The organism is Achromobacter sp. NCFB-sbj8-Ac1-l (assembly GCF_052695805.1).
In genome coordinates this window covers 1415573-1472253 of record NZ_CP199812.1, presented here as the reverse complement: position 1 = coordinate 1472253, position 56681 = coordinate 1415573, and the positions used below count along the sequence as shown (strand labels likewise).

54 protein-coding genes (2 of these 54 running past the window's edge) are annotated in these 56681 nt (G+C 66.4%); 22 read left to right on the top strand and 32 right to left on the bottom strand.

Translation table 11 applies throughout. The features are described from left to right. Positions 1-111: the start of an acyl-CoA thioesterase gene (locus ACUDP5_RS06785; RefSeq protein WP_263910553.1), read on the bottom strand. 339 nt of this gene lie to the left of the window's left edge; 111 of the gene's 450 nt are visible here — the first part of the coding sequence; its start codon is at positions 109-111; its stop codon lies beyond the left edge, outside the window. Between the two features lie 112 nt (positions 112-223). On the opposite strand from ACUDP5_RS06785, the gene ACUDP5_RS06780 reads away from it, so the two are divergent. From ACUDP5_RS06780 to ACUDP5_RS06765, 4 genes are all read left to right on the top strand, one after another. Next, a complete protein-coding gene (locus ACUDP5_RS06780) occupies positions 224-1870 on the top strand; it encodes an electron transfer flavoprotein-ubiquinone oxidoreductase (RefSeq protein ID WP_445658425.1) in 1647 nt (548 codons plus the stop codon). Positions 1871-1885: 15 nt separating this feature from the next. Beyond that, positions 1886-2731, top strand: a complete 846-nt coding sequence (locus ACUDP5_RS06775) for an NAD-dependent epimerase/dehydratase family protein (protein ID WP_445658424.1) — start codon at positions 1886-1888, stop codon at positions 2729-2731. A 70-nt stretch (positions 2732-2801) separates the two neighbouring features. After that, a complete protein-coding gene (locus ACUDP5_RS06770; protein ID WP_445658423.1) occupies positions 2802-3929 on the top strand; it encodes a cytochrome in 1128 nt (375 codons plus the stop codon). After that, positions 3926-4270, top strand: a complete 345-nt coding sequence (locus tag ACUDP5_RS06765; protein ID WP_263910547.1) for an antibiotic biosynthesis monooxygenase family protein — start codon at positions 3926-3928, stop codon at positions 4268-4270. Before ACUDP5_RS06770 ends, ACUDP5_RS06765 begins: the two co-directional genes overlap by 4 nt. A 26-nt stretch (positions 4271-4296) precedes the next feature. Here the strand turns inward: ACUDP5_RS06765 and ACUDP5_RS06760 are convergent, their stop codons facing one another. After that, complete coding sequence (locus tag ACUDP5_RS06760) at positions 4297-4995, bottom strand: response regulator transcription factor (RefSeq protein WP_263910546.1); 699 nt, start codon at positions 4993-4995, stop codon at positions 4297-4299. A 66-nt stretch (positions 4996-5061) separates the two neighbouring features. Here ACUDP5_RS06760 and ACUDP5_RS06755 point away from each other — a divergent pair, with 66 nt between their 5' ends. The 4 genes from ACUDP5_RS06755 (at position 5062) to ACUDP5_RS06740 (ending at position 12300) form a co-directional block, all read left to right on the top strand. Further along, positions 5062-7098: a sensor histidine kinase gene (locus ACUDP5_RS06755; RefSeq protein WP_263910545.1), complete on the top strand. Its 2037-nt coding sequence runs from the start codon at positions 5062-5064 to the stop codon at positions 7096-7098. 236 nt (positions 7099-7334) lie between these two features. Beyond that, the gene (locus ACUDP5_RS06750) at positions 7335-9770 is read left to right on the top strand and encodes an autotransporter domain-containing protein (RefSeq protein ID WP_445658422.1); all 2436 of its coding nucleotides are present in this window, start codon (positions 7335-7337) and stop codon (positions 9768-9770) included. A 211-nt stretch (positions 9771-9981) separates the two neighbouring features. Then, positions 9982-10863 (top strand): GntR family transcriptional regulator, encoded by an 882-nt coding sequence (locus ACUDP5_RS06745; protein ID WP_445658421.1) that lies wholly within the window; start codon positions 9982-9984, stop codon positions 10861-10863. Between the two features lie 105 nt (positions 10864-10968). After that, positions 10969-12300, top strand: coding sequence for an aspartate aminotransferase family protein (locus ACUDP5_RS06740; RefSeq protein WP_445658420.1), 1332 nt, complete (start codon positions 10969-10971; stop codon positions 12298-12300). Positions 12301-12377: 77 nt separating this feature from the next. Here ACUDP5_RS06740 and ltaE read toward each other — a convergent pair whose 3' ends face one another. The 6 genes from ltaE to ACUDP5_RS06710 form a co-directional block, all read right to left on the bottom strand. Beyond that, positions 12378-13388, bottom strand: coding sequence for a low-specificity L-threonine aldolase (gene ltaE, locus ACUDP5_RS06735; RefSeq protein ID WP_263910537.1), 1011 nt, complete (start codon positions 13386-13388; stop codon positions 12378-12380). Positions 13389-13434: 46 nt separating this feature from the next. After that, entirely contained in the window at positions 13435-14322 is an 888-nt protein-coding gene (locus tag ACUDP5_RS06730; protein WP_263910536.1) for a DMT family transporter, read from the bottom strand. A gap of 139 nt (positions 14323-14461) precedes the next feature. Next, positions 14462-16441, bottom strand: coding sequence for an acetate--CoA ligase (acs, locus tag ACUDP5_RS06725; protein WP_263910535.1), 1980 nt, complete (start codon positions 16439-16441; stop codon positions 14462-14464). A 270-nt stretch (positions 16442-16711) separates the two neighbouring features. Further along, complete coding sequence (locus tag ACUDP5_RS06720; RefSeq protein ID WP_263910783.1) at positions 16712-17935, bottom strand: MFS transporter; 1224 nt, start codon at positions 17933-17935, stop codon at positions 16712-16714. A gap of 128 nt (positions 17936-18063) precedes the next feature. Then, positions 18064-18471 (bottom strand): heme-binding protein, encoded by a 408-nt coding sequence (locus ACUDP5_RS06715; RefSeq protein WP_025137160.1) that lies wholly within the window; start codon positions 18469-18471, stop codon positions 18064-18066. Next, entirely contained in the window at positions 18468-20357 is a 1890-nt protein-coding gene (locus ACUDP5_RS06710) for a propionate--CoA ligase (protein WP_263910534.1), read from the bottom strand. Before ACUDP5_RS06710 ends, ACUDP5_RS06715 begins: the two co-directional genes overlap by 4 nt. Before the next feature lie 311 nt (positions 20358-20668). Between ACUDP5_RS06710 and ACUDP5_RS06705 the strand changes: the two genes are divergently transcribed. Further along, on the top strand, positions 20669-21328 hold the full coding sequence (locus ACUDP5_RS06705; RefSeq protein ID WP_263910533.1) for a C40 family peptidase: 660 nt from the start codon (positions 20669-20671) through the stop codon (positions 21326-21328). 175 nt (positions 21329-21503) lie between these two features. On the opposite strand, the gene ACUDP5_RS06700 is transcribed toward ACUDP5_RS06705, so the two are convergent. The 4 genes from ACUDP5_RS06700 to ACUDP5_RS06685 form a co-directional block, all read right to left on the bottom strand. Then, entirely contained in the window at positions 21504-21824 is a 321-nt protein-coding gene (locus tag ACUDP5_RS06700) for a DUF2325 domain-containing protein (protein WP_263910532.1), read from the bottom strand. Positions 21825-22047: 223 nt separating this feature from the next. Continuing rightward, entirely contained in the window at positions 22048-22992 is a 945-nt protein-coding gene (locus ACUDP5_RS06695; protein WP_175191046.1) for a CysB family HTH-type transcriptional regulator, read from the bottom strand. A gap of 94 nt (positions 22993-23086) precedes the next feature. After that, a complete protein-coding gene (locus ACUDP5_RS06690) occupies positions 23087-24580 on the bottom strand; it encodes a CoA-acylating methylmalonate-semialdehyde dehydrogenase (protein WP_263910529.1) in 1494 nt (497 codons plus the stop codon). Positions 24581-24682: 102 nt separating this feature from the next. Then, positions 24683-25900: an ABC transporter substrate-binding protein gene (locus ACUDP5_RS06685; protein WP_445658419.1), complete on the bottom strand. Its 1218-nt coding sequence runs from the start codon at positions 25898-25900 to the stop codon at positions 24683-24685. A gap of 172 nt (positions 25901-26072) precedes the next feature. On the opposite strand from ACUDP5_RS06685, the gene ACUDP5_RS06680 reads away from it, so the two are divergent. Next, positions 26073-26993: a LysR family transcriptional regulator gene (locus tag ACUDP5_RS06680; RefSeq protein WP_263910527.1), complete on the top strand. Its 921-nt coding sequence runs from the start codon at positions 26073-26075 to the stop codon at positions 26991-26993. 69 nt (positions 26994-27062) lie between these two features. Here the strand turns inward: ACUDP5_RS06680 and lptF are convergent, their stop codons facing one another. Beyond that, entirely contained in the window at positions 27063-28163 is a 1101-nt protein-coding gene (gene lptF, locus ACUDP5_RS06675) for an LPS export ABC transporter permease LptF (RefSeq protein WP_263910525.1), read from the bottom strand. 55 nt (positions 28164-28218) lie between these two features. Between lptF and ACUDP5_RS06670 the strand changes: the two genes are divergently transcribed. The 9 genes from ACUDP5_RS06670 to ACUDP5_RS06630 all read left to right on the top strand — a co-directional run bounded on the left by ACUDP5_RS06670 (position 28219) and on the right by ACUDP5_RS06630 (position 37123). Then, positions 28219-29727 (top strand): leucyl aminopeptidase, encoded by a 1509-nt coding sequence (locus ACUDP5_RS06670; protein ID WP_263910523.1) that lies wholly within the window; start codon positions 28219-28221, stop codon positions 29725-29727. 22 nt (positions 29728-29749) lie between these two features. Then, positions 29750-30208, top strand: a complete 459-nt coding sequence (locus tag ACUDP5_RS06665) for a DNA polymerase III subunit chi (RefSeq protein WP_263910522.1) — start codon at positions 29750-29752, stop codon at positions 30206-30208. Between the two features lie 55 nt (positions 30209-30263). Further along, entirely contained in the window at positions 30264-30785 is a 522-nt protein-coding gene (locus ACUDP5_RS06660; protein ID WP_445658418.1) for a hypothetical protein, read from the top strand. A 149-nt stretch (positions 30786-30934) separates the two neighbouring features. Beyond that, entirely contained in the window at positions 30935-31645 is a 711-nt protein-coding gene (locus ACUDP5_RS06655) for a Bax inhibitor-1/YccA family protein (RefSeq protein WP_263910519.1), read from the top strand. A gap of 69 nt (positions 31646-31714) precedes the next feature. After that, positions 31715-32632 (top strand): aldo/keto reductase, encoded by a 918-nt coding sequence (locus tag ACUDP5_RS06650; RefSeq protein ID WP_445658417.1) that lies wholly within the window; start codon positions 31715-31717, stop codon positions 32630-32632. Positions 32633-32636: 4 nt separating this feature from the next. Beyond that, complete coding sequence (locus ACUDP5_RS06645; protein ID WP_445658416.1) at positions 32637-33953, top strand: NTP/NDP exchange transporter; 1317 nt, start codon at positions 32637-32639, stop codon at positions 33951-33953. 94 nt (positions 33954-34047) lie between these two features. After that, entirely contained in the window at positions 34048-35010 is a 963-nt protein-coding gene (locus ACUDP5_RS06640; protein ID WP_263910514.1) for a Bug family tripartite tricarboxylate transporter substrate binding protein, read from the top strand. 31 nt (positions 35011-35041) lie between these two features. Continuing rightward, positions 35042-36019 carry a succinylglutamate desuccinylase gene (locus tag ACUDP5_RS06635; protein WP_445658415.1) on the top strand — a complete coding sequence of 326 codons (978 nt, stop codon included), beginning with the start codon at positions 35042-35044 and terminating at the stop codon, positions 36017-36019. Positions 36020-36022: 3 nt separating this feature from the next. Beyond that, positions 36023-37123: a pyridoxal-phosphate dependent enzyme gene (locus tag ACUDP5_RS06630; RefSeq protein ID WP_263910510.1), complete on the top strand. Its 1101-nt coding sequence runs from the start codon at positions 36023-36025 to the stop codon at positions 37121-37123. 40 nt (positions 37124-37163) lie between these two features. Here the strand turns inward: ACUDP5_RS06630 and ACUDP5_RS06625 are convergent, their stop codons facing one another. The 18 genes from ACUDP5_RS06625 to ACUDP5_RS06540 all read right to left on the bottom strand — a co-directional run bounded on the left by ACUDP5_RS06625 (position 37164) and on the right by ACUDP5_RS06540 (position 54070). Beyond that, positions 37164-38081, bottom strand: a complete 918-nt coding sequence (locus tag ACUDP5_RS06625) for a LysR family transcriptional regulator (RefSeq protein ID WP_263910508.1) — start codon at positions 38079-38081, stop codon at positions 37164-37166. 19 nt (positions 38082-38100) lie between these two features. Continuing rightward, positions 38101-38688, bottom strand: a complete 588-nt coding sequence (gene recO, locus ACUDP5_RS06620) for a DNA repair protein RecO (RefSeq protein ID WP_025137141.1) — start codon at positions 38686-38688, stop codon at positions 38101-38103. After that, on the bottom strand, positions 38681-39571 hold the full coding sequence (era, locus tag ACUDP5_RS06615; RefSeq protein WP_025137140.1) for a GTPase Era: 891 nt from the start codon (positions 39569-39571) through the stop codon (positions 38681-38683). Before era ends, recO begins: the two co-directional genes overlap by 8 nt. Continuing rightward, a complete protein-coding gene (gene rnc, locus ACUDP5_RS06610; RefSeq protein ID WP_183007441.1) occupies positions 39568-40329 on the bottom strand; it encodes a ribonuclease III in 762 nt (253 codons plus the stop codon). Before rnc ends, era begins: the two co-directional genes overlap by 4 nt. A 2-nt stretch (positions 40330-40331) precedes the next feature. Then, positions 40332-41216, bottom strand: a complete 885-nt coding sequence (gene lepB, locus ACUDP5_RS06605; RefSeq protein ID WP_445658414.1) for a signal peptidase I — start codon at positions 41214-41216, stop codon at positions 40332-40334. A 22-nt stretch (positions 41217-41238) separates the two neighbouring features. Further along, a complete protein-coding gene (gene lepA / locus ACUDP5_RS06600; protein ID WP_263910504.1) occupies positions 41239-43032 on the bottom strand; it encodes a translation elongation factor 4 in 1794 nt (597 codons plus the stop codon). Positions 43033-43244: 212 nt separating this feature from the next. Then, positions 43245-44738 (bottom strand): DegQ family serine endoprotease, encoded by a 1494-nt coding sequence (locus tag ACUDP5_RS06595; protein WP_263910502.1) that lies wholly within the window; start codon positions 44736-44738, stop codon positions 43245-43247. A gap of 37 nt (positions 44739-44775) precedes the next feature. Continuing rightward, a complete protein-coding gene (locus ACUDP5_RS06590) occupies positions 44776-45852 on the bottom strand; it encodes a MucB/RseB C-terminal domain-containing protein (RefSeq protein WP_263910500.1) in 1077 nt (358 codons plus the stop codon). Further along, positions 45852-46358, bottom strand: a complete 507-nt coding sequence (locus ACUDP5_RS06585) for a sigma-E factor negative regulatory protein (protein WP_263910498.1) — start codon at positions 46356-46358, stop codon at positions 45852-45854. Before ACUDP5_RS06585 ends, ACUDP5_RS06590 begins: the two co-directional genes overlap by 1 nt. A gap of 12 nt (positions 46359-46370) precedes the next feature. Then, entirely contained in the window at positions 46371-46970 is a 600-nt protein-coding gene (gene rpoE / locus ACUDP5_RS06580; protein WP_006223829.1) for an RNA polymerase sigma factor RpoE, read from the bottom strand. A 492-nt stretch (positions 46971-47462) separates the two neighbouring features. Further along, positions 47463-48692, bottom strand: coding sequence for a beta-ketoacyl-ACP synthase II (gene fabF / locus ACUDP5_RS06575; RefSeq protein WP_263910496.1), 1230 nt, complete (start codon positions 48690-48692; stop codon positions 47463-47465). 189 nt (positions 48693-48881) lie between these two features. Further along, positions 48882-49121, bottom strand: coding sequence for an acyl carrier protein (gene acpP, locus ACUDP5_RS06570; RefSeq protein WP_005012191.1), 240 nt, complete (start codon positions 49119-49121; stop codon positions 48882-48884). Positions 49122-49334: 213 nt separating this feature from the next. After that, a complete protein-coding gene (gene fabG, locus ACUDP5_RS06565) occupies positions 49335-50087 on the bottom strand; it encodes a 3-oxoacyl-ACP reductase FabG (RefSeq protein WP_263910495.1) in 753 nt (250 codons plus the stop codon). 4 nt (positions 50088-50091) lie between these two features. Continuing rightward, positions 50092-51027 carry an ACP S-malonyltransferase gene (fabD, locus tag ACUDP5_RS06560; RefSeq protein ID WP_445658413.1) on the bottom strand — a complete coding sequence of 312 codons (936 nt, stop codon included), beginning with the start codon at positions 51025-51027 and terminating at the stop codon, positions 50092-50094. Between the two features lie 92 nt (positions 51028-51119). Next, positions 51120-52106 (bottom strand): ketoacyl-ACP synthase III, encoded by a 987-nt coding sequence (locus ACUDP5_RS06555; protein ID WP_263910493.1) that lies wholly within the window; start codon positions 52104-52106, stop codon positions 51120-51122. Next, positions 52106-53173: a phosphate acyltransferase PlsX gene (gene plsX, locus ACUDP5_RS06550; RefSeq protein WP_263910492.1), complete on the bottom strand. Its 1068-nt coding sequence runs from the start codon at positions 53171-53173 to the stop codon at positions 52106-52108. Before plsX ends, ACUDP5_RS06555 begins: the two co-directional genes overlap by 1 nt. Positions 53174-53232: 59 nt before the next feature. Further along, the gene (rpmF, locus tag ACUDP5_RS06545; RefSeq protein WP_025137127.1) at positions 53233-53415 is read right to left on the bottom strand and encodes a 50S ribosomal protein L32; all 183 of its coding nucleotides are present in this window, start codon (positions 53413-53415) and stop codon (positions 53233-53235) included. Between the two features lie 52 nt (positions 53416-53467). Continuing rightward, on the bottom strand, positions 53468-54070 hold the full coding sequence (locus ACUDP5_RS06540) for a YceD family protein (protein WP_263910782.1): 603 nt from the start codon (positions 54068-54070) through the stop codon (positions 53468-53470). A 147-nt stretch (positions 54071-54217) separates the two neighbouring features. On the opposite strand from ACUDP5_RS06540, the gene ACUDP5_RS06535 reads away from it, so the two are divergent. From ACUDP5_RS06535 to ACUDP5_RS06525, 3 genes are read left to right on the top strand one after another with little or no spacing between them, the layout of a single operon-like run. Next, entirely contained in the window at positions 54218-54820 is a 603-nt protein-coding gene (locus tag ACUDP5_RS06535; protein WP_263910490.1) for a Maf-like protein, read from the top strand. Next, a complete protein-coding gene (locus ACUDP5_RS06530; RefSeq protein ID WP_263910488.1) occupies positions 54817-55527 on the top strand; it encodes an SAM-dependent methyltransferase in 711 nt (236 codons plus the stop codon). The genes ACUDP5_RS06535 and ACUDP5_RS06530 overlap by 4 nt, the downstream gene beginning before the upstream one ends. A gap of 1 nt (position 55528) precedes the next feature. Next, complete coding sequence (locus ACUDP5_RS06525; protein ID WP_263910487.1) at positions 55529-56314, top strand: N-acetylmuramoyl-L-alanine amidase; 786 nt, start codon at positions 55529-55531, stop codon at positions 56312-56314. A 53-nt stretch (positions 56315-56367) separates the two neighbouring features. Here the strand turns inward: ACUDP5_RS06525 and msrQ are convergent, their stop codons facing one another. After that, positions 56368-56681: the end of a protein-methionine-sulfoxide reductase heme-binding subunit MsrQ gene (gene msrQ / locus ACUDP5_RS06520; protein ID WP_263910486.1), read on the bottom strand. It continues 328 nt past the right edge of the window; only the last 314 of its 642 coding nucleotides appear in the window; its start codon lies off the right edge, out of view; it ends in the stop codon at positions 56368-56370.

Here is a 56681-nt window from a genome sequence, read left to right as displayed (position 1 = left end):
CGTGTTGTTGAGGTGGTTCAAGGCGTCGGAGTCGCCCCAACGCAAGGGCAAATCCACTTGATGGGTGTCGCCCACCGCCAGAATCCGCGCAGACTGAGTGTCCGGGTTCACCAATTGCTCCTGAAGACTGAAAGAAATGCGAAGACGTAGAAGGTCTCCGCCTGCAATACAATCGCCGATAATACTTCCAGCCATATATGGAATACATACGGGGAGCTTTGCAATGTCTGAACGCGAGTCGATGGAATATGACGTGGTCGTGGTTGGCGGGGGACCCGCCGGCCTGGCCACCGCCATCCGTCTGAAACAGCTGGCCGCTGAGAAAAACCAGGAAATCGGCGTCTGCGTCCTTGAAAAAGGCGCCGAGCTGGGCGCGCATATCCTGTCCGGCGCCGTCATGGACCCGCTGGCGCTGACCGAACTGATCCCCGACTGGAAGGAAAAAGGCGCGCCGCTGAACGTGCCCGTCACGCAGGACAAGTTCCTGTTCCTGTCGCAGAACGGCGCGCGCGCCACGCCGAACTGGCTGCTGCCGCCCTGTTTCCACAATGAAGGCAATTACATCGTCCGCCTGGGTGACGTCGTCAAGTGGCTGGGCGAACAGGCCGAGGCGCTGGGCGTGGACATCTTCCCCGGCTTTGCCGCGGTTGAAGTGCTGTACGACGAAAACGGCGCCGTGCGCGGCGTGGCCACCGGCGACATGGGCGTGGCCCGCGACGGCAGCCATACCGACCACTACCAGCCCGGCATGGAACTGCATGCGCGCTACACGGTGTTCGCCGAAGGCGCGCGCGGCCAGCTCGGCCGCCAGCTGATCGACCGCTACAAGCTGGACGACGGCCGCGACCCGCAAGCCTACGGCATCGGCATCAAGGAAATGTGGGAAGTCGACCCGGCCCAGTCCAAGCCCGGCCTGGTGATCCACACCGCCGGCTGGCCGCTGGATGCCGACACCTACGGCGGCTCGTTCCTCTATCACCTGGACAACAACCTGGTGGCCGTGGGCATGATCGTCGGCCTGGATTACGCCAACCCCTGGCTGTCGCCGTTCGACGAATTCCAGCGCTACAAGACCCACCCGGCCATCCGCGGCACCTTCGAAGGCGGCAAGCGCATCGCCTACGGCGCGCGCGCCATCACGGCCGGCGGCCTGCTGTCGCTGCCCAAGCTGACCTTCCCGGGCGGCGTGCTGGTCGGCTGTGAAGCCGGCTTCCTGAACGCTTCGCGCATCAAGGGCAGCCATGCCGCCATCAAGTCGGGCAAGCTGGCCGCCGAAGCCGCGTTCGACGCGCTGATCGCCGACCGCCGCCAGGACGAGCTGGCCGCCTACCCCGAAGCCTTCAAGGCCTCGTGGCTGCACGCCGAACTGAACAAGGCGCGCAACTTCAAGCAGTGGTTCAAGAAGGGCCGCACCGTGGCCACGCTGATGACCGGCATCGAGCAGTTGGTGTTCAAGGGCAAGATGCCCTGGACCCTGCGCCACAGCAAGCCGGACCACGCCTGCCTGCAGCCGGCGTCGCAATGCGCCCGCATCGACTACCCCAAGCCCGATGGCAAGCTGACCTTCGACAAGCTCAGCTCGGTGTTCATCTCGAACACCAATCACGATGAAAACGAACCCGTCCACCTGACACTGAAAGACCCATCGGTGCCGGTGCAGGTCAACCTGGCCAAGTACGGCGGACCGGAATCGCGCTACTGTCCGGCCGGCGTGTACGAGTTCGTCAAGGACGACCACGGCGACGACCGCTTGCAGATCAACGCGCAGAACTGCGTGCACTGCAAGACCTGCGACATCAAGGACCCGACCCAGAACATCGTCTGGGTGGCCCCGCAAGGCGGCGAAGGGCCCGTCTACAGCGGCATGTGACCGGCGCCGCGCAACATGGCTGAACGCGTGCTCTTCATCGGTTGCGGCGACCTCGGCCAACGTGCCGCCCGTCTGCTGCTGGCGCGCGGCGACCAGGTTTTCGCGCTGCGCCGCCACCCGCCCGCGGACGACGCCAGCGGCATCCACTGGCTGCAAGGCGACATCACCCGGCCGGATGGCCTGCCGGCCCTGCCGGCCGGCATCACCCGCGTGATCCATGTCGCCACCGCCGGGGCACGCGACCCCGCCGCCTACCGCGGCGTGTTCGTCGACGGACTGAACCGCGTGCTGGACGCGCTGGATACGTCCCAGGTCGAACGCGTGGTGTTCGTGTCGTCCAGCGCGGTCTATGGCGAACACCATGGCGACTGGGTCACCGAAGACACGCCGCCCGCGCCGCAAGGCTTCAACGGCCGCATCCTGCTCGAGGCCGAAGCCGCACTGGCCGCACGGCCGCTGCCGCACACCACGATCCGCTTTGCCGGCCTGTACGGCCCCGGCCGCCTGCAATTGATCGAACGCCTGCGGGCAGGCGCGGCCGGCGCGCCGACCCAGCCGCCGCATTGGGCCAACCGCATCCACATCGACGACGCCGCGGCCGCCATCGCCCACCTGGCGCGGCTGCCCGACGCGCAGCCGGTCTACATCGGCTGCGACGACACCCCGCTGCCGCTGCACGTGCTGTACGCGGACCTGGCCTGCCTGATCGGCGCCCCCGCCCCGGCCGAAGCCCCCGCCCCCGCCAACATCGGCAGCAAGAAACTCAGCAACGCCCGCCTGCGGGCCAGCGGCCTGACGCTGCAATGGCCCGACTCGCGGGCCGGCTATGCCGCGTTGCTGGCTGGCGCAGCGCAGGCATAGTTCGGCCACCAACGAATCGTTGCATGAGCGGCAGGGAGATACTGGCCCCTGTTTCCCCGCCGGACCTGCCATGCCAGCCCCTGATCCGCTCGATCCGCTCCAGGCGGTCGTACATCCCGATCCCTATCCCTATTACCGCGCGCTTGTCCGCGACCGACCGCTGTATTACGACGCCTCGCTGAGCCTGTGGGTGGTGAGCAGTCCCGCGCTGATCCTGGAGGTCATGCGCCATCCCGCCGCACACGTGCGGCCCGTGGCCGAGCCGGTGCCCAACAATGTTTGCGGCGGCCCGGCGGGCGCGCTGTTCGGCCAGTTCGCGCGCATGACGGACGGTGAATCGCACGCCCGGATCAAGCCGCTGCTGGCCGCTTTCCTCGCGCGGCAATCGCAACAAGCCTGTACCCCACGATGGCCTGATCTGCAAACAGCGTCAGGCACCGGCCCTTGCGCGGCGGATGTCGATCGCTATCTGCATGCCGCCCCCGTCCACGCGCAGGCCGCGTTCCTGGGATTACCGCCCGACATCCTGGAAGGGTGCGCCCGCGACATCCGCGATTTCCTCGCGGCGCTGACGCCCGCCGCGCCGGCCCCTGTCATTGCGGCCGCACACGTCGCCGCCCGGCAATTGTCGGCAACCTTGCACGCCCATCTGACACACCCTGACGCCAGCCCGGCCCTGCGTGAACTGCGCCATGACGGCGCACGCGCCGGCCTGCCCGCCACCATGCTGGCCGCCAATCTCGCGGGCCTGCTGTTCCAGTCCTGCGAGGCGGGCGCCGGTCTGCTGGGCAACGCCCTGGTGCTTGCCGGCCGGCAAGGCGCATCGGCCCCATGGACACCGACACAAGCCCAAGCCTGGGTGGACGCAACGCTGCGACAAGATCCCCCCATCCACAACACGCGCCGTTTCCTGGCCGAATCCGCCCACATCGGCGGCCAGCGCATCGAGGCCGGTGCCACCGTGCTGCTGGTGCTGGCCGCCGCCGCGACCGTGCAGCCTCAGTCCCACTGGACCTTCGGCGCCCTGGCCCATGCCTGTCTCGGTCGCGACCTGGCGCGCCAGCATGCCACAGGTGCATTGGTCCATCTGCTGCGGGCGGGCGTCGATGCCTGCGCGCTGGCGGCGCGCGTTCGCTATCGCCCCCTGCCCAATGCCCGTATTCCCCTGTTTGCCTATTCCAAGGACACCCTCCCATGATCGCCGTGATATTCGAAGTCGAGCCCGCCGAGGGCAACCCCGATCCTTATCTGCGCATCGCCGCCCGCCTGATCGATGAACTCAAATCCATCGATGGCTTCATCTCGGTCGAGCGCTTCCAGAGCCTGTCCACGCCGGGCAAGCTGCTGTCGTTGTCGTTCTGGCGCGATGAAGAAGCGGTCAAGCGCTGGCGTTCGCTGGAATCGCATCGCCAGGCGCAGGAGGCCGGGCGCGGCGGCGTGTTCGCCCATTACCGGCTGCGCGTGGCGCAGGTGCTGCGCGACTACGGCATGCACGAACGCGGCGAGGCGCCGGACGACAGCCGCGCACGGCACGGCTGAGCCGGTCAGGCCATCGGGAACGGGGATCAGGCCTGGACTCGCGCGGCCTGGTAGAAGCAGTAACCGCTGTTGCGCAGGGTCTTGACGGGCAGCGCCTGGCCGCTGGCCGCCTCGACACGACGGCGCAAGCGCCGCATCTGCGTGTCCAGGCGGCGCTGGTCGTAGTCGAGGTAATCGGCGCCCAGGGCTTCGACGATCTGCCGGCGACTGATGTTTTCGCCGGGCTGGTCCATCAGGCAACGCAGCACCGTCAGGTCCTGCTGCGACAGCGGCACGGCGGGCGCGCCTGGAATGAGCAGCCGGCGCGGGCCGACATCCAGCACCCAGCTGTCGGGCCCCGGGTTCGACGCGGACCGCGGCAGGCCCAGACGCCGCACCAGCGCGGCCAGCGTGGCCGCAAGCTCATCCAGGTCGCATCCCTTGCCCAGGTAGTGGTCGGCCCCCATGCCCAGCCCCATGATCCTGTCCGGGCTGGTCTGGCGCGCGCTGAACACCACGATGCCCACCTGCTGGCCGTCGCGGCGCAGGCGCTGGATCAGGTCCAGGCCGCAACCATCCGGCAAACCGATGTCGATGACGGCCAGGTGGTGCCGGCCGGCGTCGAAATGTTGGTCGAATTCCTGCAGGCTGGATACGCACAGCGGTGCGTAGCCCAACTCGTCGAGAAACTCGCCAAGCTCTTGACGCAGCACGGGTTCGTCTTCGAGGAGAATGACTTCAAGCATGGAGTGCGGCGGCGGATTCCCCCGGCCCTGATGTAATCTTGCCGGCTGCACGGGAATCATGACTTGATGAGACGGAATCATTATCCCACGGCGCACGCGTGGCTGTGGCTGCTGGCATTGTTGATCGCGGCCATGGCGGCCGCGGCCCCCGCTCGTGGCGAGCCGCTGGTCCTTGATGGACAGGCGCGGATGCTGTACGCGGGCGGTCACCTCGAACGGCTGGACGACGCGAGCGGCAAGCTCGGGGCCGCGGATGTCGCCCAGGCAGCCGGCTGGACCACGCTGCCCGACAGCTTGAGCGCGGGCTTCACGCCCGCGACGGTGTGGCTGCGCCTGCCGGTGCGGGTGGACCGCATTCCCCAGGGCGGATGGATGCTGCGCCTGAGCAATGCGCTGCTCGATGACGTGCGGGTCTATATGGGCCAGGACGGCTATTGGACATTGCTGGGACGCAGCGGCGAAGACCTGCCGCGCCAGGATTGGCCGGTGGACTACCGCAGCCCCGTGATCTCGTTCGAGCCGCCCGCCCCCGGCAACTACGTCATCCTGGTGCGGCTGCAAAGCAAGAATGCGCTGGCGACCCGGCTGGAAATCTGGCAGCGCCTGGCCTACGACAACCAGTCCCGCCGCGAAGGCCTGATGTTCGGCCTGTACTTCGGTTTCTATCTGCTGCTGATCTGCGCGCACGGGGCCTTCTGGCTCGTGACTCGCGCCTCGATGAGCGGCCTGTTCCTGGCCTATATCGGCAACTGCGTCTTCAACGAGGTGCTGTCGCTGGGCCTGGTGCAGCAACTGACGGGCCTGCCGGTAGGCTGGAGCGACCGCCTGCTGGGCGTGGGCATCGCCATCAGCCTGCCGGTGGCGCTGCGTGTCGCCTTCCGCCAATTGAACCTGGCCACGCTGTATCCGCGGGCGGTGCGGTGGCTGGACCGGATCGTCTGGACCATCGCGATCGTCTGCTCGGCGCTGGTCGTGTCCGGCCACTACGCCTGGGGCGTGCAGCCCATCCAGACGCTGGCCCTGCTGGCGATCGTCGGCTTCTCGACCCTGACCGTCTACCTGCTCAAGCGCGGCTGGCGCCCGGCGCGCTTTTTCGCGCTGGCTTTCGGCGTGTTCTACATCAGCGTGCTGATCGCCTTCCTGCGCAATCTGGGCGTGCTGCCGGTCAACACGTTTACCGAATACGTGTCGACGCTGGGCACCATGCTGCACATGCTGCTGCTGAGCCTGTACATTGTCGGCCGCCATGAACGCCAACGGCGCATCCGCGAGCGGCAGCAGGCCAACCTGGCCGCGGACCTGGCGCGGCAGCACAGCCACCGGTTGGAAAAGGAAGTCGCGCTGCGCACGGCCGAGATGCAGAACGAGATCGAACGCCGCGTGGAACTGGAAGGCGAGCTGCGTACGTCGCTGGACAAAGAGCGGCAGGTGTTCGCCGAACAGCGCGACTTCGTCGCCATGGTGTCGCACGAGTTCCGTACCCCCCTGGCAATCATCACCACCTCGGCACAGCAACTGGGGCGCAACCTGGCGGCGCCGGCCGAGAAGACCCTGGCGCGCTGCGGCAACATCCGCGACGCCGCCGTGCGCCTGCTGGCGCTGGTGGATGAATACCTGACCCACGACCGCATGCGTGAACCACGGGCCGAACTGCGCCTGGCCCGTTGCGACGTGCCGGCCATGCTGGCCGACCTGGAACGGGACTTCGCACCCGGCCGCATCCAGTGCCGCTATGGCCCGGGCGAACACAGGCTGCAATGCGATGCCAGCATGCTGCATATCGCCCTGCGCAACCTGCTGGCGAACGCGGACCGGCACTGCACCGACGGGGAAGCGGTGGCCGTCTCGGTACATGCCCAGGGCGACAACCTGCACATCGAGGTCGCCAACCCCGGCAACCGCATTCCCGCCGAAGAACAGGAACGTCTGTTCCAGAAATACTATCGGGGCCAGAACGCGCTGCGCCACCCGGGCGCCGGGCTGGGGCTGTATCTGGTGAAGGCGATCGCCGAACGCTTGGGCGGCACGGTGGTGCTGGCGGGTGCCGGCGGCGACGAACCGGTGTGCTTTCGGCTGAGCTTGCCGCAGCGCGACGCAAGGTAGGCTGACGCCGCCCCCCCGATGTCGGCTGTCGACAATATGTTGCGCGAAAGCATCTGTTTGTATCTTTCGCGCCAATCCGGAAAGCCTATAACTTCAGGCATCTGAATTCATTTTCTGCCTATTTATCGGTCAATTTCCTCGTTCTTTGGCCGTCTTACAAAGCGCTCAGATTTGCTCAGATTTGGCGATGCAATGATCGGTATATTTCAGACACGAAATTTACATGGTCCCTACACATGCATCCCCGCTTCCAACTCACCCCGCTGGCGCTCGTCCTGGCCGTCAGCTTCTCGCCCCTGGCCGCCACGACCGCCTTCGCGGCAGATCTCGACGGCACGACGCAAAGCGGCAACCTCACGAATACCGGCACCGACGTCTCCATCAACATCATCAATGGCGCCACCCTGCGGGGCAACGTCATCAACAATGGCACGGTGTGGAACTCGGCCACGGGGGGCTCGGGCATCAAGGTCGACGCTTCGACCGTGGACGGTTCGATCCGCAATGAAGCCACCCGGCAGGTGACCGGCGACACGGCCATCAGCATTCGCAATGCCAGCTCGATCACCGGCGACATCGTCAACATTGGCCGCATCTCCGGCAGCTACGGCACCGGCGTGGGCCTTGAGGTGACCGGCGGCAGTACGGTCAGCGGACGCATCAGCAATAGCGGCACCATCGACGCAGGCCTCGTGGTGTCGGGCGCGACGGTTCGGCGCGGCATCACCAATACCGGCACGATCAACAGCAAGCTCGACGGTGTCGCCATTGATGTGTCGGCCGCGACCACCCCCGTGTCGATCGCCAACACGGGCACGATCAACGGCATCGTGCGATTGGGCTCGGGAACGCTGGACATCAACGGCGGCACCGTCAACGGCGTGGTCGACGGCAGCGCCGGCACTGTCAACATCAACACCGACTACACCCCGCTGGCCATCATCCGCGGCCGCGACGTCACGGTGGCCAGCTACGCCACCCTGACAATGGCCAGCTTCGAAGTGAAGGGCCTGCTGTCGGTCGCCGGCACGCTGGCCGGTTCGGGCGAAGTCGGCCCCACCACGCTGCTGGCCGGCGCGACCCTGTCGCCCGGCACCACGGCAACCCCGGTCGGCACCCTGCAGGTCAACGGCGACCTGACCTTCGACGCGAATTCGACCTACCGCGTCGACGCCACCGCCGACGGCAGAAGCGACAAAGTCCATGCGCTGGGCGTGGCCAACCTGGCCGGTTCCGTGCTGCACGTGGGTTCCGGCGGTACCTACGCGGCCTCCACCGCCTACACCATCCTGACGGCGGACGGCGGCTTGAACGGCAGCAAGTTCACCGGCGTCTCCAGCAACCTGGCCTTCCTGGACCCCAAGCTTGCCTACAACGGCAACGATGTCGTGCTGAAAGTGGACCTCAAGACCGTGCCGGTCGATCCCGGCACGCCGCCGGTTGACCCGGCCACGCCCCCGGTCGACACCGGCACGCCGCCCGCCGCCCCCGGCGGTTCGAGCGGTTCGGGCGGCGCCACCCGTCCCATCGAGTTCGCCGACCTGGCCGTGACGAGCAACCAGCGCTCGACCGCCCGCGCGCTGCAAAGCCTGCCGACCACCAATGCCCTGTACAGCCGCGTGCTGAACCTGCCTGAAGGGGCCCCGGCCGGCGTGTTCGCCGACCTGGCGGGCGAATCGCACGTCAGCACCGTATCGGCAATGCAGAACGTGACCAACAACGTGGTGAACCTGCCGCTGGCCCACCTGCACGCCAACATGAACGCCGGCTGGGTGCCCGGCCCGGCCACGGCCCAGGTCGGCCGCGGCGACGCGTCCGCCCTGCCGCGCTCGGCCGCCCAACCCATGTGGGCGCAGGTGTTCGGCAACTGGCGCACCATGGACGGCAACGGCAACGCGGCCAAGGCCCGCGAAACCGACGCCGGCCTGTTCGTCGGTGGCGACCACGGCGTAGGCAATGGCTGGCGCCTGGGCGGCGCGCTGGGCTACACCAGCAGCCGCATCACCGTGAACGATCGCTCGGCCAAGACCGACGTCGACAGCTACAGCGCGATCATCTACGGCGGCAAGGCCTTTGAAGCCGGCGCGGGCAAGCTCAACGTCAGCGCGGGCGTGGCCTACACGTGGCACGATGTCAGCAGCAAGCGCAACATCAACGCGGCTGGCCAACTGCAGGCCCTGAAGGCGGACTACAGCGCCAGCACCGGCCAGGTCTTCACCGAAGTCGGCTATGCCATCCCGCTGAACGACCGCGTCACGCTCGAACCGTTCGTCGGCGCCGACTTCAGCGACCTGCGCACCCGCGGCTTCTCGGAATCGGGCGGCGACGCCGCGCTCAGCGGCCGCAGCAACAGCAACAAGGTGGCCACCACCACCCTGGGCCTGCATGCGCAGACCACGTTCGACATGGGCCAGAACGCCGCCCGCCTGCGCGGCACGCTGGGTTGGCGCCATGCCTACGGCGATGTCAATCCGGAAACCACGATGTCGTTCGACGGCAGCCAGCCCTTCACGGTGGCCGGCACCCCGCTGTCGCGCGACGCCGCGGTGGTCGCGCTGGGCGTGGACATGGCCATGAGCAAGAGCGCCACGCTCGGCCTGGCCTATTCCGGCCAGTTCGGCAACGGCAACCAGCAGAACACGGGTACCGTGAACGTCAGCTGGCGCTTCTGAAGGCAAGATCGCTGGATATCCGCTTGCAAGCGCGGATATCGCTGGAGAGGGGCCTGGTGGGCCAACCGGGTCTCTTGGGGCGTATCGACGCAAGTCGGTACGCCTTTTTTTTTCTTCCGCGCAGGGGATACCGTCCGCATGAGCGTCACCGCGGACCGGTTTGCCCTGTCCGTCCGTTACCATTGCCCCACCGCCGCCCCTGCGCTCGTCCATGCCCCCCGCCGCCCCTGCCCGCCCCACCCCGCTGCAAGTCGATCTGGCCCGCCTGATCGCCCAGGACATCCTGGCCCGGCGCTACGCGCCCGGCACGCACCTGTCCGAAGAAGCGCTGGCGGCCAGCTATGACGTGTCGCGCACCCCCGTGCGCGGCGCGCTCAGGTTGCTGGCCACGCAAGGCCTGATCACGCATCGGCCCAACAGCGGCTACACCGTGGCCGACACGGGTGCCCTGCCGCCGCCGGCCATCTCCGGCGCAGGCCCAACCCAGCAAGAGTTGTACCGCCGGCTGATCCACGACCGCGCCACCCGCGTGCTGCCCAATCAGTTCACCGAAAGCGAGCTGCTGCAACGCTATCCCGCGCCGCGCAGCGTGCTGGTGAAGGCGCTGCTGCAATTGTCGGCCGACGGCCTGATCGAAAAGCGCAAAGGCCACGGCTGGCAATTCGCGCCTTCCCTGGAAAGCCGCGCGGCCCTGGATGAAAGCTACCGTTTCCGCATGGCGATCGAATGCGCCGGCCTGCTGGAGCCGACCTTCAAGCTGGACCGCAATGCGCTGGCCCGCATGCGCGCCGCCCATGAGGCCCTGGCGCAGCGCCAGGACGCCGACTTCTCGGCCACCGAATTCTTTGCCCTGAACGCGTCTTTCCATGAGCTGCTGGCGCGCTTCTCGGGCAACCGCTACATCCTGCAGGCCGTGCAGCAACAGAACCAATTGCGACGCCTGGAAGAACACGCCGCGTTCCACCGCGACGCGCGCTACGTCGGATCCACCCAGGAACATCTGGAGATCATCGCCGCCCTGGAAGCCGGCGACCAGGAACGGGCAGCCCAGTTGATGCGCCGCCATTTGCAGGCTTCACGGCAGGCATCCTGACGGTCAGGGCGGCCGGGACGCCAGGGATACGTCGGCCCGAATTGTATTTTTCTTTGTATTAATACAAAATGGCCGGACCCTGAACTTCCCGAAAACAGGATTCCCATGTCGTCGCCCGCCCCTCGATCCCCCGCCCTGAACGCCGAAGCCTATTGGATGCCCTTCACCGCCAACCGGCGCTACAAGCGTGACCCGGTACTGTTCAGCGCCGCCGAAGGCATGCATTACATCCGCCCGGACGGACGCCGGGTGCTGGACGGCATCGCGGGCCTGTGGTGCGTGAATGCCGGCCATCGCCGCCCCGAGATCGTCGAGGCGATCAGCAACACCGCCTACACGCTGGATTACGCGCCGTCGTTCCAGATGAGCCATCCGCTGGCGTTCGAGCTGGCCGAAAACCTGTGCCAGGAGGCCCCGGCCGGCTTTTCCAATGTGTTCTTCTCGAATTCCGGTTCCGAGGCCGTCGATACCGCCCTCAAGATCGCGCTGGGCTACCACCGGGCCCGCGGCCAGGGCCAGCGCGTGCGCCTGATCGGCCGCGAACGCGGGTATCACGGCGTGGGCTTCGGCGGCCTGTCGGTGTCGGGCATCGGCGGCCACCGCAAGCCCTTCGGCAACCTGCTGCCCTACGTCGACCACCTGCCGCACACCTACGACCGCGAGCACATGGCCTACACCCGCGGTCAGCCCGACTGGGGAGCACACCTGGCCGACACGCTCGAGCGCATCGTGGCGCTGCACGATGCGTCCACCATCGCCGCGGTCATCGTCGAGCCGGTGGCCGGATCCACCGGCCTGCTGGTACCGCCCAAGGGCTACCTGCAAAAGCTGCGGCAGATCTGCGATGCGCACGGCATCCTGCTGATCTTCGACGAAGTGATCTGCGCGTTCGGCCGAATCGACGGCGCCTTCGCATCGGCCCATTTCGGCGTCACGCCTGACCTCATCACCAGCGCCAAGGGGCTGACCAACGGCGCCATTCCGATGGGTGCGACGCTGGTGCGCCAGCCTGTCTACGACGCCTTCATGCAAGGCCCGGACAGCGCCATCGAACTGGCCCACGGCTACACCTACTCGGGCCACCCGGTGGCCTGCGCGGCCGGACTGGCCACGCTGGACATCTTCCGGCGCGAAGGCCTGTTCCAGCGCAGCCGCGAGCTATGGCGTTACTGGGAAGACGCCGCCCACAGCCTGAAGGGCCTGCCCCACGTGGTGGACATCCGCAACATCGGCCTGCTGGCCGCCATCGAACTGGCGCCGCAGGACGGCAAGCCCGGGCAACGCGGCTTCGCGGTGCACCAGGCCTGCCTGGAACGCGGCTGCCTGATCCGGGCGGCCGGCGACACCATGCTGCTGTCGCCGCCGCTCATCATCGAGCGGGCGCAGATCGACGAATTGTTCACCGGGCTGTCGGACGTGCTGCGCGCCGCGGCCTGACGCCAGCGCCCGGCGGCACGGCCCGCCTGCCTGACAACACCCACGCCGTGGCGACGGCGTGGGCAACTGCGCACCGTTCAGCCCAGGTGGCGCGCCACGGCCTCGACCACGCGGCGCACGTCCTCGGCGGACACGTCCAGATGGGTCACCAGGCGCGTCGGGCCACCGTAGACGGCGCGCATCATGATGCCGTCGGCGGCCAGCGCCGCGGTCAGCGCGTCGCAGCGCGCCGGTTCGAATTCCGCGAACACCATGTTGGTGTCCTGGCTCAGCACGCGTACTCCCGCGATGCCGCGCAGGCCCTCGGCCAATTGGCGTGCATTGTCGTGGTCATCGGCCAGGCGGTCGACGTTGTGCTCCAGCGCATACAGGCAGGCCGCGGCCAGCACGCCGGACTGGCGCAGGCCGCCGCCCAGCATCTTGCGCCAGCGGCGCGCGCGGGCGATCAAGTCGGCGCTACCCACCAGCACGGACCCGACGGGCGCGCCCAGGCCCTTCGAAAAGCAGATCGAGACCGAGTCGAACGGTTCGCACATCTCAGCCAGCGGCTTGCCGCTGGCGACGGCGGCGTTGAAGACGCGGGCGCCATCCAGGTGCGTGGCCAGGCCGTGTCCGCGCGCCCAGTCGGTGGCCGCCCGGATGTAGCTGGCCGCAATGAGCTTGCCGTGGAAGGTGTTCTCCAGCGCCAGCAAACGAGTACGGGCAAAATGCGGATCGCCTTCGGGCTTCAATGCCGCGGCCAGTTTTTCCAGGGGCAGCGAGCCATCTTCGGCATGCTCGATGGGTTGGGGCTGGATGCTGGCCAGCACGGCCGCGCCGCCGCCTTCGTACTTGTAGGTGTGCGCGAGCTGGCCCACCAGGTATTCATCGCCGCGTTCGCAATGCGCCATCAGCCCGGCCAGGTTGCTCTGCGTGCCGGACGGGAAGAACAGGCCGGCCGCCTTGCCGGCGCGCTCGGCCACGGCCTGCTGCAAGCGGTTCACGGTCGGGTCGTCGCCCATCACGTCATCGCCCAGCGGCGCAGAGGTCATGGCCTGCAACATGGCCGGGGTCGGCCGGGTAACGGTATCGCTGCGCAAATCGATCATAAGACATCCTCGGATAGGAAACGGAATTCGTAAAAGACGGGCGGGTTCAACGGGCGCGCGCGGCCGGCGCCGCGCGGCTCACCACGAAGATGCCGGCCAGAATCAAGGCCATGCCGCCCAGCTCGGCCACCGACGGGCGTTCGGACAGCACCGCCCACGCCATCAGCATCGCCACCACGGGCACGCCCAGGCTGGACAGTCCGGCAATCGACGCCGGCACCCGCCGCACCACTTGCAGCCACAGCAGCCAGCCCGCCGCGGTGGCAATCAGCACGATGTAGGTCATGCCGGTCCAGAGCTGCCAGCCCCACTGCGCGGGAATCTGCGGCACCAGCAACGCCACCGGCGTCACCGCCAGCCCGCCGAACAGCATCTGCCACGCGGTGAACGTCATCACATCCGGCGCATGGCGGTCGAACATGCGCTTGGACAGCACGGTGCCCACGCCCCAGCACAGCCCGCTGCCCAACCCCAGCAATACGGGTTTCAGGTCGCCCAGGCCATGCCAGGGTTCGATGAACAGCACCAGTCCGATCGCCGCCAGGCCGATGCCCGCGCCATGACGCGCCGACGGCCGCTCGCCCAGCAGCCCCCAGGCAAACAGCACGACCCAGAACGGCATCGTATAGGCCATCAGCGACACCTTGCCCACGCCGCCGGACACCAACGCGGTCTGCACGAAGCCCTGGAACCCGGCGGTCTGGGTCAAGCCGATCAAGAGGGTCAGTTTCCAGGGCGGCATGGCCAGGGGCCGGCGCGTGGCGATCACCAGCGCGAACAGCACCAGCGCGCCCACCACATAGCGCAGCGCCACGAAATCGAAGGGGCCGATGTAAGGCACGATCAGTTTCATCGCGATCCAGCTGCCTGCCCACACGAGGATGGTGCTGAACATCAGGGCAAGCCCTGCGCGATCGAAACTGCTGCGGCTCACGGCGGCGTCTCCGGTAAAAGCATTGAAGGGGAACAAAACGACGATGCCCATACCGGCAAACCGGTATGGGCATCTCGCATTATGCTCCCGCGGCGCGGGATCGGCCCGCGCCGTCCGGAAGGCGGACGGCGCGCGCCGTTTACAGCGGCTTGGACAACTGATCCAGGATCGCCGGATTTTCCAGCGTCGAGACGTCCTGGGTCACTTCTTCGCCCTTGGCCACCACGCGCAAGAGGCGCCGCATGATCTTGCCGGAGCGGGTCTTGGGCAGGTTGTCGCCAAAGCGGATGTCCTTGGGCTTGGCGATGGGGCCGATTTCCTTGGCCACCCAGTCGCGCAGCGTCTTGGCGATGGCTTGCGCATCGGCGCCTTCGGGACGGGCGCCCTTGAGCACCACGAACGCCACCACGGCCTCGCCGGTCGTGTCATCGGGCCGACCGACCACGGCGGCTTCGGCCACCAGCTCGTGCGCCACCAGCGCCGATTCGACTTCCATGGTGCCCAGGCGGTGGCCCGACACGTTCAGCACGTCGTCGATGCGGCCCATGATCCAGAAGTAGCCATCCGCATCGCGCTGCGCGCCGTCGCCGGCCAGGTAGTAGCCGCGCAATTCGGGCGGGAAGTAGCTCTTCTTGAAGCGTTCGGGGTCGCCCCAGATGTTGCGGATCATGGCGGGCCACGGACGCTTGATGACGAGAAAGCCGCCATTGCCCTGGTCGACGTCGCCACCGGTTTCGTCCACGATGGCCGCGGCAATGCCCGGCAGCGGCAGCGTGCAGGAACCAGGCTTGGTGGGCGTGGCGCCCGGCAGCGGAGTGATCATGTGGCCGCCGGTTTCGGTCTGCCACCAGGTATCGACGATCGGGCAGCGCTCGCGGCCGATGTTCTTGTGATACCACATCCAGGCTTCGGGATTGATGGGCTCGCCCACCGTGCCGATGATGCGCAGGCTGTCCAGGTCGAACTTGGACGGATGGGTTTCGGGCGCCGCCTCGGCCGCCTTGATCAGCGAACGGATCGCGGTCGGCGCCGTGTAGAAGGTGGTGACCTTGTGGCGCGCGATCATGTCCCAGAAGCGGCCGGCGTTGGGGAACGTGGGCACGCCTTCGAACACCACTTGCGTCAGGCCGGCGGCCAGCGGGCCGTAGGTGATGTAGGTGTGGCCGGTGACCCAGCCCACGTCGGCCGTGCACCAATAGACGTCGTCCTTGCGGGCATCGAAGGTCCACTTGACGGTCAACAGCGCCCACAGCAGGTAACCCGCCGACGAATGCTGCACGCCCTTGGGCTTGCCGGTGGAACCGGACGTGTACAGGATGAACAGCGGATGCTCGGCATTGACCGGCACCGGTTCGCAGGTGTCGGGCTGGCCGGCTTCGACATCGTGCATCCAGAGGTCGCGGCTGTCGTTCCATTGCACCTTGCCGCCGGTGCGGCGGTAGACGATGACCTTGCGCACGGCCTCGCAGCCGCCCATGGCGATGGCTTCTTCCACGGCGGGCTTGAGCGGAATGGTCTTGCCGCCGCGCACCTGCTCGTCGGCGGTGATGACCAGCGAGGCGCCCACGTCGACGATGCGCTCTTGCAGGCTCTTGGCCGAAAAGCCACCGAACACCACCGAGTGCGTCACGCCCAGGCGCGCGCAGGCCTGCATGGCCACCACGGCTTCGATCGACATGGGCATGTAGATGATGGCGCGATCACCCTTCTTGTAGCCCAGCGCGGCAATGCCGTTGGCGAAGCGGCACACGCGGGCCAGCAGTTCGCGGTAGCTGACCTTGTTGACCTTGCCATCGTCGGTCTCGAAGATGATGGCGGTCTTGTCGGCATTGCCGTTGGTCAGGTGCACGTCCAGGCAGTTGGCCGAGACGTTCAGTTCGCCGTCGCCGAACCAGCGATAGAACGGCGCATTCGATTCGTCCAGCACCTCGGTGAACGGCTTGGTCCATTGCAGGTTGTCGCGGGCCTGGCCGGCCCAGAAGCCGTCGAAGTCCTTTTCGACCTGCGCACACAGCGCGTTGTAGGCGTCCATGCTGGGAATCGCGGCGCCTTGGGCCGCGCGCTCGGGCGGCGGAAAGACCCGGGTTTCTACCAGTACGGACTCAATAGCATTCGACATGATCTTGTCTCCAATCTGTGATTCTGTTGTTGATGCCGTTTTCTTTTATTGCCCACTCGCAACCGTATCGCCACGCTCTTACGGGCACCTTACGCAAAATGCGGGCCAGAGCCCGCATCACCGCAAGCGTGCAACCGCCGGCCAGGGCGGCAACGGCATCGACAACCTGACTGCGCAAACGCAAACCCACCGGACGCCGCGCACTGCAAGGCGCGCGGGGCAACGTCCGGAACTTCATAAGAATATCAGTTGCGGCGAACGGCCGTGGCGCTAGGCAACACGCCGTGCCAGGCCGCGCGCCATGTCCACGCGCGACAAAAGGATGAGGCCGCCCACGAAGAACAGTCCGGTCACCAGGATGGCCAGGCGGTGGTTGCCGTGCGTGAGCCAGGTGACCAGGCCGTAGGTCAATGGCCCGATGACGGCGGCCAGTTGCACCGCGAAGGTCCAGAGCGAGAAGAATTCCGCCAGGCGTCCGGCCGGCGCCAACGCGCCGGTCATCGCGCGGCCCGCGCTTTGCGTGGTACCCATGCACAGGCCCGCCAGCGTGGCGGCCACCCAGAACACCGGCGCCGTGACGGCGGCATAGGCCACCAGCACCATCACGATCCAGCCGCACAAGGTGATGGCCAATGCCGGCTTGTGGCCGATGCGGTCCTGCACGTAGCCGAACGAGAACGCGCCCGCGGCCGCGCCGATATTGACGGTGAACACCAGCAGCATGATCTGCGGGGTGCTGAAACCCATGACCTCGGACGCGTACACCGCGGCCAGGGTGATGACCACCGAGATGCCTGCCTGGTAGCAGGCGATGCACATCAACAGGCGGCGGAATTCGGGAAAGTGCTGGCCGGTTTCGCGCCACGCGAACGCCAGGCGCTTGAAGACGTCCAGCGCCTCTTTGGGTTCAGCCAGCGGCCTGGCACGCTCGCGCAAGAGGAAGAACGACGGCAACGCCGCCAACGCGAACACGGCGCAGGTCACCAGGATGACCCGGGGCACGAAATGCTGGGCGTCCAGGCCATTGGCTTCGGACAGCGTCACCACCCACAGCGACAGGCCCAGCGTGAGCATGCCGCCGCAGTAGCCGAAGCTCCAGCCCCAGCCCGACACCCGGCCCAGCGCCGACGGCCTGGCCAGCTCGGGCAGAAAGGCCGCGACCATGGATTCGCCGATGCAATAGCAGTAATTGGAGACGACGATCGCCGCCAGGGCCAGCCAGACGTCGCCCGGTCCCGCCTGGGTCAGCACCAGCGTGGCCGCCACGCAGCCGGTGGTACTGGTGTAGAGCAGGCGCCGCTTGGCGGCACGGGCATCGGCCCGCGCACCCAGCGTGGGCATGGTCAGCATGATGAGCAGGTAGGACAGCGACAGCGCCGCCGTCCAGGCCAGCGTGGACCACGGCGCACGGCCGGCGACCACGCCAACGAAATAGGTGCTGAACACCGCCGTGAGAATCACGGTGGTGTAGCCGGAATTGGCGAAGTCGTACATGGCCCAGGCCCAGACTTCGCGCTTGGCCACGCCGGGGTTCAGCGGACCGGAGTCCGCAGCCCCGTCGGCCGGCGCGGCAAGGCCGGCGGGCACCTGGCCCGCCGGCGGCTGCCGCGATTCTTCTGGGTTCACAGGCCCAGCGCGGCGATGCCCGCCTGGGCGATCTGGGCGTCTTCGGTGGACTTCACGCCCGACACGCCGACGGCGCCGACCACCTGGCCGTTGGCGATCACAGGCACGCCGCCTTCCAGCATGCCTTCGATCAGCGGCGCCGACAGGAAGGAGTAGCGGCCGTTGTTGATGATTTCTTCGTAGACGCGCGATTCGCGGCGGCCCAGGGCCGCGGTCTTGGCCTTGGCCGGCGCGATGTGCGAAGAGATGGGGGCGGCGTCGTCCAGCCGCAGCATGCCCAGCAGATGGCCGCCATCGTCCGACACGGCGATGGTGACCGCCCACTTGTTCTGCAGGGCGTGTGCTTCGGCCGCGGCCAGGATTTTCTTGACGTCTTCGGCGGTCAGCACGGGTTTGGTGTTCATTGCAGCGACTCCTTGATCTGTTCCAGGGCGGTGGGGTCTTCGATGGTGGTCAGGTCTCCGGGGTCGCGACCTTCGCAGACGGCGACGATCGCGCGGCGCAATACCTTGCCGGAGCGGGTCTTGGGCAAGGCGCCCACGAACCGGATCCGGGCGGGCCGCGCCACTGCGCCCAGCTGATCTTCCACCAGCCGCATGATATCCGCTTCCAGCTGCTTTGCGCCCTCGGATGCGTCCGCCATCGCGGGATTCTTCAGCACGGCGAAGGCCATCGCCACCTGGCCCTTGAGCGCGTCGGCCACGCCCACCACCGCGCATTCGGCGATGCCGCTGTGGCTGTTGACCGATTCCTCGATCTCGCGCGTGCCCAGGCGGTGGCCCGCCACGTTGATCACGTCATCGGTGCGGCCCAGGATGAACCAGTAGCCGTCCGCATCGACCAGGCCCCAGTCGAAGGTGGAATAGACCTGGCGGCCGGGAATCGACGTGAAATAGGTCTGGACGAAACGTTCGTCGTCGCCCCAGATGGTGGACATGGCGCCGGGCGGCAACGGCGGCACGATCGCCACCACGCCTTTCTCGTTGGCGCCCAGGTCTTCGCCGCTGGACTCGCTGACGATGCGCGCATCGAAGCCATACACCGGAAACGACGGACTGCCATAACGCGTGGCCACCTTTTCCACGCCCGGCTGCGCCGACAGGATCGGCCAGCCGGATTCCGTCTGCCAGTAGTTGTCGATGATGGGCTTGCCCAGGCCTTCCGAAATCCATTGCGCCGTGGGCTCGTCCAGCGGCTCGCCCGCCAGGTACACCGCCCGCAGGGTGGACAGGTCGTGCTTCTTGAGCAGCGCCGGGTCCTGCCGCTTGAGCACCCGCACTGCCGTGGGGGCCGAAAACAGCGTGTTGACGCCAAACTGCTCGACCAGCTTCCACAGGACAGCCCCGTCCGGACGCACCGGCGTGCCCTCGTACAGCACGGTCGCCTGCCCGCCGATCAGCGGCCCATACACAATATAGGAGTGCCCCACCACCCAGCCGATGTCGCTGGTGCAGAAGAACGTGTCGCCGGCGCGGCCGTTGAACAGGTATTCCATCGACGACGCCAGCGCCACGGCATAGCCGCCCGTGTCGCGTTGCACGCCCTTGGGCTTGCCTGTCGTGCCGGACGTATACAGGATGTAGCTGGGTTCGGACGATTCCAGCCAGGTCACGGGCACGTGCACCCCATGCTGGGCGGCGCGCAGCGTGGCGTAGTCCAGGTCGCGCCCCGCCACCGGCTCGAACGGCGCCAGGCCGCGGTCGAACACGACCACCGAGGCCGGCGGCGTCTTGCACAGGGTCAGCGCCCGGTCCAGCAGCGGTTTGTAGGGCACCACCTTGCCGCCGCGCGACCCGCCGTCGGTACACACGATCACTTTGGGCGCGGCATCGTCGATGCGCTGCGCCAGGTTGACCGAGGCGAATCCGCCAAACACCACCGAGTGCACCGCGCCGATGCGGGCGCAGGCCAGCATGGTGAACACGGCCTCGGGCACCATCGGCATGTACAGCAGCACCCGGTCGCCCCGGCCCACACCCAGGTCGCGCAGCATGGCGGCGGCGGCATTGACCTCGTCGTAGACGTCCTGGCGCGTGTAGATGCGTTCGCGATCAACCTCGGTCGACACCCAGATCAGGGCCGGCTTGTCGGCCTGGGTGGGCAGCCAACGGTCCACCGCGTTGTAGCAAAGGTTGGTCTTGCCGCCCACGAACCACTTGGCGAAGGGCGGCCGGGAAAAGTCCAGGACCGACTCGAATGGCGTCTCCCAGTGCACCCGGCTGGCCTCCTCGCGCCAGAACGCATCACGATCGTGGACCGAGCGGTAATGGAAATCCCTGGTTTTTTGCATTTTTGTCTCCTGTTATTGTGCATACGCCTTAAGGCTGATTGCTTTCTTTTTGAATCCTTCGGTCATTTTGGTGGGCAAACCTTGCACCAGGCTTGCCCCAGGTCAAAAAATTCTGCCACGCGTCTACGCCTCACGGGCGCCGGGCTGGTTACAGTAACGAACCAGTCTTAAAAGTTTGGTAGAATCCCCGCGAAGTTGTGACAACATATCTGTTGATTCGCTGCTTTATTCCAGCTATTCAGGTGTTTTTTAGCGTTTTTGACGCTTTATTGCTTCTGATCTGCGAAAAAGTGGCAATCATCCCCAGGCGAATGCATCGACACTCCAAAAGCGCGCGACTGAATTCATCCACTGGCCAAGCACACCGCGGTCTGCGTTTGCTGGCGCTGATGGCGTGCGTCGCGGGTCTGGCGGGTTGTGCAGGCACTCATCAAAAGTCCACCGCCTATTCGTCCGAGATCGATCCGTACGAAACGGAATGGGTCGCCACCGCCGATGACCCCATCGGCATGCTGGTGGTACAGAAATTCAAGCGTGACCGCCAGCGCACCCAATCGGGCGTCAACAGCGACAACGCCATGGTCAGCGAAGCCCTGAACTACCTGGGTATCCGCTATCGCTTCGGCGGCAGTTCCCCCGATACCGGTTTCGATTGCAGCGGCCTGGTGGCCTATTCCGCCGAACGCTCGCTGGGCCTGAAACTGCCCCGCAACGCCGCCGAAATCGCCCAGCAGGGTGTTTCTGTCGACAAGAACGAACTCAAGGCCGGCGACCTGGTCTTCTTCAACACCATGGGCCGCCGGTATTCCCACGTGGGCATCTACCTGGGCGACGACCGCTTCGTGCACTCGCCCAGCGCCGGTGGCGTGGTGCGTGTCGAAAACATGACCATGGCGTACTGGACCAAGCGCTACAACGGCGCCCGCCGCCTGGACAACAGCCTGATGGCCTCGGCCCGCGCGGCCAACTGATAGCCCCGGTGCGGCTAGCGTCGCACGACGCGCCGCCTCGCGCCATCCCCCAAACAGCAAAACGCCGCCGGACTGCCCAGTCCGGCGGCGTTTTTCATTTCTCTTCGCGGCCGTGGGGCCGCAGGCCGTTTCGGCCTCCCCAGTTTTTCTGTGTCCGCGGCGGCGCGGCAAGCCGTCAGTGGACAGCGGCCCCCGTGCACAGGCCGCACTGCTGCAGCGCCTGCTGCATGCTGCACACCGAACGGCGACAAGCCACGACCCGGATGCCGCCGCGCTGCGCCGCATTGCGGAACGTTTTCATGACGTTATGGCCCAGGAAGTCGGTCAGCAAAATGACCAGCTGGGTGCCCGAGGGCAGTTGCAGCGTCTTCTTCTGATGCGAGGGGTCACGGCCACTGATGTGGTGCGTGATCGAAATATTGTGTCCTTTAAGCAGATCCGGAATGTTGCCGAGCCTGTCGGCGCCCACTACCACTGCACTCAATCCTGCCGTCATGTTGAACCTCACTGGGTCGTTGAGACTGGATGTAATGATAATGATTCCTATTTTTTAGTCAACTTAAATGAGATCAGTTCTTATTTAATTATTTTTATGAGCTCATGGGAACGCATAGGAAGACCCCCGCTCCCCCCTTCCCCGAGACGCCTGCGCAGCCAAAAAAAACGCGGCTCCCGCAAAGGGCCGCGCTTTGTCCCAGGGCCTCCAAAGCCGGCCACGCCTACTTGGGCGTGCCCTGCACCGCCTCGGTCACGACCGCGCGGGTCAATGATGGCGCCAGCATTTCCAGGAAGGTATAGACGTAATCGCGCAGGAACACACCGGCCTTCACCCCCACGCGAGTGGTGTGCGTGCCAAACAGGTGCCCGACGGGCAGTCCCACCAGGTTCGAATCGCGCCGCGGGTCGTAGGCCACGCCGGCGATGATGCCGATGCCCAGGCCCACATCCACGTAGGTCTTGATCACGTCGGCGTCGATGGCCTCCAGCACGATGTCCGGATGGATACCCTGGTTGGCGAAGACCTCGTCGATCGTGCTGCGGCCGGTAAAGGCACGGTCATAGGTCACGATGGGGAATTCGGCCAGTTGCGCCAGGGACAGGCGCTTGGCAGCGCTGGAGGTCAGTTCGGCAAGCGGATGGTCGGGACGCACTACCACCGTGTGTTCCCAGGCATAGACAGGCAACGTCGCCAGGCCCGGGGTCAGCGCCAGGGATTCGGTCGCCAGCGCCAGGTCGGCCTGTTCGTGCAGCACCATTTCGGCCAGTTGCGCGGGGCTGCCTTCAGCCAACGACAGATGCACCTTGGGGAATTGCTTGCGGAACGCCGGAATGACGCGCGGCAGCAGGTAACGGGCCTGGGTGTGGGTGCAGGCGATCACCAGGCCGCCTTCGTCGCGGCGGGCAAATTCATCGCTGACTTTCTTGAGATTGTCGACTTCGCGCATGATGCGGTCGATCACCTGCGAAACCGCCAGGCCGGGCTTGGTCAGCCCCTTGATGCGCTTGCCGTGACGTTCGAAGATCTTGATGCCGAGTTCGTCCTCGAACTCGATGATCGCCTTGGACACGCCCGGCTGGGAGGTATAGAGCATCCGGGCGGCTTCGGTCAGATTGAAGTCGCGCCGGATGGTTTCGCGCACAAAACGAAATTGCTGCAGGTTCATGAATTGGCCCCTGATAGACGGACCAATTATAAGTAATAAGGACGCCTTGTTATATGACTTATTGATATAAGCTTAGGCGCAAGGCGTCCCTCTTTCAGCGCATCGAGATCGTCGTGTTCACGGTCTTGGCATGGGCCGACCAGCGCGCGGTGACGGTCTTGGTCTGGGTCCAGAACTGCACCGCCTGCTTGCCATTGGGGCCCAGGTCGCCGAGCTTCGAGCCGCGCGAACCGGTAAAGCTGAACCAGGCCACCGGCACCGGGATCGGCACGTTGATGCCGACCTGGCCGACGTCGATGTTGTTCTGGAAGTAGCGCGCCGCGCCGCCATCCTGCGTGAACAGCGCCACGCCGTTGCCATTGGGGTTGCGGTTGACGAATTCCACCGCCTCTTCCAGCGTTTCCACGCCCACCACGCACAGCACCGGCCCGAAGATTTCCTCGGTGTAGATGGTCATGTCTTCGGTCACGCCGTCGAACACCGTGGGACCCACGAAGTTGCCCTGCTCGAAGCCCGAGACCTTCAGGTTGCGGCCGTCCAGCAGCAGCTTGGCGCCTTCGTCCACGCCCTTCTGGATCAGGCTTTCGACGCGCTTCTTGGCGTTGGGCGACACCAGCGGGCCCAGGTCGGCCGCGCGGTCCATGCCCGAATTGACCTTCAGCTTCTTGGCGCGCTCGACGAAATCGGGCAGCCAGTTGCGGGCATCGCCCACCAGCACGGCCACCGACGAGGCCATGCAGCGCTGGCCGGCCGCGCCGAAAGCGGCGCCCACCAGCTGGTTCAGCGCCACGTCGGGATCGGCGTCCGGCAGGATCACGCAGTGGTTCTTGGCGCCCATCATCGACTGGCAGCGCTTGCCCGCGGCGGAGGCGCGGTTGTAGATCTCGGTGCCCACGCGGGTCGAACCGATGAACGACACCGCCTTGATGTCGGGATGCTCGCACAGGCCGTTGGCCGTATCCGGGCCGCCATGGACCACGTTCAGCACACCCGGGGGCAGGCCGGCTTCCAGGGCCAGTTGGGCCAGGAACAGCGAGGCGGTGGGGTCCTGCTCGGACGGCTTGAGCACGAACGTGTTGCCGCAGGCCACCGCGATCGGGAACATGAAGCAAGGCAGCATCACGGGGAAATTGAACGCCGTGATGCCGGCGCACACGCCCAGCGGCTGGATCAGGGTGTAGACGTCGATGCCGGATGCGGCGTTCTCGGCATATTCGCCCAGTTGCAGGTTGGCGATCGAGCAGGCGTGCTCCACCACTTCCAGGCCACGGCCCACTTCACCCTCGGCGTCCGGCAGGGTCTTGCCGTGTTCGCGGGTAATCATCTCGGCCAGCTTGCCGGTGTTGGCGCGCAGCAGTTCCTGGAATTTCAGCATGACGCGCATGCGCGCGCCCTGCCCGCTGTTGCGCCAGGTCTTGAAGGCTTCCTTGGCATTGGAGACCGCCAGGTCCAGCTCTTCGCGCGTCGCGAAGGGCACCTTGGCGACGACCTCTTGCGTGGCGGGGTTGATCACGTCACGCCATTCGGTGGTCTTGGACTGCACGAGCTTGCCGCCGATCAATAGCGGAACGCGGGGGACTTCACTCATTTGATGCTCCTCACACTGCTTTATCGATGCGGATGGAATCCGCGTTCAGGGTTCTTTGCGGTCAGCGCCGGCCGGCCCCTGGCCGGCCGGCGCCGACGCGTCCTACTTCTGTACCAGCGGGCAGGTCGAATCGGCCAGCGGCTGGAAGGCCTCGGCGGCCGGAATGGTGGCGACCAGCTTGGAATAGTCCCAACCGCCCTTGGATTCGGACGGCTTTTTCACTTCGTACAAATACATGTCGTGAATCACGCGGCCGTCGGGGCGGATCGACGCATTGCGCATGATCGGGTCCTTGATCGGCAGCTCGCGCATCTTGTCGGCCACCACCTTGCCGTCGGTGCTGCCCGAAGCGGCGACCGAACGCAGGTAGTGCAGCACGCTGGAATACACGCCGGCCTGCGTCATGGTGGGCTTGAGGCCGCGGAAGGCCTTCTCGAAACGCGTGGCCCATAGGCGCGAGGCATCGTCGTAATCCCAATAGAAGCCGTCCACGTACGACAGCCCCTGGGCGCTTTCCAGCCCCAGCGCGCGCAGGTCCGACAGGAAGATCAGCAGCGACACCAGCCGCTGCCCTCCCGCCACGATGCCGAACTCGCGCGCCTGCTTGACCGCGTTGACCGTGTCCTGGCCGCCGTTGGCCAGCGCCACGACCTGCGCCTTGGAACTTTGCGCCTGCAACAGATAGGAAGCGAAGTCGGGCGCGTTCAGCGGATGGCGCACGCTGCCGGCGACCGTGCCGCCCAGCGCCTTGACCGCCTTGGCCGTGTCGGCTTCCAGCGAGTGGCCGAAGGCATAGTCGACGGTGATGAAATACCAGGACTTGCCGCCCGCCTTGACGGTGGCCTTGGCGCCCCCGGCGGACTGCGAATACGTGTCGAACATCCAGTGGAAACCGACCGGCGAGCACTCTTTGTTGGTCAGCGCCGTGGTGGCCGGGCCAGAGAACATCACGACCTTGTTCTTTTCACGCGCAATGCCCTGCACCGCCAGCGCCACCGCGGAGTTGGTCAGGTCGGCGATGGCGGTGACGCCGTCGCGGTCGAACCATTCGCGCGCCTTGGCCGCGCCCACGTCCGCCTTGTTCTGGTTGTCGGCCGAGACCAGCTCGATCTTCATGCCCTTGCACTCGGCCGCCAGGCAATCGTCGATGGCCAATTGCGCCGCGGCCACCGAACCTGCCCCGCCCATGCCGGCATAGGTGCCCGACATGTCCGTCAGAATGCCGATCTTCACCGGCGGCTTGTCCGCCGCCTGCGCCTGACCTACCAGCGCAGCGCCCAGACACAAGCCTGCGGCCAGCCCGCGTACGTGCAATTCCATGGATTTGTCTCCTGAGATTTATGCGTTATGGCGCCGTCTTTGCGGCCTGCGGTCCCCAGGAGCATTGCCCTAGGGCCTGCCGACCCAGTGTAGATGTGTGAAAATCAACAAGCAACACTAGAAATGCACATTCCTTGTGCATCAATGCACAATCAAGATCGGGGCGAAAAACGTGCTGGATTGGGACAGCCTGCGGTATTTCCTGGAAGTGGCGCGCACCCAGCGGGTCAGCGCGGCCGCGCGCAAATTGGGGGTCGAACACACCACGGTGTCACGGCGCATCCGCGCGCTGGAAAGCGAACTGGACACTCTGCTGTTCGAAAAATCGCGCAGTGCCGGCTTCGTGCTGACCGAAGACGGCCAGCGCCTGTTCGTGCACGCCGAGCAGATGGAAAGCACGGTGCATACCGCCCGCGAGAACCTGTCGGGCATCGGCCAGGCGCTGTCGGGCCACCTGCGCATCGGCGCCACCGAGGGCTTCGGCAGCTATGTGCTGACGCCGTTGGCCGCCGACTTCCAGCGACGCTATCCGCACATCACCCTGGACATCCTGCCCGTGCCGCGCTTTGTCAGCCTGTCCAAGCGTGAAGCGGACCTGGCCATCACCATCGAACGCCCCCAGCGCGGTCCGTACGTCTGCAGCAAACTGTGCGACTACACCCTGCGCCTGTATGGCACCCCGGGTTACCTGGCACGCCACCCGCCCATCCAGAGCCGCGCCGACCTGGCCGGCCACAGCTTCATCGGCTATGTCGACGAACTGCTGTTCAGCGAACGCCTGCGCTACCTGGAAGACCTGCTGCCCGCGAGCCGGGTGGTGTTGCGCAGCACCAGCGTGGTGGCGCAGTACCACGCCGCGCTGCAGGGGCAGTCGCTGGCCATCCTGCCGTGCTTCATCGCCGCACAGGACCCGCGGCTCAAGCCTGTGCTGGAAAACGAAGTGGAGATCACGCGGTCGTTCTGGATGTACTGCCACGAAGACCTGCGCAAGCTCAAGCGCGTGACGGTGCTGTGGGAATTCATCCGCAAGTCGGTGCTCAAGAACGCCGACCTGCTGGCCGGCAAGCGCGGCACGATGAAGTACCTGCCGTGAACCCGGCGCGCGCTGCGGCGGCGTGCCGGGGCAGGTGATCGCCCGCGCCATTGGGCGCGGGCCCCAGCCTTAGCTGGTCTTGGGCGCCTTGACCCGCAGGCGGCGCATCAACAGGAAGGCCGTCAGCATGGCCACGATGATGTGGATCGCGAACGTGCCCACGCCGAAGCTGAGCTTGCCGTTGGAGATCCAGGCGCGCGACAGGTTGATCAGGTTCATGTACAGCAGGCCCACCAGGCCGGCGATGAGCAGGTCGCCCGAACGGCCCAGACGCGGATTCACCGCGCCCAGCGGAATCGCCAGCAGCGCCAGGTTCAGCGCGGCCAGCGGCAACGAGATCCGCCACATCACCTGCGACCAGCTGCTGGTGGTGTTGTCGGCCATCAGTTGCGGCGTGGTGCGGGCCTTGGACGAGCGCTCGGCGGCGGCGCGGGCCGAGGCGACCGGATCGTCGCCGCCCTTGCTTTCCAGGCGCAGCCCGTACTTGTCGAAGTGCACCAGTCGAATCTCGGGCGTGCCGGGTTTGAGGTCGTAGCGATGGCCTTCGCCCAGCACCAGGAAGCGGTCGCCGTTGGGCAGGGTTTCGCTGTGGGCGCTGGCGGCGGTAAGCACGCTGAGCCACTCGGGTCCGTTTTCGCGGGCAAACACATTGCCCAGCTCATCGGTAGGCTTGGCCGGGTCTTCGGCGAAGAACACGCGGTTGCCACCGGCGGATTCCGCGAACTGCCCCGCCGTGACCTTGGACAGGTCCGAGCGCTGCTCGAAGCGTTCGTGGTATTCGCCGATCTGGCGGTAGGCCCAGGGCGCAGCCACCAGCGTCAGTCCCGCCACCGCGATGGCCACCGGCACGGCAACCCGCAGCACCGGCTTGAGCCAATCGGCCAGCGACAGGCCGCTGGCGAACCACACCACCATTTCGGATTCGCGATAGTTGCGCGTGACGGTGGTGAGCACCGCGATGAAGATCGACACCGCCAGGATGGTCGGCAGGGCCGTGATGGTGGACAGCGCGGCCAGCACGAGCACGACGTCCGCCCCGATGTTGCCGCCCGCCGCTTCACCGAGCAGGCGCACGAGCAGCACGCTGAGCCACACGATGAGCAACGTGGAAAAGACAACGCCAGCGTGACTGGTGATCTCGCTGACGACAGAGCGTTTGAATAGAGACATGGGAGAATATGCGGGATAATCGACCGCATCATACAGACGCACACGGGAAACCCTCATGGAATTTAGCACACAGACCACCGCTTCCCTGCACCAGATCAAAACCGCCGCGCTGGCGATCGGGGTCTTTGCCGACGGCGTATTGAGCCCCGCCGCCGACCTGATCGACCGGGCCTCCAACGGCGCCGTGCGCGCCGTCGCCAAAGCCGAATTCCGCGGCCGCGCCGGCGCCACCCTGGTGCTGCGCTCGCTGCCGGGCGTGACCGCCCAGCGCGTGGTCCTGGTGGGCCTGGGCAAGCAGGACGAATACTCGGCCCGCGCCCACGCCTCGGCCGAACAGGCCTTTGCCGCCGCCTGCGTGTCCGCCCAGCTGACCGAGGGCGTCTCGACCCTGGTCGCCAACCCGATCCCGGACGTGGCCGTCATCGCCCGCGCCCGCAGCGCCGCCATCGCGGCCGGCAGCGCCACTTATCACTACGACGCCAGCTTCGGCAAACCCGACCGCGACGCCCGTCCCAAGCTCAAGAAGATCGTCCAGATCGTCGAACGCGCCGACGCCAGCCAGGTCCAGAAGGGCCTGCGCGAAGGCGCCGCCATCGCCAACGGCATGGAACTGACCCGCACGCTGGGCAACCTGCCCGGCAACATCTGCACCCCCACCTACCTGGGCGACACCGCCAAGAAACTGGCCCGCGAGTTCAAGTCCATCAAGGTCGAAGTGCTGGACAGGAAGCAGGTCGAGGCCCTGGGCATGGGGTCGTTCCTGTCGGTGGCCCGCGGTTCCGAAGAAGCCTTGCGCTTCATCGTCCTGCGCCATGCCGGCAAGCCCGCCGCCAAGAAGGGCGCCAAGGCCGCGCAAGGCCCGATCGTGCTGGTCGGCAAGGGCATTACCTTCGATGCCGGCGGCATCTCGCTCAAGCCCGCCGCCACGATGGACGAAATGAAGTACGACATGTGCGGCGCCGCCAGCGTGCTGGGTTCGTTCCGCGCCCTGGCCGAACTGGAGCTGCCCCTGGACGTGGTCGGCCTGATCCCGGCCTGCGAAAACCTGCCCAGCGGCACGGCCAACAAGCCGGGCGACGTCGTCACCAGCATGGCCGGCCTGACCATCGAAATCCTGAATACCGACGCCGAAGGCCGCCTGGTCCTGTGCGATGCCCTGACCTACGCCGAACGCTTCAAGCCGTCCACCGTCATCGACATCGCCACCCTCACCGGCGCCTGCGTCGTGGCCCTGGGCCACGTCAACACGGGCCTGTTCACCAAGGACGACGCCCTGTCCGACGCCCTGACGGCCGCCGGCCGCCAGTCGCTGGACACCGCATGGCGCATGCCCATGGACGACGCCTACCAGGAACAGCTGAAGTCCAACTTCGCCGACCTGGCCAACATCGGCGGCCCCCCGGCCGGCGCCGTCACGGCCGCCTGCTTCCTGTCGCGCTTCACCAAGTCGTACCGCTGGGCCCACCTGGACATCGCCGGCACCGCCTGGAAAAGCGGCAAGGACAAGGGCGCCACGGGCCGTCCCGTGCCGCTCCTGATGCAGTTCCTGCTGGACCAGGCTTGATCGCCCTGCGACGGAACCCGGCATGACGCGCATCGACTTCGCCTTCGGCGCGCCGGACCGCTTGCGCATGGCCTGCCAGGTCGTGCGCAAGCGCTACCTGGCAGGCCAGCGACTGGTGGTGTACTGTAAGGAAGGCTCGCGGCTGACCGCCTTCGACCGCATGCTGTGGGCGTTCGACGACACCTCTTTCGTGCCGCACGTGCTGGCCAACGATCCCCTGGCGGCCGAAACGCCGGTCGTGCTGACCGCCGGCGATCCTGGCCAGGCGATGCAGCCGTCCGCCGATGGCCAGGCCCAACCCTGGCTGCTGAACCTCGACGACGACTGCCCGCCCGGCTTCGACGCCTTCGAGCGTCTGCTTGAAATCGTCTCGGACGACCCCGACGACAAGCAAGCCGCCCGGCAGCGCTGGCGCACCTACGTCGGGGCCGGCCACACGCCGCAAAGCCACGATCTGAGCCGGCAAGCGGCCAGCAACTGACCGTCCGTACACCCGCGCCGCCCCGCCCGGCGGCGCCTCTCCCTCGGGAGCCCCCATGCCCCACCCCACCGACCCCGGCATCCCCACCCTGACCCAGCGGGCAGAACCCACCCTGTCGCCCTCCGCCTCCCGGCCCGACGCCCCCGTATTGAGCGAGGTGGCGCAAGACCGCGCGCGGGCTTATCCTGACGAAGCGTTCCCGGTGTTGACCGACGTGGCCGAATCGGCGGGCTTGAACGACTGGCCCGCGGACGAATTCCCGCTATTGACGGCCACTGCCGAATCAGACGATTTCCCGCTGCTGACCGAAGCGGCCGACCTGCCCGCGGCGCCGGATGCCGACCGGCCCGCCATGCCCGCTGCAAGCCAGGCGGCAGTGCAAGGCGAGCTACCCGCACAAGCGTCTCCGGCGGTCGTGCCGCCACAGGGCGCCGTGTTGGCCGCGCGCCTGCAAGCGGAAGTCGAACAGGCCATGCGCCAGGCGCTGGCCGACGCCATCGAGCAGATCCAGGCACGCATGGACGAAGAACTACCCCGCATCGTCGCCCGGGTCCTGCAGGACGTACGCCCCGGTTGAAATCCGGCCTTCCGCCCCCATTACGGGACTACACTGCCCTCCACCTGTCCTAATTCCTCCAAAAACTGGATTCTTCAGGGAACTGTAAGGTATCCTTGGCATCTAAGCCTTCTAGGCAAATCAATTTCTGCCGTACACAGGAGTCCTCCATGAACGAATATCGTCCGTCCCCCTTTAACCGTTCCGGCACCATCGCCGGCGCGCCGGGCGAGGTCGCGCGCAACCAGGTGCTGCGCAACACCTATTGGCTCCTGGCGCTCTCGCTGATCCCGACCGTGCTCGGTGCTGCCGTCGGCCTGTACACCGGCATCAACCGGGTCATGGGCGCCAGCCCCGGCCTGTCCGCCATCGTGTTCCTGGTGGGCGCGTTCGGCCTGATGTTCGCCATCGAGAAAAACAAGAACAACTCGCTGGGCGTCGTCCTGCTGCTGGCCTTCACGTTCTTCATGGGCGTGATGCTGTCGCGCCTGCTCGGCTTCGTGATGGGCTTCAGCAACGGCTCGCAACTGGTCATGACGGCCTTCGGCGGCACCGCGATCGTGTTCGGCACCATGGCCACCCTGGCCACCACCATCAAGCGCGATCTGTCCGGCCTGCAGAAGTTCCTGTTCATCGGCGCGGTCGTCATCCTGGTTGCCGCCCTGGCCAACATCTTCCTGCAGCTGCCTGCGCTGATGCTGACCATCTCGGTGCTGGCCATCGTCATCTTCTCGGCGTTCATGCTGGTTGACCTGCAACGCGTCGTGAACGGCGGCGAAACGAACTACGTTTCCGCCACGCTGGCCATCTACCTGGACGTCTACAACGTCTTCTCGAACCTGCTGATGCTGCTGGGCATCTTCGGCGGCAACCGCGAGTAATCGCGCGCTGCCTACCGGCAAACAAGGGCCTGCATGAAATGTGCAGGCCCTTTTTCATTGGAGCTTGCCATGTCCGACCGCCGCCGTTTCCTGCAGGCCGCCGCCTGCGCGCCCTTGCTTGCCCAGCCGTGGGCGGCCCATGCCCTGAGCACCAAGCGCCCCATGCGAGTTCGCGAGATCTGGTCGTCGGGCGAAATGCTGCCGGCCATAGGGCTGGGTACGGCCGATACCTTCAATGTGCCACCGTCGGATGCGGCCACCATGGCGCCGTTGGCCCAGGTGCTGGACTCGCTGCTCGAGGCGGGCGGCAAGCTGATCGACACCGCCCCCAGCTACGGCCAGGCCGAGGCCGTCACGGGCGCCCTGGTGGCGCGCAAGCCGGACATGCGCAAGCAGGTCTTCCTGGCCACCAAGATCAGCACCCAGGGGCATGAGGCGGCCCGGCGCCAGATCGAACACTCGCAGCGCGCGCTCAAGACCGACAAGCTCGACCTGATCCAGGTGCACAACCTGATCGACACCCGCAACCAGTTGGCGTTGCTGCGCGACCTGAAACAGCAGGGCGTGACGCGCTACATCGGCATCACCCACTACACCGATTACGCCCACGACGAACTCACCGAACTGGTCGAGCGTGAAAAGCCCGACTTTCTGCAGATCAACCTGTCGGTGGGTGCGCGCAACGCCGAAAAGCGCCTGCTGCCGGCGTGCCTGGCCAATGGCGTGGCCGTCCTGATCAACCGCCCCTTCCAGGACGGCGCCCTGTTCCGCCAGGTCAAGGGTCGGCCCCTGCCCGAGCTGGCAGCCGAGATCGGCTGCGGGTCCTGGGCGCAGCTTTTCCTGAAATTCGTCATCAGCCACCCCGCCGTCACCGCGGTCATCCCCGCCACGTCCAAGCCGGCCAACATGGCCGACAACCTGCTGGCCGGCTTCGGCCCGCTGGCGAACGACGCCCAGCGCGAACGCATTGCCGCCTTGCTGGCCTGACGCCATGACCCTCCAGGCCGGCCCCTGGCGTCACCGGATGGCGCAAGCGCTCGGCATCCGCGCCGATGAACTGGCCCCGGCCGCGTGCGGCTTCGCCTTCTTCTTTTTTCTCTTCTGCGGCTATTTCATGCTGCGGCCGATCCGAGAAACGCTGGGCATCCAGGCCGGCGTGGACCAGTTGCAATGGCTGTTCACCGCCACGTTCGTCGCCATGCTGGCGGTGGTGCCGCTGTTCGGCTGGCTGTCCGCCCGGGTGCCGCGCGCCACGCTGGTGACCTGGGTCTATGCCGTGTTCGCCGCGACCATGGCAGGCTATGCCGCGCTGTTCCATTGGCGCCCCGACAGCGTCTGGGCGGCACGCAGCTTCTATGTCTGGCTGTCGGTCTTCAATCTGTTCGTGGTGTCGCTGGCCTGGAGCCTGATGGCCGACGTGTTCCGCATGGACTCCGCCAAGCGCCTGTTCGCGTTGATCGCCGCAGGCGCGAGCGCCGGCGGGCTGTGTGGCCCGCTGCTGGGCGGGCTGCTGGCCGGGGCGCTGGGCCCGGCGGGCCTGCTGCTGCTGTCGGCCCTGCTGCTGACCGCCACGTTGCCGCTCAAGCGCTGGCTGCTGCGCTGGCGCGGCGCCACGCATTCCAACGCCGACACGGCCGACATGGCCCGGCCCATTCCGGGCACCCTGCTGGCAGGCTTGGCGCGCGTGTTCCAGTCGCGCTACCTGCTGGGCATTGCCGGGCTGGTCGTGCTGCTGGCCACCCTCAACACCTTTCTCTACATGGAGCAGGCTCGCCTGGTGGCTGGTGCATTCAGCGACACCGCCCAGCGCCTCCGCGTGTTCTCGGCGCTGGACTTCACGGTCCAGGCGCTGGCGCTGCTGTCGCAGTTGTTCATCACCGGGCGGGTGGCCGCCCGGCTGGGCGTGCGGTTCCTGATGACCGCCGTGCCGGTGGCCATGGTGCTGGCCTTTCTGGCGCTGGCGGCCTACCCCGTGTTCGCGGTACTGGCGGGGGCCATGATCCTGCGCCGCGTGGGCGAATATGCCTTGATCCGTCCAGGGCGGGAAATGCTGTTCACGGCGGTCTCGCCTGAAGACAAGTACAAGACCAAGAACGTCATCGATACCGTCGTGTACCGGGCGGGCGACGCCGCCAGCGGCTGGGTCAAGGCCGGCGTGGACGCGCTGGGCCACGGGGTCGCCTTGATCGCCCTGCTGGGCGCAGCCTGCGCGCTGGCCGCCGCCGCGCTTGGCTATGGGCTGGGCCGCCGCGCCGACCGGCCCGTGCCTGTGGCCGAACCATTAGATTCAACCAAACATCCATCTTAATAAACCGAACGAATTCCCGGCAGGGCCGCCGCACAATAGCGCAGCCTGATCGCACCCTACGATTGCATACGCCCTTAACGTCCCGGGAATCGTCATGACACGCACCGCCAGCCTTGCCGCCCTGTTGCTTTGCCTGACCGCGCCGCCCGCGCTGGCCGATTACCCCACCCGCCCGATCACCCTGATCGTGCCGGCGGCGGCCGGCGGCAACGCCGACATCACCGCCCGCCTGGTCGGCCAGGAAATGAGCCGTACGCTGGGACAGCCTGTGGTCGTGGAAAACCGCGTGGGCGCGGGGGGCCGCATCGGCACCCAGGCCTTGGTACGCGCGGCGCCTGACGGCTACACCATCGGCTACGCCCACGTCGGCACCCTGGTGCTGCACCGGTATCTCTTCAAGCAGCAGCTTTATGACCTGGATCGCGACATCGTCCCGGTCGGGCTGGTGGCCGAAACGCCCAACGTCATCGTGGTGAACGCGGCCTCGCCGTATCGCGACCTGAAAAGCTTCATCGCCGCCAGCCGCGCCCAGCCCGACCGCCTGACCATGACCTCGGCAGACCCCGGCACCACCAGCGAAGTCGGCGTCAAACTGTTCATCGCCCAGACCGGCGCGGCCGTGCGCCAGATTCCCTACAAGGCCACCGCCGCCCAGTTGTCGGACCTCCTGGGCGGGCATGTGGATTCGATGATGGAGAACCTGCCGCCCTTGATCGGCAACCTGAAGGACGGCCGCCTGCGCGCGCTGGCCGTCACCACCAAGGGCCGTGCCGCCTCCAATCCGGACGTGCCGACCGTGGCCGAACAGGGCTATCCCGACTATGAGCAATCCGCCTGGAGCGCCCTGGTGGCGCCTGCCGGCACGCCCCCCGCGGTGGTTGCCAAGCTCAACGCGGCCATGAACACCGCCCTGCGTTCGGACGCGGTCAGCAAGGAACTGCGCAGCCGATCGCAAGAACCGCTGGGCGGCTCGCCCGAAGACGTGAAGACCCAGATCCAGAAGGAACTGCCCAAATGGGAAAGCATCATCAAGGCCGCCGGCACCACGCTGGATTGACGCGTCGCGCGCTGCCGACGGGAGCCTCGCCATGGCCAAGGTAAGCCGGGAGGACTTCACCTGCGCCGCCGCCACCAACACATCGGCGTACCGGCGCATCACCGTGCCCATGCTGAAGATCGAGGCCGGGCCCGGCCCCGCCGTGGCCCTGATGGCCGGCGTGCATGGCGACGAATGGGAAGGCCAGGCCGCCATCCTGCAACTGTGGCACCTGCTGCCCGGCATCCTGCAACGCGGCACGGTCTACCTGCTGCCCGCCGCCAACGCCGAAGCGTCTCTGGCCGGCACCCGCCTGTCGCCCTCGGACGCCGGCAACCTCAATCGCGCCTTCCTGGGCGCGCCTGCGCGCGGCTACACGGAAAGCGTGGCCGCCGCATTGGAAGCCCGGCTGTTGCCGCGCATCCAGGCGCTGGTCGACGTGCATAGCGGTGGCGCATCGCTGCGTTACCTGCCGTCATCGGTCATCACCCGCTACGGCGACGATGCGTACGACGAACGCCTGCCGGCGCTGGCGCGCGCCTTCGGCCAGCCCCATTGCGTGTTCTTTCGCGGCACCGAAGCCGGCTCCCTGCCCGCGGCTGCCAGCCGCCTGGGCGTGCTGCGGCTCAGCGCGGAAATCGGCGGCGGCCGCGAAACCACCCGCACACTGGTCGAAGATTGCCGCGACGGCCTGTTGGGCTGCCTGGCCGAGCTGGGCCTTCTGTCCAGCACCGCGCCGCGCCGACCCAACCCGTCCCTCTATGACCTGGATGCGCCGGCCGCCACCTTGCGTACGCACGACAGCGGCGTCTTCGTACCCGGCGTCGCCCTCGGCCAGACCGTGACGGCCGGCCAGACCATCGGCCAGCTCATCGAACCGGCCCGGCCCGACCTGGCTTCGCGCAACTTGCCTAGCCCGCAGGCAGGCACCGTCGTCTGCCTGCGCGCCATCGCCCGCAGCGACGATGGCGACTGCCTGCTGCAAGTCGCGCCTGCCCTTTCCCTGGACTCCCTTGCCTCGTTGTACTGACCCATGCAGATGAACCCCCGCTTGTCCGGCCTGCGCTGCATCCGCTGCGAACGCCTGCTGCCGCCCGCCGACTACCCCGAAGGCTGCCCCCACTGCCTGCAGGCCGGCCACCCCGCCTCGCTGGAATGCCGCTACGAGGCCGCCGCAGGCGATGACGCGATGCCGTTGCCGGTGTGGGAGCCTGTCACGCTGGGCGAAGGCGCCACGCCCTGCCTGGACGCCGCCACGCTGGCACAGGCCGAAGGCGTCGGCCGGCTGTGGCTCAAGTGCGAAAGCGCCAATCCCACCGGCAGCCACAAGGACCGCATGGCCGCGCAGCTCGTGTCCCGCGCCCGCCTGGCGGGGGCATCGCGCGTGGCCGCCGCATCCAGCGGCAATGCCGGCGTATCGCTGGCCGCCTACTGCGCCGCCGCCGGACTGCAAGCGGACATCGCCATCACCCGCAACTGTCCGCCCCTGCAACGCGATGCCATGCAGCGCTTCGGCGCGCGCCTCACGGCTTTCGACGACAGCCTGGGCCGCTGGCCCTTTGTGGCGGACCTGTGCCGCAACCAGGGCGCCTTTGCCGGCACCAACTACCTCAATCCGCCCGTCGGCACCCACCCTTATGGCGTCGAAGGCTACAAGCCCATCGCGCGCGAAATCTTCGATGCTTGCGGCCTGCCGACCGACATCGTCGTGCCGACCGCGCGGGGCGACCTGTTGTGGGGCATCCTGTTGGGCTGGCAGCACCTGCTGAACGCCGGCCTGATTGCACAGCTGCCACGCCTGCACGCCGTCGAGCCCTACGCCCGGCTGTCGCGGGCGCAGACCACGGGCGATGCACGCAGCCTCTGGGAAGGCACCACGGATCAGTATTCGATCGCGGGCGGCACCACCACCCTGCAGTCGCTGCAAGCCCTGTCGCGCTCGGGCGGCTCACCGGTCGAGGTCTCGGATGCCGCCGCCGCGCAAGCCCAGCAACGGCTGGAACGCATGGGCCTGGCCACCGAACTGTCGTCGGCCGCGGCGCTGGCCGCGCTGACGCGACTGCGACGCGCCGGGCAATTGGATGCCGAGTCGTCCGTCGTGCTGATCCTGACGTCGGACGGACGGCGGGGGTGACGCGGGCTCGAGGCCGCGGCGGACCCGCTGCGCTGCGCGTCTAGCCTCGGGCAACCCCATAGCGTTCCACCAGCGGCGCCAGCGCAGCACGCAGACAGGTTGCCCAGAATTTGCCGGCCTCGGACAAGGGCCGGCTGCCATGGACGATCATGTGGCACTCGAAGTGCACCGGGGCGCCCAGCGGCCGGTGGCACAACCCCGCCGCTTCCAGGCTCACCGCCGTGGCGGGATTGGCAATGCCAATCCCATGGCCGTCCAGTGCCAACTGGCAGACCGTGGCGGAATACGGCGTCTCGATCGCGATCTTCAGGCTGGCGCCGGCCTGCAGCACCAGCGCATCCAGCCGCTGGCGCGAGGCATCTTCCGTGTTCAACGCTATGACATCGGCGTCGGCCAGCTGGGCAAACCCGACCTGCGCGAGGCGCGCCAGCGCATGGTCCTTGGGAAACACCACGACGGCTCGCAAACTGGCCAACCGATGGCCACGCAGGCCTTCCAGTTCTGACTCGTCGGCCACGGTCGCCAGGTCCAGCTCGCCGGATACGACCATGTCGCGCAAGGTGTTCGAATCGCGTATCTGCAAGTACAGCGGCGTATCCGGGTAGCGTTGGCGAAAGCGCGTGATGGCATCGCTGACCACTGCGCCGCTATAGGCATGGATGCAACCGATGCGCAGGCGCGGCTGGGCCGCTCCGCGAATGGCGCGGATCTTCCTGCCCAGGCTTTCCAGCCCCACGTTCAGGCGCCGGATTTCTTCGTACAGCAGCGTGGCTTCGGGGGTGCGCAGCATGCGCTGGCGCACGCGTTCGAACAGCCGCAGTTCAATGCTGGCTTCCAGGGCGGCCAGGGTGGCGCTGACGGTGGCGGGGGATACGTCCAGGCGCCGCGCGGCGGCGGTCACGCTTTCGGTTTCATAGACCGTGCGGAAGGTCTCGACCTGTTTGAGCGTGAAGGTCATGGCCGAACGCGCCGCAGGCTCAGATGCGCTGCAGGTCCATCAGCACCCGGCGCGTGGCCAGGGGCCGGCCGGCCAGGTTCTCGGCCAGGCGTTCGCGCAGGTCGCGGCGCAAGGCAGGTTCGATGACCGGGTCGTCAAAATCGGGCTCGGCTTCATCCACGCCATAGCCGGTTTCGCGCAGCAACGTCCATTCGAAACGGCGCAAGGCGCCGGCCGCGCGGGTGCCGCCCGACAGCTGCTGCAACGCCATGTCGTAGGCATCGAACAGCAAGGGATGGGCGTCTTCGCGGGGCAACAGCCGCAGCAGCAGCTCGTTCATGTACCAGGCCGACATCAGCGCGGTGCCGCTCAGGGCGCGCACGCCCATGATCTCGGCGCGCGTCAGCGTCTTGACTTCGCCGTTGCCGGTCCAGGACAGCAGCAAGGGCTGAAAGGCCGACAACACGGGGCGCAGGACGGAATACGGGCGCTTGGCGCCCTTGGCGACCATGGCCACGCAGCCGTGGTCGCGCGAGAAGGTCTGAACAATGAGGGAAGTCTCACGCCACGCAGTGGCGTGCAGCATGTATCCCGGGCGATCCTGGACGCGTGGCGCCCGTTTACTCATAGCCCAGATCGCGCAGCGCACTCTCGCGGTCGGACCAGCCCTTGCGCACCTTGATGTAGATCTCAAGGTGCACCGGCTTGTCCAGCAGCTTGGCGATGTCCTGCCGCGCCTCGGAAGCGATGCGTTTCATGTGCATGCCACCCGTGCCCAGCAGAATGGGCTTGTGGCTGTCACGCTCGACGACGACGCAGGCCGCAATGCGCGCGCCCTTGTCGGTTTCTTCCCATTGCTCGATGACGACCGTACAGCCGTAGGGCAGCTCGTCGCCGACCAGGCGGAAGATCTTCTCGCGCACCAGCTCGGCCGCGATGAAGCGCATCGGGCGGTCGGTCAGGGTGTCTTCTTCGAACATCGCCTCGCCTTCCGGCAGGCGCGCCGCGATTTCCTGCAGCAGCTGGTCCAGTTGCTGGTTCTTGGTGGCACTGACCGGCACCACGGCGCCGAACGGGTGCAGCGCCATGATCTTGGAGACAAAGGCGAACAGCTCGTCGCGGTTCTTCAGGGCGTCGATCTTGCTGACGACCAGGATGGTGCGCTCCGGCGACGGCAAGAGCGGCAGCAACTTGGCGTCACCCTCGGACCACTTGCCGGCCTCGACCACGTGCACCACCACGTCGACGTCGGCCAGGGCCTGCGTCACGACGCGGTTCATCATGCGGTTCATGGCGCCGCCATGGCGCGTCTGGAACCCCGGCGTATCGACGAACACGAATTGCTCGTGCTCGCGCGTCAGCACGCCATGAATGCGGTGACGCGTCGTCTGCGCCTTGCGCGACACGATGGAAATCTTGGAACCGATCAGGGCGTTCGTCAGCGTGGACTTGCCCACATTGGGGCGGCCGACGATGGCCACGAAGCCGGTACGAAAAGGGGTATCGCTCATTTAGTCTCTTGGGACACTGCCACGGGCAGCGACAATTGCGCGGTTTTGCGCGCCTTGCCCGACTTGCGGGCAGCCTTGGCGGCCGGGCTGACGGCCAGCGCGGCTTCCAGCGCCAGCTTGGCCGCCGATTGCTCGGCGGCGCGACGGCTGGCGCCAGGTGCCGTCACTTTGATCTCGAGCGCCGGAATGGCGCACTCGACTTCAAACTGCTGGCTGTGGGCCGCGCCATGCGTGGCCACCACGGTATACACGGGCAGGGCCAGCTTGCGGCCCTGCAGGAATTCCTGCAGCAAGGTCTTGGCGTCCTTGCCCAGGGTCTTGGGATCGACCGAAGCCAGCACCGGCTGGTACTGGCGCACGATCACGCGGCGGGCAGCATCGAAGCCGGCATCCAGGAACACGGCGCCGAACAGGGCCTCGACCGTGTCCGCCAGGATCGACGGGCGGCGGAAACCGCCGCTTTTCAATTCGCCTTCGCCCAGGCGCAGGTACTGCGACAGTTCCAGGCGCTGGGCGATATCGGCCAACGAGGCCTGCTTGACCAGGTTGGCCCGCAGGCGCGACAGGTCGCCCTCGTCGATTTTGGAATAACGCTCGAACAGCATGGCCGCGACGACGAAGTTCAGCACGGAATCCCCAAGGAATTCCAGCCGCTCGTTGTGGCGCGCACCATGGCTGCGGTGCGTCAGTGCCTGTTCAAGCAGTGCTGGATCACCGAAGTGGTGATCCAGCCGGTTTTCTAGCGTGGCTAGCGACATAATCAGTTGAACCGGCCGATCCGGCTGAGATCGCTGAAATTCATCCAGATGAAGAAGGCCTTCCCGACGATATTGGCTTCAGGTACGAAACCCCAATATCGGCTGTCGGCGCTGTTATCCCGATTATCGCCCATGGCGAAGTACTGCCCTTCGGGTACTTTGCAGCGTACCCCATCGCGGGAATATTGGCAGTTCCCGATGGACGGAAATTGGTACTGCGGACGGTATTCCTGCGGCCGGCTTTCATCCAGCAGGATATTGTGGCTAACTTCGCCCAACTTCTCTTTATATTGTGCGATATACGACACACGGTCGGGTTCGAAGTAGTCGCCGTCGCGCACATGCGTCACCAATTCGCCGTTCACGTACAGCTTTTTGTCCAGGTAGGCCACTTCGTCACCCGGCAGGCCGACCACGCGCTTGATGTAGTCGACGTCCGGATCCACGGGATAGCGGAACACGAACACGTCGCCACGCTGCGGCTTGCCGATATCGACGACCTTCTTGTCGATGACAGGCAGGCGCAGGCCATAGCTGAACTTGTTCACCAGGATCAGGTCGCCCGATTGCAAGGTGGGCAACATCGAGCCCGAGGGGATGCGGAACGGCTCGACCACGAACGATCGCAGCACGAACACGAACAGGATCACAGGGAAAAAGCTGACGGCGTATTCGATCCACCACGGCACGCGACGGGCCTTGTCGCCGGCCTCACGGCGCAGGCGTTCGGCTTCCTGGGCGTCGCCGACCAGGGCCGCATCGTACTGCGCCATCGCCTCTTGCGCCCGACGCTCGCGGCCGCGCCGCAGAACAACCAGATCGAGCGCCCAGATAATGCCGGTCAGCACCAGCAGAACAAACAGGATCAGGGCAAAGTTCCAACTCATCAGCTAACCGCCTTCTTGGGTTCTATTTGTCGTCCACTTGCAGGATGGCCAGGAACGCTTCCTGGGGAATTTCCACCGTGCCGACCTGCTTCATGCGCTTCTTGCCGGCCTTCTGCTTTTCCAGCAGCTTCTTCTTGCGCGAGATGTCGCCGCCATAACACTTGGCCAGCACGTTCTTGCGCAGCGCCTTGACGTTTTCGCGAGCGATGATTTCGGCACCGATGGCGGCCTGGATCACGACGTCGAACATCTGGCGCGGAATCAGCCCGCGCATGCGGGTCACGACGTCGCGGGCGCGATGGCGCGCGTTGCTGCGGTGAACGATGACGGCCAATGCGTCGACGCGGTCGTTGTTGATCAACAGGTCCACGCGCACCACGTCGGCCGAGCGGTATTCCAGGAACTCGTAGTCCATCGATGCATAGCCGCGCGACACCGACTTGAGCTTGTCGAAGAAGTCCAGCACGATTTCGGCCAGCGGGATCTCGTACACCAGGTGCACCTGGCGCCCGTGGTAGCTCATGTTGATCTGCGAGCCGCGCTTGTTGTTGCACAAGGTCATGACCGGGCCGACGTAGTCTTGCGGCATGAACAGCGTGACCTTCACGATCGGCTCGCGGATGTCGGCGATCTTGCCCACTTCCGGCATGCGCGACGGACTTTCCACGGTGATCACCGAGCCATCACGCTGTTCGACTTCGTACACCACCGACGGCGCGGTGGTGATGATATCCATGTCGAACTCGCGCTCCAGGCGTTCCTGCACGATTTCCATGTGCAGAAGACCCAGGAAGCCGCAGCGAAAGCCGAAGCCCAGCGCCTGCGACACTTCGGGTTCGAACATCAGCGCGGCGTCGTTCAGCTTGAGCTTGTCGAGCGAATCGCGCAGTTGGTCGTATTCGGAGCTTTCGACCGGGTACAGGCCGGCGAACACCTGCGGCTTCACTTCCTTGAAACCCGGCAAGGCCGCGGCGGCCGGCTTGTTGGCCAGCGTGACGGTGTCGCCGACCTTGGCGTCTTCGAGCTGCTTGATGCCGGCGATGATGAAGCCCACCTCGCCCGCCGACAGATGCGGGCGCTGCTGCGACTTCGGCGTGAACACGCCGGTCTGCTCGCACAGGTGGGTGGCGCCGGAGGCCATCAGCAGGATCTTGTCCTTGGGCTTGAGCACGCCGTTGACGATGCGCACCAGCATCACCACGCCCACGTAGTTGTCGAACCACGAGTCGATGATCAGGGCCTGCAGCGGCGCGTCGGGGTCGCCCTTGGGCTGCGGCACGCGCGCCACGATGGCTTCGAGGATTTCGTCGATGCCCATGCCGGTCTTGGCGCTGGCCAGCACGGCCTGCGAGGCGTCAATGCCGATCACGTCCTCGACTTCCTGGCGGGCGCCCTCGGGGTCGGCCTGCGGCAGGTCCATCTTGTTCAGCACCGGCAGCACTTCCACGCCCAGCTCGATCGCGGTGTAGCAGTTGGCCACAGTCTGGGCCTCGACGCCCTGGGATGCATCCACCACCAGCAGCGCGCCTTCGCAGGCCGACAGCGAGCGGCTGACTTCATACGAGAAGTCGACGTGCCCCGGGGTGTCGATCAGGTTCAGGTTGTAGATCTTGCCGTCCTGCGCCTTGTAGTGCAGGGCCGCGGTCTGGGCCTTGATGGTAATGCCGCGCTCGCGTTCGATCTCCATGGAGTCGAGCACCTGCGCCGACATTTCGCGATCCGCCAATCCGCCGCAGCGCTGGATCAGGCGATCGGCCAGGGTCGATTTGCCGTGATCGATGTGGGCAATGATGGAGAAGTTGCGAATATGCTGCATGCTTGAATTTAAAAGGGACGGAACACTCGGCAAACTGCCGGAAGACGCCGCCACCAGGGTAGGCACGGCTGACGGGGGGTTGCAGGCAAACGCCTCGGGCACCTGGCCCGGCCGCCCTGCCGGGCCGCGATTCGCGGCGTTTCCGGGCAAAAACGAGGGGGCGCCAGGCGCCCCCTCTTGCGGCAACCAGCCATTTTAGCCGGTCTTGGGCCTTATTTGCTTGCGGGTACCGCCACCCACTGCGTCTGGTCGCCACGGCGCACCAGCAAGCCTGCCGCGCGGCCCTTGTCCAGCTTGCCCACCAGCTCGGCGAACTGCTTGGCGCCGGTGACGTCGGTGTCGTTCAGGGCCAACACAATGTCGCCTTCCTGCAGGCCCGCCTTGGCGGCGGCGCCCTCGGCAACCTTGACCTGCACGCCGCCCTTGATGCGCAGCTTCTTCTGCACGTCGGCGGGCACGTCCACCACGCCCAGGCCCAACGCATTGGTGACTTCCGGGGCAGGCGCCGCAGGCTTCTTGCCGCCCGCGGCCTTCTCGGCGGGGATCTCGCCCACCTTGACCGACAGCGTCATCTTCTTGCCCTTGCGCCACACTTCCATGTCGGCGCGGGTGCCGGGCTTGGTTTCGCCGACGATACGCGGCAGGTCGGACCAACGCTTGATCGGTTCCTTGTTGAACGACAGGATCACGTCGCCCGGCTGCACGCCCGCCTGCTCGGCCGGGCCGTCGACCTCGACGCTGCTGACCAGGGCGCCTTCGGCCTTGGGCAGGCCGATGGCCTCGGCCACATCCTTGCCGACTTCGCCGATCTGCACGCCCACGCGGCCGCGCGTCACCTTGCCGGTCGCGCGCAGTTGATCCACCACCCGCATCGCTTCGTCGATGGGAATGGCCAGCGAAATGCCCATGAAGCCGCCGCTGCGCGAGATGATCTGGGAATTGATACCCACGACTTCGCCCGCCAGGTTGATCAGCGGACCGCCCGAGTTGCCCGGGTTGACCGCCACGTCCGTCTGGATGAACGGCAGGTACTCGCCGGTATCGCGTCCGATCGCGCTGACGATGCCCGACGTGACCGTGGAATCCAGCCCGAACGGCGAGCCGATGGCCAGCACCCACTGGCCCTTCTTGAGCTTCTTGGGGTCGCCGATGACCAGCGGCGTCATGTCCTTGGCTTCGATCTTGATCAGCGCGACGTCGGTGCGCTCGTCGGTGCCGATGACCTTGGCCTTGAACTCGCGGCCGTCGGTCAGGGTGACGTAGATGTCGGTTGCATCGCTGACCACGTGGTTGTTGGTCATGATGTAGCCGTCATCGGAAATGAAGAAGCCCGAACCCACGCCGCGCGGCACGGTGCGTTCTTCGGGCTGCGGCTGCTGCGGACGTTGGCGCTGGCCGGGGGACGGCTGGCCCGGGGGCTGGAAGTCGGGGCCGAAGAACCAGCGGAACAGTTCGGCCGGATCGTTGCCGCCGGGGCCTACGCCACGGATCGGCACGGTGGCCGTGGTACGGATGTTCACGACCGCCGGATCGGCCTTCTCGATGATGCTGGTGAAGTCAGGCAGCACCACCGTCGGGGTGGGCGTGTCGGCCGCCGGGGTCTGCGCCTGCGAGAGGGGCGCGAACGCAGCCGACATCATGAGCCCCGCCGTCGCGGCCGCCAGAAAGCGCCGCAGGCTGGGGTTCGACACCATCAATGCTTTCATAGATTGCTCCGAGTTTCCTTCTTGCCGCAGAGGCCGCTCACTTGGAGCCGGCCGCCGGAGCGTTCGCCACGGGGACGTATTCAGTCGCTTGCGCCAATTGTTCCAGCGTCGCCACCGGCACTTCGCCCACGGCGGTCAGCCAGTAATCGGCGATACGGGTCCCGTACACGGTAATCGAACCGCGCTGGGCCGCGCCAGGGGGCGGATGATGGCCACGCTGGCTGTCATAGGGTTCGATGAACACGGAAATTGCCGCCAGGCCATCGGACAGCACCATCTGGTTGACCGTCGCGCCGCGCCCCATCGAGCGCGACACCTGCATCACCACGCTGAACCCCTTGGGCGCCGGAATGCGCCATCCCAGCGCGCCCAGGTCCACCGGCTTCATCGCGGGCTCAAGCACCTTCCAGTCGCGCGTGTTCCAGCGGGACGTGAGCGACTGCGGGTCGACCTCGGCGCCCAGGCGCAGCGAGGTGAACGACACCTGCTCGACCACGCCGCGGGCGGCGTTGAGCGTCTGGGCCTTCAGCAGCAGGTTGGTTTCGACGTCGGCGCACAGGCGATAGCCATAACGCAACTTGTCCAGGGGTTCGATAGTGATCAGGCGGCACTCGCGCCCGGCGACCCGGTGCAGGGCCGATTCGGTGCGGATCTTGTAGTGCTCGGTCAGGTTGGCCGGGTCACCCAGCAGCAGGCCGGGAAAGCGGTCGCCGCGGCGACGCTCGATCAGGACCGTCTTGCGCTCGGGAATCAGGCACTGCACATCTTCGTTGTGGCGCAGGTACTCGCGCGGCTGGCCGTCCAGGATCTCGAGGCGCTCGCGTTCGCCGGTGCCGTCCAGGACGTGCACCAGGCGCGACGACTGGATCATCTCGCCTTGCTGGTACATGAACACGCCTGCGTAGTCCTGCTTGCGCGCCGCCTGCTGGATGCGCGAAAGCAGCTGCACCACGTCATCGCCCTGCTGGGCGGGCGCCGTGTCGGCGGCTCGCGCGGGTTCGTGCGCGGCCAGGAATGCGGTCAGGAGCGTAGCGGCGAACCAGCCGGCACGGTGGGCCTGCCACGAGGCGGCCCGGCCCAGCACCGGCCAGCGGGTCGGAAGCACCAGGGCCATCAGCGTCCCGCTCCGACATCGAACGACACCTGGCGCACCGCGCTGGGGCCAGCCATCTGGCGATGGGCCTCCAGGTAGTCGCTCAGGCCCGAAGTGTCGGTGCCGCTCAGGCTGGCGTCGGCCAGCACGCGCGTCTCGGTGCCAGGGGAACCGCCCGCCAGATACGGCTGGGCCACCCAGGCGACGGTGGCAACCGCAGCCGCCACGGCCAGACCGGACAGGCCCATGCGCAGCGGCGAACGACGCCGGGGCGCTGCCACGATGGGCAACTCGGCGTCCAGCGCGCGCGACAGGCGGGCGTGAAAGCCCGCGCTGGGCGTCAGCGCCAGGTCGGTATTGCGCAGGGCATCACCGATGAGGTGATAGGTGTCCCAGGTCTGCCGCCCTTCACGGGACAGCAGGCCGGGGAGAATATCGTCGGTTTCCTCTCCATCCATCCAGGCGGAAAGTGATTCTTCCCAGGCGGCCTCGGAAGAAACGACGGACTTGGCTGCTGTTGTCTGCATGACTGCCACTCCTTACCAGCGACGCTCGGCATCGGTGCCAAGCAATGGGCGCAACTTGGTCGCGATGGCTTCACGCGCACGAAAAATGCGGGAACGCACCGTACCAATGGGGCAATCCATGCTCTGGGCGATGTCTTCGTAACTCATACCTTCGATTTCACGCAGGACGATCGCGGTGCGCAATTCCTCGGGCAATTCCTCGATGGCCGCGTTCACCGTCTCGGCGATTTCGCGGCTGGCCACCATGGATTCCGGCGTGCTTATATCGGTTAGGTTGTCGGTTTCGTTAAAAGTTTCACCGTCTTCCGTTTCTATCGCATTGGGCGCGCTCGGCCGCCGGCCCTGCGAGGCGAGCCAATTTCGGGCCGTATTGATGGCAATGCGATACAACCAGGTGTAGAACGCGCTCTCGCCCCGGAATTGGGGCAGGGCCCGGTAGGCCTTGATGAACGCTTCCTGGGCCACGTCCTCGATTTCGGACGGGTCCCGGATCATCCGGGCCAGCAGGCGAAGAATCTTGCGCTGGTACTTGAGCACCAGCAGATCGAAGGCCTTCTTGTCGCCCCGCTGGACGCGGGCGACAAGCTCAGCGTCGACTTCGCGCTCGCTCATGAGGCCTCCCGCAGGCGGACCGCCGGGGACGGGCGTCGCGCCGCACCAGCCAGCAGGCACAAACGCCGCCAGGCCTGGGGTCGCAACGTCTGCTGCCAGACGGTGAAAGTTACATTGTTGTTGTTAAAGGCCATACTCCCGGAGGGCAAAGGCTGCAGGGTGAGCGTAAGCCATGCCGGCCCGCAATGCTGGTCCACCAGCGCCGCGTCCTGCCAGCCGCCTGGCAGGCGCACCTGCCAGCGGCCAGACCCGGCCGCCGTACGCAACGCCGATACCGGGGACAGGCCACTACGGTCCGAGTGTAACAGCCCGGCCGCCAGCAGCAGCGTCACCAGAGCGGCGGCGCCCAGCCAGGCCGGGCCAAGCCAGGCGCCCGCCGTCAGGAGGCTGGCCGCGGCCGCGGCCAGGCCCAGGGCCGGAAGCGCCGCAACGCCGCGCGGCCGCAAGACAGGCACGCGAAACGTCCAGCGCCCCTGGCCCGGGCCTTCCAAATCAGACCCGGCGAACGGCCATCGAGCCGTTGGTGCCGCCGAAGCCGAACGAGTTGGACAGACCCACGTCGATCTTCATCTGCCGCGCTTCGTTGGCGCAGTAATCCAGATCGCATTCCGGATCCTGATTGAAGATGTTGATGGTCGGAGGCGAGACCTGGTTGTAGACCGCCAGGGTCGTGAACACGGCTTCGATGCCGCCGGCCGCACCCAGCAGGTGGCCGGTCATGGACTTGGTCGAGTTCACCACCAGCTTCTTGGCGTGGTCGCCGAAAGCCAGCTTCAGCGCGTCGGTCTCGTTCTTGTCGCCCAGGGGCGTGGACGTGCCGTGCGCGTTGACGTACTGGATGTCGTCCAGGTTCAGGCCGCCGTTGCGCAGCGCGTTGATGACGCCGCGGCGCGGGCCGTCCTTGTCGGGGGCCGTGATGTGGTGCGCGTCGGAGCTCATGCCGTAGCCGGCGAACTCGCCATAGATGCGCGCGCCGCGCTTCTTGGCGTGTTCGTATTCTTCCAGCACCAGCACGCCGGCGCCTTCGCCCAGCACGAAACCATCGCGGTCGCGGTCCCAGGGACGCGAAGCCGTTTGAGGATCATCGTTGCGGGTCGACAGCGCACGCATGGCGGCAAAACCGCCGATGCCCAGCGGCGACACGGTCGACTCGGCGCCACCGGCCACCATGACGTCGGCATCGCCGTACTCGATCAAGCGGGCCGCATCACCGATACAGTGCAGGCCCGTGGTGCAGGCCGACACGACGGCGTAGCTGGGACCCTTCATGCCATAGGCGATGGACAGGTGGCCGGAGATCAGGTTGATCAGCGAACCCGGCACGAAGAACGGCGAAATGCGCCGCGGACCCTTGGCCATGTATTCGACCTGGGTTTCTTCGATGCGCGGCAGGCCGCCGATGCCCGAACCGACGATCACGCCAATGCGCTCGGCATTGGCTTCGGTGACTTCCAGGCCGCTGTCGCGCCACGCCTGCATCCCGGCAGCCAGGCCGTAATGGATGAAGGTATCCATCTGGCGGGCTTCTTTGGCCGAGATATAGGTGCTGATGTCGAAGTCTTTGACTTCGCCAGCGATGTGCGTGGTGATGGCCGAGGGATCGAAACGGGTGATGCGGCTGATGCCAGAACGTCCGTTGACGATATTGTCCCAAGCGGTGGTCAGGTCGTTGCCAACGGGCGAAACGATACCAAGGCCAGTGATGACGACTCGTCGCTTCACGGATGACTCCTCAAACAGACAAAAGAAAGGCGGTTTTCGGGATGCGCTGCACGTGCGGAACACGCAAAAGCGGGTCGGGCTTTAACCCCCGTCCCGCGCGTGGACCACACGGCAAATTCCTGAAACCGCCCCGATTCCCGGTTGGCCCCGAAATCGGATTTCGGGCAACCAGAAGGATATAGGCTGAGCTTACTGCTTACCGTTCGAATTGATGTAATCAATCGCTTGTTGCACGGTCGTGATCTTTTCGGCCTCTTCGTCGGGGATCTCGGTCTCGAATTCGTCTTCGAGCGCCATGACCAGTTCGACCATGTCGAGCGAATCGGCACCGAGGTCGTCAAGGAAGGAGGATTCGTTCTTGATCTCGGCTTCGTTCACGCCAAGTTGTTCAGCGACGATCTTCTTGACGCGCTGTTCGATGCTTTCCATGCAGATCTCCAAATGGGAAAAATCCCGCGAATTATAGCCAAGCGCAGAGTACTGCAAACGCCAGGCCGTGACAAAAATAACACCGCGCACTTCGAACTGTCGCCCCGAGGGCGCAGCAATACCGGTGTGCGGCGTTTCCGGTTGAACCGCGCGTTGCCCTGCCAGTTGCCCGGCAATGGCGCGGCGGCCTGGGCCGCCCGCGCGCTTCGTGACTTATTGCATGTACATCCCGCCGTTGACGTGCAGGGTGGTGCCGGTAATGTAACCCGCCTGCGGTCCGGACAAAAAGGCCACCGCATGGGCGATGTCCGCGGGCGAACCCAGACGGCCCAGCGGAATCTGCTGCAGCAGCGCGGCGGTCTGGCTTTCGCCCAGGGCGCGCGTCATGTCGGTATCGATGAAGCCCGGGGCCACGCAATTGACGGTGATGTTGCGGCTGCCCAGTTCACGCGCCAGGGCACGCGACATGCCGGCCACGCCCGCTTTCGCCGCGGCGTAGTTGGCCTGGCCCGGGTTGCCACTGGAACCCACCACCGACGTGACGTTGATGATACGTCCCCAACGGGCCTTCATCATGTTGCGCAGCACGGCGCGCGACAGGCGGAACACCGACGCCAGGTTGGTGTCGATGACGGCCGACCAGTCGTCGTCTTTCATGCGCATTGCCAGCGTATCGCGGGTGATGCCTGCATTATTGACGAGGATATGGGGGCCACCGCCCTCTTTGCCCAGGGCTTCGATCAGAGCGTCGCACGCTTCGGCGTTGGTCACGTCCAGCACCACGCCGCGGCCGCCGAACGGCGCCAGGGCTTCGGTGATGGCGGCCGCGCCAGACTCGGACGTGGCCGTGCCGACGACGGTTGCGCCGCGCGCGGCCAGTTCCTGGGCGATGGCGCGGCCGATGCCGCGCGTGGCGCCCGTGACCAGGGCGATCTTGCCCTGCAGTTCGATCGAGGTGTTTTCCATGCTCTTAATTTCCGTTAACCGCGGCCAACGCAGCTTCAAGCGAAGCCGGATCCGTGATGGCCAGGCCGGTAAGCTCGGGATCGATGCGCTTGGTCAAGCCGGCCAGTACCTTGCCGGGACCGCATTCGATGACGTGGGTCACGCCCTGGGCCTTCATGGCGCGCAGCGTTTCCACCCAGCGCACAGGATGCCATGCCTGGCGGACCAGCGCATCCCGGATTGCCCCGGGCTCGACCGGCGAGGCGACATCGACGTTGTTGATGACGGGCACCTGGGGTGCAGACACCGTCACGCCCGCCAGGGCGCCGGCCAGCACGTCGGCGGCAGGCTTGAGCAGGCTGGAGTGGAACGGCGCGGATACCGGCAAGAGCAGCGCGCGCTTGGCGCCGGCGGCCTTGGCCAGTTCGCAGGCGCGTTCGACGGCGGCCTTGTGGCCCGCGATCACGACTTGGGCGGGGGCATTGAAGTTGACGGCTTCGACCACTTCGCCTTGAGCAGCGGCGGCACAGGCAGCGCGCACGGCGTCGTCGTCCAGGCCCAGGATGGCGGCCATGGCGCCGGTGCCGACCGGCACGGCGGCCTGCATGGCGTCGGCGCGCACACGCACCAGGCGCACGGCGTCTTCAAGGGCCAGCGAACCGGCGGCCGTCAGCGCGGCATATTCACCCAGGCTGTGGCCGGCCACGACGTCGGGCATGCGGCCGCCTGCGGCGCGCCAGGCGGCGAAGAACGCGACGCTGGCGGTCAACATGGCCGGCTGGGTGTTGGTGGTGAGGTTGAGCTGTTCGGCGGGGCCCTGCGCGATCAGCGCGCCCAGGTCCTGGCCGAGCGCCTGCGAGGCGCGTGCCACGACATCGGTCGCCGCGGCGACATCGGACCAGGCGTCCAGCATGCCGACCGACTGGGAACCCTGGCCAGGAAAGACAAAAGCGATTTTCATGTTCGACCGTATGGATTGATTCAGAGTCTGTGGGAATGTCGGGCGCGTCATCCGGGCGGACGCGGCAGGCCGCGCCCGAGCCGGACTCGCCCTTACATGCGGGCCAGTACGGAACCCCAGGTGAATCCGCCGCCTACGCCTTGCATCAGGATGAGCTGGCCCGGCTTGACGCGGCCATCGCGGCGCGCGGCATCCAAGGCCAGCGGCACGCTGGCCGCGGAGGTATTGGCGTGGCTGTCGACGGTGATGACAACCTTTTCGACCGGCACGGCAAGCTTGCGCGCCAGGAAATTCAGGATGCGGACGTTGGCCTGGTGCGGGATCAGCCAATCGACGTCGGCCAGCTCGACACCGGCTTCGGCGCACGTGTCGCGCGCCGATCGGTCCAGCACGGTGACGGCCTGCTTGAACACCGCCTGGCCGTCCATGCGCAGGAACGGGTCGCCCGTGACATCGCCATAGGCGACGTTGCCCGCGGCGCTGAGGATCTTCATCTGGCTGCCGTCGGCATGCAGCTGTGCGGCCAGGATGCCGGGCTTGTCGGAGGCCTTGAGCACCACGGCGCCCGCGCCATCGCCGAACAGCACGCAGGTGCTGCGGTCGTTCCAGTCGAGGATGCGCGAGAACACTTCGGCGCCGATCACCAGCGCGCAACGCGCACGGCCCGCGCGGATGAAGCTGTCGGCGGTGGTCAGGGCGTAGACGAAGCCGCTGCACACGGCCTGCACGTCGAAGGCTGCGGAGCCCTTGGCGCCCAGGTTCGCCTGCACCAGGCAGGCAGTGCTGGGAAACACGAAATCCGGCGTGGACGTGGCCAGCACGATCAGGTCGACTTCGGACGCATCCACACCGGCATCGGCCAGCGCGCGGCGCGAGGCCTCGGTGGCCAGTTGGCTGGTCGTGACACCGCGCTCGGCCAAATGGCGCTGGCGGATGCCCGTGCGCTCGACGATCCATTCGTCGGACGTGGCGATATCGCGCGTCGCCAGTTCCGCCGCCAGGGCGTCATTCGAAACCACGCGTTCCGGCAGGAAGCTGCCGGTGCCCGCGATCACGGAATATTTCATTGCGGTATCCATCAAGCGGTGTCCCCAGCCACGCCCGATTCCAGCGCGGAAGCGCTCGAACCTGACTGCACGCGCTGGTTGATCTGTGCGACCGTCTGAGCGGTGCGCTCAAGCAGTTTACTCACCACGGCTTCGCGCGCACGCTGCAGCGCGAAGCCGAAGGCGTAGGCGTCGGCAGAGCCATGGCTCTTGATGACCACGCCGCGCAGGCCCAGCAGCGCCGCGCCGTTGTAGCGGCGGTTGTCGACACGGTTGCGCAGGCGGTTGAGCACCGGCTTGGCCAGCGCGCCGATCAGCAGCGTGACCAGGTTGCGTTTGAACTCTTCGCGAATGACGCTGGACAACATCTTGGCCAGGCCTTCGACGGACTTGAGCACGACGTTGCCGACGAAACCGTCGCAGACGACCACGTCGACCGTGCCCTTGAAAATGTCATTGCCTTCCACGTTGCCGTAGAAGTTCAGGGGACTGGCGCGCAGAAGCTCGGCGGCCTCCTTGACGACCTCGTTGCCCTTGATGACTTCTTCGCCGATGTTGAGCAAGCCCACGGTGGGGTTCTCGCGATGGTCGACCGCCTGCGACAGCGCGGCGCCCATGATGGCGAATTGCAGAAGGTGCTCGGCCGAGCAGTCCACATTCGCGCCCAGGTCCAGCACCGTGGTGGCGCGGCCCGTCTGGTTCGGAATGGACGTGGCGATCGCAGGGCGGTCGATGCCGTCCAGCGTCTTGAGCACGTAGCGTGAAATGGCCATCCAGGCGCCGGTATTGCCCGCGGAAACGCAGGCGTCGGCACGCCCATCCTTGACGGACTGGGCAGCCAGGCGCATGGAGGAATCTTTTTTGCGGCGCAGGGCGACCTCGACCGGGTCGTCCATGGTGACGACTTCGGAAGCCGCCACGATCTCAAGGCGATCGCGCGCCACGTCGCGGTGCTCGGAGAGCGCCGCTTCGATAGCGTCGGGAAGCCCGACCAGCAACAGCCGGGTATCCGGAAATTGCCGGGCGAACTCGATCGCAGCCGGAATCGTGACGGGCAGACCGAAGTCTCCGCCCATACAGTCTATGGCGATGCGTATCACGGGTGCCAGGTATCAGCGCTCAGCCGAAATGGTCCGAGTACGAGTTCGGCCCGGGGGCCTTATTCGTCGGCCTTGGTCTTCAGGACCTTGCGGCCACGGTAGAAGCCGTTGGGGCTGATGTGGTGACGCAGATGGGTCTCGCCCGTGTTGGGTTCGATAGCCGTCGACGGATTCACCAGAAAATCGTGCGAGCGGTGCATACCGCGCTTGGACGGGGACTTCTTGTTTTGTTGAACAGCCATGATGACTCCTAGAAACGGGGCGCATTGTACGCGATGCGGCCCGATGTTGATCTCAATCTTTGTGCTTCAGTTGTTCCAGCACCGCAAACGGCGACGGACGCTTGACAACGGGCTCTTGGGAAGCTTCGTTGTCTTTGGCCTGCGCGCCCGGGCATACATCATGCTTGGGCACATACGGAACGCTCAGAATGAGCTCATCTTCGATCTGGGCCAGCAAATCGAAATGATGCGAACCCACCACCTTTTCAGGCTGGTTGGACACAAAACCTTTACCTTCCACTTCTTCGTCTTCGTCGCTCTCGTCGTCGAGGCCGGCGGCGTGATCGCCCCCGGCAATGCCGTCGTCGAGATCGTCTTCAGACTTGACCAGCTGCAGCAGGACTTCGCTGTCGACCGGGTAGGCGAACGGCGCATTGCACCGCTGGCACACCACGACCGGATTCGCCTGCACACGGATGCGCAAGAGCGGCTGGCCTAGCACCAGCCCCGTCTTGCCCATCTCGCCGCGCGCGGACCACGTCACCAGCCCGGCATCACCCAGCGGTTGTTCGGGTAGCCCGTCAACCGCGCGCGCCAACCGCACAAGAGGTATGGTGCCTTGCGCTTCCCTGCCCTGATGGGCGAATGCGAATGCGTCGATGGGCTTGATGATCAGTCCTTTCGCACAGGATTCTGTACATCCTCCTGTGCATTGGCAGGCAGGCTCGCATGCAACGAAGTACGGTTTCAGTACTGTTGCACTGCAAAAATGCCGCAAAACGTTAGATAATACTGTGACTTACGTATCAGCGTCAAATACCGCATGCCCCAACAACCTGGTCTGATCCTCGCTTCCAGCTCGCGCTATCGCAAAGAGCTGCTCACTCGCCTGCGCCTGCCCTTTACCGCCATTTCGCCCGATGTGGACGAAACGCCACAGCCGGGCGAAACACCCGAGGCGCTGGCCTTGCGCCTGTCGGTCGCCAAGGCCATGGCGGTGGCGGCCACGCACCCGGGCAGCCTCGTCATCGGATCGGACCAGGTAGCCACGGTAGACGGCCAGCCCATCGGCAAGCCGGGGGATTTTTCGCGCGCCCAGGCCCAGTTACGCGCACTTTCGGGGCAGATCGTGGAATTTCACAGCGCCTTGGCCGTCACGGACGGCCAGCGGGTGGAAAAAGCCGACATCGTGACGCGGTGCCGTTTCCGGCAATTGTCCGATCACGCCATCGACGCCTACCTGCGCGCCGAAGAACCCTACGATACCGCAGGCAGCGCCAAGGCGGAAAGCCTGGGCATCGCCCTGATGGAGAGCATCCAGAGCGATGACCCCACCGCCATCATCGGGCTGCCCCTGATCGCCCTGACCCGCATGCTGGGCCAGTTCGGCCTGGACCCACTGCACGCCCCGGGAGCGCCCGCATGAGTGGTTCGCTGCACCTGATTCCCGTCGGCCTGGGCGAGGCCGCTCCCGAAAGCTGGCTGCCCGCCGACGCGCGAGCCCTGGCCGGCCAGCTGGACACCTACATCGCCGAAAACGCCAAGACGGCACGCGCTTTCCTCAAGCAGATCGGCACCACCCGGCCGCTGCAGGAAATCACCATCCACACGCTGAGCGACAAAACCGACGCGGCCCAGATCAAGGCCTGGCTGGAGCCCGTGCGCCAGGGCGCCGACATCGGCCTGGTGTCCGAAGCCGGCTGCCCCGCGGTCGCGGACCCCGGCGCCAAGGTCGTGGACGCCGCCCATCGGCTGGGCGTGACCGTCAAGCCCTGGGTCGGCCCCTCCTCCCTCCTGCTGGGCCTGATGGCCAGCGGACTGGACGGCCAGCGTTTTGCCTTCCATGGCTACGCCCCGGTGGACGCCGCCGAACGCGCCAAGCAGCTCAAGGCCTGGGAACAGCATTCCGCCAAGCATAACCAGACCCAGTTGCTGATCGAAACCCCCTACCGCAACGCCGCCATGTTCGCGACGCTCCTGGCCAGCCTGAAAGGCGATACCAAGCTGTGCATCGCCCGCGCGCTGACCACCGCCGACGAATGGATCGCGACCCGCACCATCGCCGATTGGAAAAAACAGCCCGCCCCGCAGCTGGACAAGATGCCCACCCTGTTCCTGTACCTGGCGCGCTGACATGATGCGGTTCCTGGCAGTCTTTCTGGCCGCCGCGGCCCTGGCCGGCTGCGCCCATCGCGGCCCCGCCGGCTTGAACCTGGACACCTCCGTCACCGCGGTCGGCCAGAGCAGCCGGGTGCGCTTCGTCGTGGTGCACTACACCTCGGCCGACGACGCCCGGTCCATGCGACTCCTGTCGCAGGGCCAGGTCAGCGCCCACTACCTGATCAACACGTCGGGACGCACCTACCGCCTGGTCGACGAGACGCGTGCCGCCTGGCATGCCGGCGAAAGCGCGTGGTATGGCCTGAATGCCATGAACAGCACGTCGGTCGGCATCGAGATCGTCAACCCGGGCTGGACCGAGGGCGAGGACGGCAAGCGGCAGTGGCACGCCTATGACGACAAGCAGCTCCGCGCCCTGACCCTTCTGTTGCGGGACGTGATCCAGCGCAACGGCATCCTGCCCCAGAACGTGGTGGGCCATAGCGACATCGCGCCCCAGCGCAAGGTCGACCCCGGCCCGCTGTTCCCCTGGAAGCAACTGGCCGCGGCCGGCATAGGCCGCTGGTACGACGAAGCCGGCGCCGCATCGCACCTGGCGCGGCTGCAGGCCCAGGGCACGCCCGACGTCGCCTGGTTCCAGCAGCAGTTGCAACGGCTGGGCTACGCCTGCCCGCAGAACGGCACGCTGGACCGCGCCACGATCAACGTATTGGCCGCCTTCCAGATGCACTATCGCCCCGCCGTGCACGACGGCCAGCCGGATGCCGAAACCGCGGCAATCATGCTGGCGATGCTGTAGCCCTGCCCGGCCGGCGCAGCGGCCGCAGGGGCCATCGACGTCGAGGACAGGCCCTAGGCGCGGCGGCGGCGCCACCACGCCGCCAACCGCCATCCCAGCAACAGCGCCAGCACGGCAGCATACAAGACGGGCTGGGCCAGGTCGTTCTTGCCGGCCTTGTGCCACCAGTAGTGCAGCACCGCCAGCAGCCCGATGAGATACACGGCGCGGTGCAATTGCTGCCAGCGCTTGCCCAGCCTGCGCATGGCCCACTGGGTAGAGGTGGCCGCCAGCGCCGTCAGCAGCACGAAGGCAGCAAACCCCACGGTGATGAATGGGCGCTCGCCAATGTCCTGCAGCATGGCCGCCGGATCGAAGCCGCGGTCCC

Bases quoted from the DNA above. Each gene is read 5' to 3' on its own strand.
- ACUDP5_RS06780 (WP_445658425.1), top strand. From the start codon at position 224: ATGTCTGAACGCGAGTCGATGGAATATGACGTGGTCGTGGTTGGCGGG.
- ACUDP5_RS06775 (WP_445658424.1), top strand. From the start codon at position 1,886: ATGGCTGAACGCGTGCTCTTCATCGGTTGCGGCGACCTCGGCCAACGT.
- ACUDP5_RS06770 (WP_445658423.1), top strand. From the start codon at position 2,802: ATGCCAGCCCCTGATCCGCTCGATCCGCTCCAGGCGGTCGTACATCCC.
- ACUDP5_RS06765 (WP_263910547.1), top strand. From the start codon at position 3,926: ATGATCGCCGTGATATTCGAAGTCGAGCCCGCCGAGGGCAACCCCGAT.
- ACUDP5_RS06760 (WP_263910546.1), bottom strand. From the start codon at position 4,995: ATGCTTGAAGTCATTCTCCTCGAAGACGAACCCGTGCTGCGTCAAGAG.
- ACUDP5_RS06755 (WP_263910545.1), top strand. From the start codon at position 5,062: ATGAGACGGAATCATTATCCCACGGCGCACGCGTGGCTGTGGCTGCTG.
- ACUDP5_RS06750 (WP_445658422.1), top strand. From the start codon at position 7,335: ATGCATCCCCGCTTCCAACTCACCCCGCTGGCGCTCGTCCTGGCCGTC.
- ACUDP5_RS06745 (WP_445658421.1), top strand. From the start codon at position 9,982: ATGCCCCCCGCCGCCCCTGCCCGCCCCACCCCGCTGCAAGTCGATCTG.
- ACUDP5_RS06740 (WP_445658420.1), top strand. From the start codon at position 10,969: ATGTCGTCGCCCGCCCCTCGATCCCCCGCCCTGAACGCCGAAGCCTAT.
- ltaE (WP_263910537.1), bottom strand. From the start codon at position 13,388: ATGATCGATTTGCGCAGCGATACCGTTACCCGGCCGACCCCGGCCATG.
- acs (WP_263910535.1), bottom strand. From the start codon at position 16,441: ATGTCGAATGCTATTGAGTCCGTACTGGTAGAAACCCGGGTCTTTCCG.
- ACUDP5_RS06720 (WP_263910783.1), bottom strand. From the start codon at position 17,935: ATGTACGACTTCGCCAATTCCGGCTACACCACCGTGATTCTCACGGCG.
- ACUDP5_RS06715 (WP_025137160.1), bottom strand. From the start codon at position 18,471: ATGAACACCAAACCCGTGCTGACCGCCGAAGACGTCAAGAAAATCCTG.
- ACUDP5_RS06710 (WP_263910534.1), bottom strand. From the start codon at position 20,357: ATGCAAAAAACCAGGGATTTCCATTACCGCTCGGTCCACGATCGTGAT.
- ACUDP5_RS06705 (WP_263910533.1), top strand. From the start codon at position 20,669: ATGCATCGACACTCCAAAAGCGCGCGACTGAATTCATCCACTGGCCAA.
- ACUDP5_RS06700 (WP_263910532.1), bottom strand. From the start codon at position 21,824: ATGACGGCAGGATTGAGTGCAGTGGTAGTGGGCGCCGACAGGCTCGGC.
- ACUDP5_RS06695 (WP_175191046.1), bottom strand. From the start codon at position 22,992: ATGAACCTGCAGCAATTTCGTTTTGTGCGCGAAACCATCCGGCGCGAC.
- ACUDP5_RS06690 (WP_263910529.1), bottom strand. From the start codon at position 24,580: ATGAGTGAAGTCCCCCGCGTTCCGCTATTGATCGGCGGCAAGCTCGTG.
- ACUDP5_RS06685 (WP_445658419.1), bottom strand. From the start codon at position 25,900: ATGGAATTGCACGTACGCGGGCTGGCCGCAGGCTTGTGTCTGGGCGCT.
- lptF (WP_263910525.1), bottom strand. From the start codon at position 28,163: ATGTCTCTATTCAAACGCTCTGTCGTCAGCGAGATCACCAGTCACGCT.
- ACUDP5_RS06670 (WP_263910523.1), top strand. From the start codon at position 28,219: ATGGAATTTAGCACACAGACCACCGCTTCCCTGCACCAGATCAAAACC.
- ACUDP5_RS06665 (WP_263910522.1), top strand. From the start codon at position 29,750: ATGACGCGCATCGACTTCGCCTTCGGCGCGCCGGACCGCTTGCGCATG.
- ACUDP5_RS06660 (WP_445658418.1), top strand. From the start codon at position 30,264: ATGCCCCACCCCACCGACCCCGGCATCCCCACCCTGACCCAGCGGGCA.
- ACUDP5_RS06655 (WP_263910519.1), top strand. From the start codon at position 30,935: ATGAACGAATATCGTCCGTCCCCCTTTAACCGTTCCGGCACCATCGCC.
- ACUDP5_RS06650 (WP_445658417.1), top strand. From the start codon at position 31,715: ATGTCCGACCGCCGCCGTTTCCTGCAGGCCGCCGCCTGCGCGCCCTTG.
- ACUDP5_RS06645 (WP_445658416.1), top strand. From the start codon at position 32,637: ATGACCCTCCAGGCCGGCCCCTGGCGTCACCGGATGGCGCAAGCGCTC.
- ACUDP5_RS06640 (WP_263910514.1), top strand. From the start codon at position 34,048: ATGACACGCACCGCCAGCCTTGCCGCCCTGTTGCTTTGCCTGACCGCG.
- ACUDP5_RS06635 (WP_445658415.1), top strand. From the start codon at position 35,042: ATGGCCAAGGTAAGCCGGGAGGACTTCACCTGCGCCGCCGCCACCAAC.
- ACUDP5_RS06630 (WP_263910510.1), top strand. From the start codon at position 36,023: ATGCAGATGAACCCCCGCTTGTCCGGCCTGCGCTGCATCCGCTGCGAA.
- ACUDP5_RS06625 (WP_263910508.1), bottom strand. From the start codon at position 38,081: ATGACCTTCACGCTCAAACAGGTCGAGACCTTCCGCACGGTCTATGAA.
- recO (WP_025137141.1), bottom strand. From the start codon at position 38,688: ATGAGTAAACGGGCGCCACGCGTCCAGGATCGCCCGGGATACATGCTG.
- era (WP_025137140.1), bottom strand. From the start codon at position 39,571: ATGAGCGATACCCCTTTTCGTACCGGCTTCGTGGCCATCGTCGGCCGC.
- rnc (WP_183007441.1), bottom strand. From the start codon at position 40,329: ATGTCGCTAGCCACGCTAGAAAACCGGCTGGATCACCACTTCGGTGAT.
- lepB (WP_445658414.1), bottom strand. From the start codon at position 41,216: ATGAGTTGGAACTTTGCCCTGATCCTGTTTGTTCTGCTGGTGCTGACC.
- lepA (WP_263910504.1), bottom strand. From the start codon at position 43,032: ATGCAGCATATTCGCAACTTCTCCATCATTGCCCACATCGATCACGGC.
- ACUDP5_RS06595 (WP_263910502.1), bottom strand. From the start codon at position 44,738: ATGAAAGCATTGATGGTGTCGAACCCCAGCCTGCGGCGCTTTCTGGCG.
- ACUDP5_RS06590 (WP_263910500.1), bottom strand. From the start codon at position 45,852: ATGGCCCTGGTGCTTCCGACCCGCTGGCCGGTGCTGGGCCGGGCCGCC.
- ACUDP5_RS06585 (WP_263910498.1), bottom strand. From the start codon at position 46,358: ATGCAGACAACAGCAGCCAAGTCCGTCGTTTCTTCCGAGGCCGCCTGG.
- rpoE (WP_006223829.1), bottom strand. From the start codon at position 46,970: ATGAGCGAGCGCGAAGTCGACGCTGAGCTTGTCGCCCGCGTCCAGCGG.
- acpP (WP_005012191.1), bottom strand. From the start codon at position 49,121: ATGGAAAGCATCGAACAGCGCGTCAAGAAGATCGTCGCTGAACAACTT.
- fabG (WP_263910495.1), bottom strand. From the start codon at position 50,087: ATGGAAAACACCTCGATCGAACTGCAGGGCAAGATCGCCCTGGTCACG.
- fabD (WP_445658413.1), bottom strand. From the start codon at position 51,027: ATGAAAATCGCTTTTGTCTTTCCTGGCCAGGGTTCCCAGTCGGTCGGC.
- ACUDP5_RS06555 (WP_263910493.1), bottom strand. From the start codon at position 52,106: ATGGATACCGCAATGAAATATTCCGTGATCGCGGGCACCGGCAGCTTC.
- rpmF (WP_025137127.1), bottom strand. From the start codon at position 53,415: ATGGCTGTTCAACAAAACAAGAAGTCCCCGTCCAAGCGCGGTATGCAC.
- ACUDP5_RS06535 (WP_263910490.1), top strand. From the start codon at position 54,218: ATGCCCCAACAACCTGGTCTGATCCTCGCTTCCAGCTCGCGCTATCGC.
- ACUDP5_RS06530 (WP_263910488.1), top strand. From the start codon at position 54,817: ATGAGTGGTTCGCTGCACCTGATTCCCGTCGGCCTGGGCGAGGCCGCT.
- ACUDP5_RS06525 (WP_263910487.1), top strand. From the start codon at position 55,529: ATGATGCGGTTCCTGGCAGTCTTTCTGGCCGCCGCGGCCCTGGCCGGC.